The sequence below is a fragment of the Brevundimonas sp. SPF441 genome (assembly GCF_009661015.1).
GTDB lineage: Bacteria > Pseudomonadota > Alphaproteobacteria > Caulobacterales > Caulobacteraceae > Brevundimonas > Brevundimonas vesicularis.
Window position 1 is genome coordinate 1 of sequence record NZ_WJWX01000002.1, and the last position, 57,400, is coordinate 57,400.

The following is a 57,400-nucleotide window of genomic DNA, read 5'->3' on the forward strand; positions in this document are numbered from 1 at the left end:
CCCCTGAAACCCCGGCGCCACGCCCCAGCCCAGCTCCGGCGCATCGAACGGCGGCTCCATCTCGCGGCGATAGTCGAACACCCCGACGCTGCCCAGATAGGCGCCGCCGTCCCGCAGCCGGATCGTCCAGTTGCCATGGCCCATCGCCGCCCAATGGCCGAGATCGCGCAGCAGCCGGAACCAGACCTCTTCGCGCCCCAGCGCCCGGCCAATGATGTGGCGCGTGAAATCCTCATCGGCCCAAAGGGTCAGCAGATCGTCGAAATCGTCGGTCGAGACGGGGCTCATCACCAGTCGCTCGGTCGTCAGAATTCTGTCGGTCACATCAGGCCCAGTTGCTTGAAGCTGGCCACCCCGTCGCGGCCGACGACCAGATGGTCGTGAACCTCGACGTTAAGGGCGCGGCCGGCCTGCACAACCTGTTTTGTCATCTCGATGTCGGCGCGGCTGGGGGTCGGATCGCCCGAGGGATGGTTGTGCACCAGGATCAGGGCGCTGGCCGACAGCTCCAGCGCGCGCCGCACGACCTCGCGCGGATAGACCGGCGCATGATCGACCGTGCCGCGGTTCTGCACCTCGTCCAGGATCAGCGGGTTCTTCTTGTCGAGATACAGCACCCGGAACTGCTCGCGCGGCTCGTGCTGCAAGGCGACGCGGACATAGGCCAAGAGCGCCGTCCACGACGAGATCACCGGCCGCTTGGCCGTCGGCTCCTTCGCGATCCGCCGCGTCACGTCGAAGATCAGCTGAAGGTCCAGCGCCACTGCCCGCGTCGCCTTGCCGACGGCGTATCCCATCGACCGCGCCACCTGATCCTCGATCGCCTCATGGCTGGCCGCCCCGATCCCCTCCAGCCCGCCGAACCGCGCCAGCAGATCCTTGGCCAGCGGCTTGGTGTCCTTATAGGGCACGCTGCGAAACAACAGCAGCTCCAGCAACTCATAGTCGGGCAGGGCGCCCAGGCCCCCTTTCGCTGCCCGCTCACGCAGACGGTCGCGATGACCGCTGTGGCGAGGCTTGGGCTTGTCCCCGACTTCGGACGCCTTGTCGTCGAGCATGATCCCTCCCGCTTAACGCAACCTGTGCGGAATTAGAAGTATGATCAAGGGTGTGCTGCCATGTCCGAGCTAGAAAGCCGGGGGTGGAGATACGGCGCTTAGGCTGGTCCTCCGTGACAGACCATATCGGTATGTAACGTCCCAACCATCAGGGGCAGCCTGAGATGGAGCTAGCCTGAAGGACAGACATTTCGTTTCGCCCACGCAAGGCGTCGCCGAGACAATCCGGCTGGGCGAAAGAAAATCTGTCGATGTGTCCGATACGCGATCTCTCTCCCGCAGTGCTTGCAAAGCGTCTCGATAGGCGCGCAGCATGTCTGCAGCGACGTCGGATGATGGCGCGGCAAATCCAAGGGGTGCGCCTGTCTCTTGGCGACAGCCGCCGCCTGCATCAGCGTTGCGATAGAGGACTTGGCGATACCCGCTGAATACGTTGACCAACGGCTTGCCTTGAACCGATTGGTCCGTCCCGATGAAGCTGTTCGATGCTGTTTCGCATACGTTTTTCGCGCGCGCTTGCGGTATTTCGACAAGCTCGATCACGACGTTGCCTAACGGCGCGGACGACGACACAGACCCCGTCTCGATCTCATCCGCGCGTTCGGGCGTGAGCCAAAGCGCCAGATTCCTAGTGGAATAAGACCGAAGCTGAGCGGCGGGCCTCTCCTCCGACGGGATCGGAATCTGGCTGTAACCGATATTCAGTTGAACCAGGGTTCCCGCCTAGTCGAGCTTTGGCGCGCAACCGGCGAGGAGAAGAAACAGCGGGATGGCAGCCTGTTTCATGCAAACCCCATTTGCCGTCCGTCAGTTCGGTCGGAACAGCCCCGCCGGCGACGCCGTGAAGATTTCCAGTCCGTCTTCCGTCACCCCGATGGTGTGCTCGCACTGGGCCGACAGGGACTTGTCGCGGGTTACGGCGGTCCAGCCGTCGGACAGCACCTTCACGTGCGGCTTGCCCAGGTTCACCATCGGCTCGACGGTGAAGAACATGCCGGGTTTCAGCACCGCGCCCTCGCCGCGACGGCCGTAGTGCAGGACGTTGGGGCTGTCGTGGAAGACTCGGCCGATGCCGTGGCCGCAGAAGTCGCGCACCACGCTCATGCGCTGGGCCTCGACGAACTTCTGGATCGCATAGCCGATGTCGCCGAACGTGTTGCCCGGCTTGACCTGCTCCAGGCCCAGATCCAGCGACTGATAGGTCACGTCGATCAGCTTCTTGGCCCGCGCATTGATCTCGCCCACCGCATACATGCGGCTGGAATCGCCGTGCCAGCCGTCCACGATCACGGTGTGGTCGATGTTGACGATGTCGCCGTCCTTCAGCACCCGGTCGCCGGGAATGCCGTGGCAAACGACGTGGTTGATCGAGGTGCAGACGGTCTTCTCGTAACCCTTGTAGCCCAGGCAGGCGGGCAAGCCGCCGTTGTCCAGGGTGAACTCGCGAACCAGATCGTCGATCGTGCTGGTCAGGACGCCCGGCTTCACGTGCGCTGCGATCATGTCCAGCGCCTCGGCGACCAGACGGCCGGCCTTGCGCATGCCCTCGAAGTCTTCCGCATCATGGATGCGAATGGCGCTGGAGCGGACCAGGACGTCGGTTTCGAGTTCGGGCGTTTCGTACATGGGGCGATCGGTCTGCAAAAGGCGGGATACGGCGCAATCCGTTCGCCGCAGATGGGCGTTATAGCATGAAACCTCAAGCCTGCCCCCGGATTCCCGCATGACCGACGCTGACACCGACCGCTCTGGCCCGACCGCCGCCGTCCTGGTCATCGGCGACGAAATCCTGTCGGGCCGGACCCAGGACACCAACACCAACACCATCGCCCGGTTTCTGGCGGCGTTGGGGATCGACCTGATCGAGGCGCGGGTCGTCAGCGACGATCACGGCCGGATCGTCGAGGCGTTGGACGCCCTCCGCTCACGCTGGGACTATGTCTTCACCACCGGCGGCATCGGTCCGACCCATGACGACATCACCGCCGACGCCGTGGCGGCCGCCTTCGGCGTGGCCCTGCCTGAACATCCCGACGCGCTGGCCATCCTGTCGCGCCGCTATGGCGACGAGTTCAACGCCGCGCGCCGTCGCATGGCGCGCATCCCCGAAGGCGGCGTTCTGATCGCCAATCCGGTCACCGATGCGCCCGGCTTCCAGATCGGCAATGTCTTCGTCATGGCCGGCGTGCCCAAGATCATGCAGGCCATGCTGGAAGATGTGGCCCCACGCCTGCGCACCGGCGCCATCGTTCATGTGCAGACCTTGAAGGTCACCGGCGTGGGCGAGGGGGCGGTGGCCGATGTGCTGCGAGCGGCGGCCAATCAGCGCCGCGACCTGTCCTTCGGCAGCTACCCCTTCGGCCATGGCAGCGTCGGCGAGATCGGAACCCATCTGGTTATTCGTGGCCGCAACGCCGATCAGGTCCATGCGGCGGCGCATGATTTGATCGCAGAACTGCGTAATCTGAGCATCGACGTTGCCGCTGCGTAACCTCGCAAAGCCGTGATCGTGTGCGGCTCAGGCGCCACGGTTTCGCCTGTTTCCGGTCCGATGGGGGCCTTGCCCGCAACGCTTTCGCGCCGCGAACGCTGAGAGGGCTCCTCCCCTGATCGACCGCGCGTAATGCGGCCGGCGCTTACTTAGGTGTATGAAATGACCTCCAGGAACTTCGCCCGCGTGGGCGGGATCGCCCTGACGACCGCCCTGCTGGCCGGCGTCGCCGCCCCGGCCATGGCCGGCTCCTTCTATGTCCAGGAACAATCGACCCGCGGCCAGGGTCGCGCCAACGCCGGCGTCGGCGCCGACAAGGGCGTCCAGTCGCTGTGGTGGAACCCCGCCGCCATCGCCGGAATCCAGCGCGAAGTCTATGTCGGCATGCACGGCCTGATCCTGGACTCCGACGTCGACAATCGCGGCTCCACGCTCAGCTACAACCTGCCTGCCCCGACGCCGCCGTTCCCGGCCGGCACCATCCTCAGCGGCTCAACCGTTGTGGCTGGCGACCCGCATGTCCACGACGTCGTCGAAAGCGGCATCGTGCCGAACTTCGCCGTCTCCATGCCGATCGGCGACCGCTTCAACGTCGGTCTGGCCGTCCAGGCGCCCTACAACTTCACCACCAAGTACGAACAGCCTGATTTCGCCCGCTACGACGCCCTGACGTCGGAACTGCGCTCGGCCAACGTCAGCCTGGTCGCCGCCATGACGGTCACTGACTGGCTGGACATCGGCGCCGGCTTCGACGCCCAGTACGCCAAGGCGACTCTTTCGTCGGCGCTGCCGAACCTGCCGACCGTTGCTGGCGTTGCTCCGCTGGTGCTGATCCCCTCGGCCACCGACGGCCGCAACCAGCTCGAAGGCGACGGCTGGGATTACGGATGGAACGCCGGCGCCCAAATGCACTTCGGCAAGCTGGACCTCGGTCTGTCGTACCGCTCCAAGATCGAGCACGAACTGGAAGGCTCGGTGAACATCTCCGGCCTGACTGGCGCATTGGCTGCGGCGAACGTTTCGGCCGACGGCCAGGCCAGCTTCAACACGCCCTGGTACGCCACCGTCTCGGCCCGCTACGCCGTCAACGATCGCCTCACGCTGAACGCCCAGGTCAACCAGATCGGCTGGAGCGAGTTCGACGCTATCCGCGTGACCTATGGCGCGAACGGCCGTTCGACCATCGTTCAGGACTATGACGACGTCACCACCGGCGCGATCGGCTTCGACTACAAGATCGATCCCTCGATGACCTTCCGCGCCGGCCTGGGCTACGACCCGACCCCGACCTCGGACGATCACCGCACCGCCCGTATTCCGGACGGCGACCGCTGGCTCTACGCCGCCGGTCTGTCCAAGACGATCGGTTCGATGACCTTCGACGGCGCCGTGACCTACATCGACATCGACACCGCGACGATCAACGACACGCGCGATGTCTATGGCAACGGGCTTGTCGTCTCGAACCTGCGCGGCGAAGCGCAAGGCTCGGGCGTCGGCTTCTCGCTGGGCGCGACCTGGAACTTCTAAGTTCCGCTCAGCCCCGGCTGACATGAGAACGGCGGCTCCTTCGCAGGAGCCGCCGTTTTCTTCTCAACATGAAGGCGTCGGGGAGCAAACGCTCCCCGATCCTCAGGCTCAGCCCTTGGCGGCGCCGCCGTAGCCCTTGCCGCCGTTCGACGGGCGGCGACGGGGGCGGCGCTTCATTTGGCCCTCGGCCGGTTTGACGTTGTCGTTGATCGACGGCACGCGCTCGCCGGCAAGGGGGTTGTAGGCGCGCTCGGGACGCGGGGCCGCCGGGGTCTCGCCTGGGCGGTTGCGACGCTGGCGGTGCGGCTGGCCGCCGCCTTCCGGACGCACGCCCTCGCGGTGTGGCGCGCGACGGCCGCGCCCGCCCCGTCCCTGGCCGCCCTCGTTGCGCTCGCCGCCCTCGCGTTCCGGCATCGTCGCCTTCTTGCCGACGCCGGTCGCCATGATGGTGGCGTCCAGCTGACCCAGGGCCTTGTCGTTACGACGGTCGATGGCCGGGATCTTCTGGCGCGTGACCTTTTCGATGTCGCGCAGCAGCTTCATCTCGTCGCCGGCGACGAAGCTGACGGCGGTGCCGTCCTTGCCCGCCCGCGCGGTGCGGCCGATGCGGTGGACGTAGCTTTCCGGCACGTGCGGCAGTTCGAAGTTCACGACGTGCGAGACGCCGTCCACGTCGATGCCGCGCGCGGCGATGTCGGTGGCGACCAAGACGCGCAGCTTGCCGGCCTTGAAGGCGGCCAGGGTGCGTTCACGCTGGGGCTGGCTCTTGTTGCCGTGGATGGCCCCGGCCTCGACGCCGCCGGCTTCCAGATAGGCCGCGACCTTGTCGGCGCCGTGCTTGGTCTTGGTGAAGACCAGGCAGCGCGTGTACTCGGGATCCGAGAACATCTCGGTCAGCAGGGCGCGTTTGCGGCCCTGTTCGATATAGACGACCGACTGGCTGATGCGCTGCACGGTGGTCGACTGCGGCGTGACCTGGACCTTGACCGGGTCCTTCAGCAGTTCGCCCGCCAGCTTGCCGATCTCAGACGGCATGGTCGCCGAGAAGAACAGGTTCTGACGCTTGGCCGGAATCTTGGAGACGATCTGGCGGATCGGCTTGATGAAGCCCAGGTCCAGCATCTGGTCGGCCTCGTCCAGCACGAAGATCTCGGTCGAGGACAGGTCCAGGTTCTTCTGCTGGATGTGGTCCAGCAGGCGGCCGGGCGCCGCGACCAGGATGTCCAGACCCTGTTGCAGGGCCCGCTCCTGACCGCCGTATTTCACGCCGCCGAAGATCACGGCGACCCGGAAGCCCAGGTGCGCGCCATAGGCCTTGAAGCTGTCGCCGATCTGGGTGGCCAGCTCACGCGTGGGGCTCAGGACCAGAACGCGCGTCGTGCGGGGTTTGGGGGCGATGCGGTTTTCGGCCAGGCGATGCAGGATCGGCAGGGCGAAGGCGGCGGTCTTGCCGGTGCCGGTCTGGGCGATGCCCAGCAGGTCCTTGCCGGCCATGACGTCGGGGATGGCCTTTTCCTGGATCGGTGTCGGCTTGGTGTAGCCGGTCGAGGCCAGGGCCTGCAGCAGAGCCTTGTTCAGGCCCATGGATTCGAATGTGGTGCTCACAGCAGTCTGTCTTTCGCGTAGCGGCAGGGCGCTATCAGCCATGGCATGACGCCGTCGGGCCGCGCACCGCCAGTCCCGACGGGGCCTCGGGGAGGAGGCCTGCGGGGTGGATCGGGCGCCGCCCCGCGTGTCCGGGCAGCGAATGGATATGAGGGGCCGGCGGCTTCTACAGACAGGTCCGAATGGGACCCACACGCGCTGGAGACGCCGGAGATCGCGAGTGTGCGACGCCGCGCAAATGGGCGCTTATCGCCGATAAGTCAACTGCGGCGCCCATCAGGGCGCGTATCGCGTCGCGGCCTCGGGCAGTCCGTCGGGCAGGCCGATGGCCGCGCGCCAGTCCTCGGGATGCAGCCGCGCCATCTCCAGATCCAGCCACGCCAGCGGCTTCAGCGCCCCGTCCGCGTCCCAGAACCGCTCGGCCCACGGCTGGCCCGTCTCGATCGCCCGCGCCCGGTCCCGCGCCGTCGCCTCGGGCCCCAGATGCGTCGCGCGCCAGTGATACAGCCAAGGAATATGCCAGTGCGGCGCCCGGCTCAGCCGCTCGTCCGTCATCGCCGCCGCCAGACATTCCGCCAGCGCCCGCGCGTCCTCCAGCTGGGCGTTGAAGGCGTCGCGCCGCGCCTGGATATGCCGGTCCCAGCCCTCGGCCGGCTCGATCGGCGCCAGCGTCGGCTCGGGCCGTTTCCAGCCCTCCGCCTCGCGCCGCTTCCACAGGGCGTGAACCCCGACGTCATAGCGGGCGGCGACGGACCGCGCGGTCTCGCCGTCCTCCCACGCCTTCCTGACCTCGGCCCAGACGGCGTCCGGCCGGATCTTGCGATGTATGCCCTGGCTCATGGGGCAGGGGTGTCGCACGCCCCTGCGTCATCATCGGTCGCACCCGCGCCTCATGCACAGCTGGCGCGTGACCCCTGACATCTCGCGATGTGGAAAATCAAATCTCTAGCCTCGAAAATCGGCCTTCTTCCGGCCTGGGGTAGAGACCGCCCCATAATGTCCGCATGGAAAAACGCCGCTACAAGATCAAACCGCCCGAGGTCTGGACCCAGGTCCGAAAGGACTATCTGTCCGGCCTCGACGCCAAAACCGTCGCCGCCCGCCACGACGTGACCGAGGCCTCCATCCGCGCCCGCGCGACGAAGGAGGGCTGGTCCCGCCATCCTCGCAGCGAGGCCGCGACGCCCGCGCCCCAACCCCTGTCGCCTCAGGACGCCGCCGACCTGTCGCCCGAGAACCCCAATGATCCTGCGGCTCTCGCGCGCGCCGCCGCCCAGGCCTCGGGCCGCGCCCTGCACGCCCAGGACTTCGCCCAGGCCCGCGCCCTGGCGGCCCTGGCCGAGACCTATCGCAAACTGGCCGACCGCGACGGCCCCGGCCGCGCCGCCCGCCTGACGGTGAAGAACGCGCCCCTGCAACTGGTCTTCGACATCCTGACCAATGAGGCCGAAGCCGAGAACCGCTTCGCCATGAACACCAGCGACAAGAGCGACTGGGAACTGCGCGGCCAATACTGGCAGGCGAAGCAGAAGCTGACCCGCGCCAACGATGAATGGAGCGAGGCCCAACTGGCCCGCCGCGTTCAGCTGGACCGCCGCATCGCCGCGCTGGAGGACCAGCTCCGCGCCGCCGGCCTCGACCCCGTCATCGAACGCGAACAGGACCGCCGCATCTCCCAGGGCATCGACCTCTATCTGGGCACGTGGCGCGGGATCGTCACGATGGAGGAATGGGAAAAGACGCTGGACGAGCTCTGACCACCAATCCTTCTCCCCTTGCGGGAGAATGTGGCCGACCGGCAATGAAGGCCCAGGGCCTGAACTCCTGCCCTGAAGGGGGTGTGGAGCAGCAACGACTCGACTTGCTAACAGCGTTCGTTCACCGTCATAGATCCGATTCGGAGGTTCTGTGAGCGACACCATTCATCCAGACGCCGTTTTAACGGCACTTGCGCGTATCGAAGGCACGCCCTTCGAAGGGTTCGTGAACGAATTCGGGTCGAACCTATTAGGCATCGATTTTAAACCGATGGGGGGGATGCATGATGGTGGGGCGGATGGCTTCGTAGAAACGTCTCTTCTCGAGGGTGGCCACGAAACATTTATCCAATCAAGCGTGCGCGATGATGTATCTACGAAGATAAGAGCGACTATAAAACGCCTGAGAGAGTTTGGAAGGTCGCCTGCGAGGCTATACTATTTCTCTTCTCATTCTGTAGATAAAATAGATGCGCTGGAGGCGAGGCTAAGTGCAGATCTAGGTTGCTCTATAGACATAAGGGATGGAAACTGGATATCTAACAAGATAAACTCTTCTCCAGGAACAAGATCAGCCTACAAAAATCACCTACTTCCCGTTATAGCAAGAGCGGGAATAAGTAATTTATCCAATAGAAAGCCTCTCATAGATGCGCCTAACGTGGCGGCCTGCGTATTCCTTTCATATGAAATAGACGCACTTGTTGGAAACAAAGAATTCCATGATAGCGTTCTTGATTCTCTGATTACGTGGTCTTTAGAGGGCACCGATCCAGATAAGAGCCGTTTTTCAACCGAGGATGAGATCCGAAAGACGATCCTGGAGAATTTTCCCTTTGCGCAGCAATTTGCGTTGGGTTCACTTCGTCATCGACTTCAGGAAATGTCGTCAAAAGGCGCAGACGGCAAACGTTTCATCATTTGGCATAGTAAGGCTCAGGGATATTGTCTTCCTTATGAGACCCGGATTTCCATTCTGGAAGAGCATGCTCGCTATGAGGGGTTGCTGGAAAGGCTCCGATTTGAGCTTTCTGGAATGGTGTTAGAGTTGGTGCCAGAGCACCAAGAAGAGACACATCGATTTGTCGATGCTCAGATTAAAGTCTTGGAGGCAGTTTTTAAGTCAGAAGGTCTCAAGATAGCTCAGCTTGTTGATGACAGTATAGAGCTTGGTGAGACGACAGTTCAGGATGCAATTGAAAATGCTCTTCCCAACTACGCGCTGACCAATAGCGAAGCTGTAGCGCTGGTAAAGTTCTGTAGCGAAGCTACAAGACGTATGATTTATAAATCTACTGATACTCAAAGAGAGTATCTATCGCTCCTCTCAAGAACGTATACGCTATTATTTCTGCTCAGATATGAGCCAAAAATAGTGGAGTATTTTCAAAATCTCCATTCAAGCTATCGCCTTGTGGTTGGAGGAGAGCTTGTGGTTCGCGCGCTCTCTGAAGTCGGACTGCCGGAGGATGATCGATCAACGCAGTCTACATTTAAGATACTTTCTCAGATGGGATCTGAACTAATACTGACAGATCATGTTCTCGATGAAATAATATCTCATATTCGTTCTACGGATTTGGAATATAAGCATAATTATATGGAGATAGACGCTTTCATGATGCCACACATGGCTAGTGAGATAAATAAAATCCTTATTCGTAGTTATTACTATAATAAATTTGAAGAAAAAATATTTTCATGGGGTTCGTTTTTGAACCAATTTCTCAAGCACGCTTACCTTCATAAAGAGGAAGGCCGTCAATCTCTAAAGACTTACTTGATAAACTCCTTTGGATTTAAATTTGTAGATACAGAAGAGGTCGAAGAGTTAATTGAGACGGATCGTAGAGATACGTTGTCACAAAAACTACTGGACGAGGGTGTTAAAGATGACATCCGGCTGGCCAAAGTTGATGTGGAGAATATGCTCTACGTATTCGCGCTACGTCGAAAGCACCGGGAGACGTCTGGTGGTAATCCGTTGGGCTATAGAACGTGGTGGTTGACTGAAGAGACGAGAATCCAACGCGCTCTTAAAGACGAATTCCCGAAAACAGCGGGAAAAACTGCGATGAGGCCTGAATTTATTATTTTCTGTGTCTCGCTTTTGCCGTCTGCCAGGCAAGTGGACAAAGCGTTTTCAGGATTCCTCCCTTCAATACATGGAGCGCGAATCGGTAATCGGGTTGCCGCTGAACTGGTGAGGGACATGACAAGCCGAGCGAAAGCGGTGTTTGCAATGGATCCGGCCCGTGTAAAGGCGGAGATGGAGTTGCACTCGAATCGCTGGCAGTCAGAGCAAGAAAAGCGCTTTATCGCCACGCTCAGACCCAATGGAAGTGGCGGGTAAGCGGCGGTCCATTGATGATGGCGATTTCCTAGCTCTCCTAAAGCCGCCCCTTCCTGAACCGCTCCTGCGCTTCCGCCGCCGCTTCCGCGCGCCACCGCTTCGGCGCCGACTTGTCCACCGCTTCCCCCGCCCCCGTCAGGGCTTCGTTGGCGAACTCCAGGTCCATCAGCTTCATGCGCTTGATCTCGTCGCGCAGACGGCCGGCTTCCTCGAACTCCAGGTTGGAGGCGGCCTCGCGCATGCGGCCTTCCAGGTCGCGCAGGGCGGCCTGGAAGTTGGAGCCGACGAAGGGTTTGGAGGCTTCAGCCACGCCCGGTTTGGTCAGGCGATCCATCTCGCGCGACTCATAGGGGCTGTCCATGATCTCCTTGATGTCGCGCTTGACCGTTTCGGGCGTGATGCCGTGTTCGCTGTTGTAGGCGACCTGGCGTTCGCGGCGGCGGTCCGTCTCGGCGATGGCGCGCTCCATACTGCCGGTCATGCGGTCGCCGTACAGGATGACGCGGCCGTCCACATTGCGCGCGGCGCGGCCGATGGTCTGGATCAATGAGGTCTCCGAGCGCAGGAAGCCCTCCTTGTCCGCATCCAGGATGGCGACCAGGCCGCACTCGGGGATGTCCAGACCCTCGCGCAGCAGGTTGATGCCGATCAGGCAGTCGAACGTGCCCAGCCGCAGGTCGCGCAGGATCTCGATCCGCTCCAGCGTATCGACGTCGGAGTGCATGTAGCGGACGCGGATGCCCTGCTCGTGCATATATTCGGTCAGGTCCTCGGCCATCTTCTTGGTCAGGGTGGTGACCAGGCTGCGATAGCCCTTGGCCGTCGTCGCCTTGACCTCGTCGATGACGTCGTCGACCTGGTTGCGGGTCTTGCCCGAGACGGGGCGGATCTCGACCGGCGGGTCGATCAGGCCGGTGGGGCGGATGACCTGCTCGACGAAGACGCCGCCCGCCTGTTCCATCTCCCACGGGCCGGGGGTGGCGCTGACGTGCACCGTCTGGGGGCGCATGGCCTCCCATTCCTCGAACTTCAGTGGGCGGTTGTCGATGCAGGAGGGCAGGCGGAAGCCGTATTCCGCCAGCGTCGACTTGCGGCGGTAGTCGCCCCGGAACATGCCGTTGATCTGGCCGATGGTGACGTGGCTCTCGTCCACGAACAGCAGGGCGTTGTCGGGGATATATTCGAAGAAGGTCGGCGGCGGCTCGCCCGGCGCGCGGCCCGTCAGCCAGCGGCTGTAGTTCTCGATGCCGGCGCAGCTGCCGGTGGCCTCCATCATCTCCAGGTCGAACCGGGTGCGCTGTTCGAGGCGTTGGGCCTCCAGCAGCTTGCCGTTCTCGACCATCCAGTCCAGCGTCTCCTTCAGCTCCGCCTTGATGCCGGCGGCGGCCTGGTTCAGCGTCGGGCGCGGGGTCACATAGTGGCTGGCCGCATAGACGGTGATCTCGTTCAGATCGGCCGTCTTCTTGCCCGTCAGTGGATCGAACTCCTGGATCGCCTCCAGCTCGTCCCCGAACAGGCTGATGCGCCACGCCCGATCTTCCAGGTGGACGGGGAAGATTTCGATCACATCGCCCCGCTTCCTGAACATCCCCCGGTCGAAGTTCAGGTCGTTGCGCTTGTACTGCAGCGCGATCAGATCCGCCCGCAGCTTCGCCTCGTCGATCTGGTCCCCCACCTTCAGCGTGAACGTCATCGCCGTATAGGTCTCAACCGACCCGATGCCGTAGATGCAGGACACCGACGCCACAACAATGACGTCTTCTCGTTCTAGTATAGCCCGCGTCGCAGAGTGCCGCATACGGTCAATCTGCTCATTGATGCTTGAGTCCTTTTCAATGTACGTGTCCGTACGCGGAACATAAGCCTCTGGCTGATAGTAGTCGTAGTAGCTGACGAAGTATTCTACCGCGTTATCGGGGAAAAACGACTTGAACTCGGAATAGAGCTGGGCCGCCAGCGTCTTGTTCGGCGCCAGAATCAGGGCGGGGCGCTGGGTTTCCTCGATCACCTTGGCCATCGTGAAGGTCTTTCCCGAGCCGGTGACGCCCAGCAGGACCTGGTCGCGGTCCCCGGCCTGGGCCTGGGCCACCAATTCGGCGATGGCGGCGGGCTGGTCGCCCGCGGGCGTGTATTTGGTCTCCAGCCGGAAGCGGCCGCCCTTCTTCTTGCCCTCGTGCGAGGGGCGGTGCGGCACCCAGTCGGCGGGCGCGGCGACCGGCTCCTCCGGCGTCAGGCGCGGCCCGGCGACCGGGGCGAACATCGGCATCTTGCCGGTGTCGCGGATGAAGGCGGCCGAGGCCTCCTGCACCCCTGGATTTGGGACGTGAACGGGCTTGGCCGGCTTGGCGGCGGCGGGCTTCGGCGTCGAAGAACGGTTCATGAACGGAACTTAGGCGCCGCCCACAAGTCTTGCCATAGCACGGAGGCCTTAAGCGGCCATATCGCGCAACATGGAACAAATCGATCTAAAAACCAACGTAATGTAAGAATCTTTTTCGTAATTTCAGGCTGAACTGCGACGTTCTACGCCCAATTTCACCGCCTTCTGAACGATTGTGTGACTTTTTCAGTTGTGGACAGCCTTCGTTGCGACTACGGCTGTCACACAATCGATGCATTATGTATATCGATGATATATATCTGCGTTATGCAGATAAGCGATTAATATCGTGCCAATTGGGGTTGTGATAAGACGTATGCGAAACCGTAAGAACCACTTACTTGCATCGACTGTTGTCGGCGGCATTGTTACAGCATCGCTTGCGATGTTTGCTCCGTCTATGGCTGTGGCTCAAGATGCTGCGATTACTCAGAACGGTGAAGCTGCGAATGTTGACGAGATCGTTGTCATCGGTTCACGCATTCGCCGCGATAATTTTAATGCGCCCTCACCAACGCAGGTCGTGACACGTGAAGAGGCAACGCTGCAGGGCTTCGCTTCGACCACTGAGGCGCTGCAAAGCACAGCCGTCACTGGCGGCACGTCGCAGATCAATAACTCCTATGGCGGCTACGTCACCGACGGTGGCCCTGGCGCCAACACCATTGGTCTGCGCGGTATGTCGCCCAGCCGAACCCTCGTTCTCCTCAACGGTCGCCGCGTTTCGCCGGCCGGCTCGCGCGGATCGGTCGGCGCGGCTGACCTGAACGTCCTGCCCACCGCAATGATCGACCGCGTCGAAATCTTACGCGATGGCGCCTCGTCGGTTTACGGCTCTGACGCCGTCGCTGGCGTGGTCAACATCCAGACTCGCAAGAACATTCAGGGCGTGACGATCGAAGCCCAGCGCAACGAGGCGCTAGAGGCAAATGGCGCTGGCGGTTCGACTCGCCTATCGCTGACGGCCGGAACCAGCGGCGATCGCTGGCGCGCAGCGGGCTCAATCGAGCGTTACGAGCGTGACGAACTGACCTTGCGGGACCGTGAGTTCACGCGTTGCCAGACTGACGGGTTCCGCAATGGCCAGGACTTCATCGATCCGCTGACCGGCCTGTCGAAATGCTATCCGATCACCACGACCGGCTCGAACGGCGTGACGATCAACACGATCGGCACCGGTACAACTGCAGGCGTGGCCGCGGCCGGAGCTGTCGGCACGACCTTCAACCGTTGGCGCCCGAACTCAGCCGTCACCACCGGTCTGGTCGGCTTCGAGGGCGTCGGCGGCGGCCTGAACGACGTCAATGTGCGTGACACGTTCGAGGATCGCATGCTGAACGAGTCTCTGATTTCGCCAGTCGAGATTACGACACTCTACGGCGAAGCGGGCTACCAGCTTCAAGCGCTTGGCGATGCCGAGGTCTATGGTGAAGCTCTGTTCAACCGCCGGAAGTCGTCGCAGACCGGTTATCGTCAGCTGGCCTTGGACTATGCTGTTGGCAGCCCGCTGATCCCTGCCAATCTTCGAGGCAGTGTCGCCTTCGCCGACCAGGGTTTGAACAAAGGCCAGAATGTCGGCGTTCGCGCCTTCATCGGGTTCGGCAACGACTACTCCGAACAAGAGGTCGATTTTGGCCGCTACGTGGCGGGCATAAAGGGCAACTTCTTCATCCCCGAATGGCGCTACGACGCGTCCGTCAGCTACTCGCGCTCCAAATCGACCTATACCAGCGAGCAGTTCCTAACGGACCGCCTGATTGAGACGCTTGATGTCGTGCAGACCGCGCCGGGCCAGTTCCAGTGTGCTCAACTGGGAGCCAATCCTGGCTGTATCGCTGCCCCTGTTCTGAACACCCAAACCATTGGTGGCGTTCTGCCGCAAAACTGGGTCAACTATGTCTTCCGTCCGGTGACCGGCACCACCGAGTTTACCGAAAAGGTCGTCAGCTTCGGCATCGACGGTCCGCTGTTTAGCCTGCCTGCCGGCCAAGTTATGGGCTTCTTTGGCGCCGAATGGCGTGAGTCGGAAATCGACGACACGCCCGGTCTCGATAGCCAACGGGGCAACACTTACAACTTCTCAACCTCGGCCATCACGCGCGGCTCGGATTCGGTGAAAGAAGTTTTCGGTGAAATCGAAGCGCCGCTTCTGGCGGATATGCCGTTCGCCAAGGAACTGACGCTGAACGGATCGTTCCGCTACACCGACTATGATTCCTACGGCGACGACACGACTTACAAGATCGGTCTGGTTTATCGTCCGATTGACTGGGTCACGGTTCGCGGCACTTACGGAACATCGTATCGTGCACCTGCGCTGTTCGAGCAGTTCGTGGGGGCGACCACCGGCTTCCAGTCCAACACGCTCGATCGCTGCAACAACTACGGTGCGCCAAACGTCAATCCGAACCGGGTCGCCAACTGCACGGCCGAAGGTCTGCCGGGCGACTTCCAGTCGGTAACCAGCGTTCGTGTCGTCACCTCGGGTGGCGCAGACGCCGGTCTGTCGGCCGAAACCTCCACCAACATGACGGTGGGTCTGGTTCTCCAGCCGCCGCTGCCGTCCAACTGGGGTGATTTGTCCTTCGCCGTCGATTACTATGAAATCGAGGTCGAGAACGGCGTGTCTCGCACGGGTGCAGGTGAAATCCTTACCCGCTGTTACGACTCCAACCCTGCTGACTTCGCCGCTAACAACGGCTTCTGCCGTCTCGTCACGCGCAGCACGGTCGACAACAGCCTGACGGTGCAGGACAGCTACATCAACCTGGCTACAGACAATGTGAAGGGCCTGGATTACACCGTGCGCTACCGCAAGGATGTTGGTCCCGGCACGGCTTTGTTCAACTTGGCTGTGACGCAGTACACGGAAATCTCCAGCAAACTGTTCGCCGAAGACCCGCTGGAAGACTTCACTGGCATGGTCAACAATCCGGAGTTCACCGGCACGGCCGACGTATCGTACGCCTGGGACAAGTGGCGTGTTCGTTACGGCGTTGAGTGGATCCAGGGTACGGACAGCTACGATTACTATGGTGAGGATCCGGCGACTTCGGATTACGACCTGGAAGTCGGCGACTACTGGCTGCACAACGCTTCGGTGCAATATTCGGCCAACGGCTGGACTGCGACCGCCGGTGTGCGCAACCTGTTCAACGAAGACCCGCCCGTGATCTCGTCGGGCGTCTACAACCGGGTCGGCAACGCCCCGCTGTACTCGGGCTACGACTACCTGGGCCGCACGGCCTTCGTGAACCTGACCAAGTCGTTCTAAGAACGGTCTCGTTCCAGACGACAAAGGGCGGCGGACTTCGGTCCGCCGCCCTTTTCTTTTGCGCGGCGACAGCTTGACTCCCTCGCACAGTATGCTGCACACACTGTGTGTCACACACTATGTGACGCACGGAGATTGTGCGTGAGCCAGAACGAGGAAGCGCTGCTGTTCGAGAGTCTGCGGCTGGAGCTGCGGCGGGGGTCGTTGATCCTGGCCGTGCTGGCGAGCCTCAGGCGCGAGCAATACGGCTATTCGCTGCGGGTCGCCCTGGGCGAGGTCGGGGTCGAGATGGAGGAGAGCACCCTCTATCCGCTGCTGCGCCGGCTGGAGAGCCAGGGGTTACTGGGCAGCGAATGGCGCGAGGAGGAGCGGCGCAAGAAGCGGTTCTACCGCCTGTCTTCGCGCGGGGAGGTGATGCTGGAACGGCTCGCTGTAGAATGGCGGGGCCTGTCGGCCTCGCTGGAGAAGATGCTGTGAACACCGGGAAAGAGGGAGAGACCGGCATGGACCTGGTCGAACGTTATCTGAAGGCCGTGGCGGCCCAGCTGCCGAAGGACAACCGCGACGACATCGTCGCCGAGCTGCGCGACGAGATCATGGGGCGTCTCGAAGCGCTGGAAGCGCGTCTGGGGCGCGCGCCGACCGACGACGAGGTCGAGGCCCTGCTGCGCGAGGTCGGTCATCCGCTGAGCGTGGCGGCGCGCTATCGCCCAGGACCACATGCCCTGATCGGGCCTGAGCTTTATCCGTGGTGGATGTTCGGGCTGAAGGTCGGGCTGACGGTGATGGCCGCCGTCACCCTGATCGGCCTGGCGGTGCGGGTCCTGGTCGGCGACGTCTATGTGGGCCAGGCGATCGGGCAGGGGATCTCCAGCCTGATCAGCGGGGCGATCACGGTCGTCGGCCTGCTGACCGCCATCGGCTTCGTCCTGGAGCGTCAGTCGAAGAAGCCGGACTTCATTGCCAAATGGCGCGTCAAGGATTTGGGTGTGTTCGAGCTGGGGGGCGATTTCGATGCCGAACAGTGGACCGCCCAACGGATGGCCAAGGGCGAATGGTTCACCAGGGGCGCTGAAGGCGCCTCGAAGTCAGGCCGCGCCGTGCGCAAGAGCGCCGAGATGTCGCCCGTGGCCCGTGCGGTGGCCAGCGCCATTGGCTGGACCGTGGTGCTGCTGTGGTGGACGGGCCTGCTTCAGACGCGGCCAGTCTCGCCCGACGAGCTGTTCGGCGTGATCGACGGCGTCAACTACGGCCGCATTCTGGCCGACATGGTGCGGGTCGCCTATTGGCCGGTCGCCCTGTTCGCGGCCTGCCGCATCGGCTTCGACCTGATGCGGGCGGCGTCGGGCGGCAATGCGCGGCTGACGGCGCTGGGCGACCTGGCGTTCGGTGTCGCCGCCGCCTGGGGCCTGCTGTGGGTCTGGTTCTGGTCGGCGCTGTCGCCGCTGATCTGGGTCGGCAGCGTGACCGATTTCGTGGATCGGATTCGGGTTCTCATCGGCCGCTCCGGCGACGATGTCGGCGGGGTGGCGACGCTCCTGATGGTCGTTGTGGTCTGGGCCTTCGCCGCAGAGGTGGTGCGGGTCATCCGCGCGGCGGCGCGACTGGTCGTCGGTCGATAAGGCGACATCCCCTCTTGACGGCGTGTAACCTATAGGTGATATGTCACCTCAAGGTTACTTCAGGAGGAAGTCGTGAACAAGGACGAAAACGCCGCAGTTCTGCGGGTGCAATCGAGCCGGCGTCGATACTGGTGGGGCGGCGTCGCGATTTCGGTCGTCGGCGCCGCCGCCATAGTCAACGGCGCAGGCTTCGCCTTTTTTCTCGGGGCCGATGGTGATCAAGCGACGACGGCGGGTGTGGCCGCGGGCGTGGGTTTTGGCCTCTTGATCGTGGGTGGGCTTATGGCCTGGTGCGGACGGCCAGGTCGGCCGATCAATGTCGCTGGAGGTGGAGAAGGGTCGCGCCGCGACAAGCTGCAGCGAGAGCGCACACGACTACTGATCCTCTACCCGGTGATCATGTTGATGTTCATGGTCCAAGCCCACAGCGCCATGCTGCGGGTCTTGGGCGGCGACCACAATCTCGGCGCCTATGTCCAGATCCTCCTGCCGGTCCTGTACGGCTGGCTGATCCCTGTTCTGCTGATGGGCTGGGACTGGAACGCGCAGAAGAACCGCCGTCTGATGGAAGACGAACTGACGCAGGTGCTGCGGGCGCGATCGATGATCCTGGCCTTCGTCGTGCTGATGGGCGGGGTCACCGTGGCCCTGGGTCTGGGTCTATGGCGCGCGGACTATGGCGTGCTGGCTCTGCCTTATGTCCTGGCGCTGGGCGGGGCGTCGGCGGGCCTGCGGTTCGCCTGGCTGGATCGCGAGGCCGGTCGCGATGGGTGATCCCAGGCTCGGCTCGCGGCTGAAGGAGGCGCGCACCGCCGCAGGCCTGACGCAGCAGGGGCTGGCCGACAAGGCCAGCGTCTCGCGCAAGACCATCAATACGGTCGAGAACAGCGTCTTCGTGCCCTCGACCGTGCTGGCCCTGGAACTGGCGCGGGCCCTGGACACGACGGTGGAGGCCTTGTTCTTCCTCAGAGACTGATCCGATCCATGTCCGAAAACCGCGAGACATCGTCGTGCGGGCGGCGCATCCTGCGGGCATGGATCAGCTGTTGGATCAGAAGGCCTGCTGGCGCGCCGTCGTGGCGCGGGACGCCCGTTTCGACGGGCGTTTCTTCACCGGCGTGACATCGACGGGGATCTACTGCCGGCCCGTCTGCCCGGCGCGGACGCCGAAGCGCGAGAATGTGGCCTTTCACCCCAGCGCCGCAGCGGCCGAGGCGGCGGGCTTGCGGGCCTGTCTGCGGTGCAGGCCCGAGACGGCGCCGGAAATGGGCGCCTGGCGCGGCACGTCGAACACTGTCAGCCGCGCCTTGGCTCTGATCGAGGCGGGGGCGATGGATACCGGAAATGCGGAGGCCCTGGCGACACGTCTGGGCATGGGGGAGCGGCAGCTGCGCCGCCTGTTCCGCCAGCATCTGGGCGCCGCCCCGGTCAGCGTGGCCCAGACACGGCGCGTCCTCCTGGCCAAACAGCTGATCCACGAGACCGACCTGTCGATGGCCGAGGTGGCGATGGCTTCCGGCTTCGGCAGCGTGCGACGCTTCAACGAGACGTTTCAGGCCCTGTACGGCCGCGCGCCGTCCGAGCTGCGGCACCGCAAGGTCGAGGCCGAAGCGGGCGGGGTGATCAAGATCGGTCTGTCCTATCGCCCGCCCTATGACTGGGACGCCATGATGACGACCTTGGCGATGCGCAGCGTCGCGGGCGAAGCAGTGGTCAACGGCGCCTGGACCCGGCGACTGCGCCCCGACGTGGATGGCACGGACGGTGCGGTGACGGTGCGCCCCGCTCAGCCGGGCAAGGCGGCGGTCGAGGCGCGGATCGACAATCTGAAAGCCTTGCCGGGCGTGCTGGCGCGGGTGCGACGCGTGTTCGACCTCGCCGCCGACCCCGAGGCGATCACGCGCGACCTGTCGGCCGACCCCGTGCTGCGCGCGGCAATCAGGGCCAGGCCGGGGTTGAGACTTGCGGGCGACTGGATCGATGCCGGCGAGGATGCGCCCAGCAACCGGCTGGCGACCACGGACGTCGCGCTGCTGGCGCGCGCCGAGCGGTGGCGGCCGTGGCGGGCCTATGGCGCACTCTATTGGGCCCTGAGCGAAGAGCGGCGAGATGACCAAGCAGCCTGACATGCATCTGACCCTGGATCGCATCCCGTCGCCCGTCGGCGAGGTGCTGGTCGTCACCGACGGCGACGGCGCGGTGCGGGCATTGGACTTCCACGACTACGAAGCCCGTCTGCGCCTGCTGCTGCGTCGACACTACGGTGAGGTCGTGCTGACCGAAGGCCGCGCTCCGGAGCCGGTGCGCCGGGCGGTCGAGGCCTGGTTCGGCGGCGACCTGACCGCCTTCGACGCCATTGAGGTGAAGACCGGCGGGACCGTGTTCCAACGCGCGGTGTGGAAGGCTCTGCGCGACATCCCCTCCGGCGAGACCCGCACCTATGGTCAACTCGCTGCGGCGATCGGCGCGCCAAAGGCTGTCCGCGCCGTGGGCCTAGCCAACGGCGCCAATCCGGTCGGCGTCATCGTGCCTTGCCACCGCGTGATCGGAGCGAACGGAACGTTGACCGGCTATGCGGGCGGGCTGGAGCGCAAACGCTGGCTGTTGGCGCATGAGGCGGGCGGCCGGCTGCTTTAACCCCGCGTGAACCGTTCGGGCGGCAGGGCGGCGTCGGTGAAGCGGGCCTGACGCACCGCGCCCTTGAAGTAGTTCACGCGGTTGATGCGGCAACCGACCGAGGCGCGGCCCGGCCCTTGCGGCTTGAACGGCACCGGGTGCTCGCCCTGCAGAACGCCGTCGACATAGGCCCGGTACAGCACGCCGTCGAAGGTTTGCGCGACGTGGAACCACTGTCCGCACGGATGGAGCCGCTCGGGGAAGATCAGGGTGTGGTTGTAGCCCGGCCCGCGCGTGAAGGCGTCCAGGTACCAGCGGTCCTGAACCACGCGGATCTCGAACAGGAAGCGCGTCTGCGACGGCGGCTGACCGGCCGGAGCCTCTTCGGCGAGATGAAACCAGCGTTGCTCGAAGGCGCCGCCGTCGGGTCGGAACAGGGCCTCGAAAGTGAATTTTTCGGCCCCGGCCAGCGGATGCTGATCGATGAACAGGGCGTCGTCCACGCCGTCGAACTGAACCGCTCGGCCAAACGGACTGTCGATCAGGCTCGGCGCGCCCTCGACGCGGGTTTCGATCCCCCCGATGTCGGTCAGGCGATCGAAGGTCCATATCGACTGGCGCGTCGACGCAGCCGTCATGGTCGCGCACCCCGGCAGGATCGCAGCCGCGGCGCCCGATGCGCCCAGAGCCATCAGGCGGCGGCGGTCCAGCGGCAGGACGTCAGGCATGGTTCATCTCCCGGCGGTTTTGTCGCGCGACACTATGGGATCGGCGGCGCGAGGCAACGGCCTGCGTCCCGGTTCGTTGTCTCGATCCCTACAGACTGGAGTATCGACGATGAAACTTTCCAATGGCGCGCTGGTGGCGGTGGTCGATGGCGAGAAGCTGGCCCTGTTCAAGAATACGAACGCTTCGGACATCAAGCTGACGCCGCTGGAAACCCCGGCCATCGCGGATCGGGTTTCGGGTTCGGCCGGCCGCCGATCCAATGAGGCCAACCCCGACAATGACACCCAGGCCGAGGACGGTTTCGCCATGGGCGTCGCCGAGGTGCTGAACAAATGGTCGGTCACCAACAAGATCGACGAACTGCTGGTGATCGCAGCGCCCAAGACGCTCGGCGAACTGCGCAAGCATTGGCACAAGGACCTTCAAGCCAAGCTGGTCGGCGAGATCGCCAAGGACCTGACGGGCCATTCCAGCGATCAGATCGCCGCCGCCATCGATAAGGCGTGAAGACAGACGGGCGCTGTGGGCGGCGCCCGTTCCATGATCAGGCGGCGCGTCTCGACTGCGCCGTCTGACCCAGGTCGAAGCGGCTGATCAGCTCCTCCAGTTCGCCGGCCTCGTTCGTCAGGGCGTGGCTGGCGGCGGTGGATTCCTCGACCATGGCGGCGTTCTGCTGGGTGAATTGGTCCATTTGATTGATCGCCACATTGATCTCGCCGATGCCGACCGACTGTTCGCGCGTCGCAGCGGCGATGGTGCGAACCAAGGCGTTGGCCTCCGCGACCTGGACAGCGATGGCGCTGAGGCTATCGCGCGTCAGCGACACCTGATCGGATCCGCGCTGCACATTGCTTTGCGACAGGGCGATCAGCGCCTTGATCTTTTTTGCGGCGCTGGCCGACCGTTCGGCCAGGCCCCGCACCTCGGACGCGACGACGGCGAAACCGCGTCCGGCTTCCCCGGCCCGGGCGGCCTCGACGCCGGCGTTCAGGGCCAGAAGGCTGGTCTGGAAGGCGATCTCGTCGATGACGCCGACGATCTGATTGATCTGGGTCGAGGACTGCTCGATCTCCGACATGGCGCCGATTGCGTCCTGCACGACGGCCTCGCCCTTGTCCGCCGCCGCCTGAGCGGCCTGGGTGATGTCTCGGGCGCGCTCGGCGTTTTCGGCGCTGCTGCGCACCGTCTGCGTCAGCTCGTCCAGCGCGGCGGCTGTCTGTTCCAGACCGGCGGCCTGCTGCTCGGTGCGGCGCGACAGGCTGTCGGCCGCGGCTGCGATGTCCTGACATCCGCCGCGCATCGACTGGGCCGTGGTCCAGATGCCGGTCATCGTCGTGTGCAACTGATGCAAAGCGGCGTTGTAGTCTTCCGGGATGCGACGCGTGTCGGCGGTGAAGCCCGCCTCCGGCATCCGCCAGGCTAGGTCGCCGGCGGCGAGGCGCGACAGACCTTCGCCCAACGTCTCGACGGCGCGGGTTTGCGAGGCGGCGAAAACCTCGGTCTCCTCGGCGTGCCGGCGACGATCGGTCTCGGCGGCCGCACGTTCTCGCTGCTGCTGGTCGCGCCGCGCCAGACCGTCCGCAAGCTCGAGCCGGAACCCTTCGAGCGCCCGCGCAATCTGGCCCAGTTCGTCGGCCTTGTCCGCACCGGCGACGGGAATGTCATAACGTCCTTCGCTCATGGTCCGAACATCCGCCGTCAGACGCGCAAGCGGGCGTCGGATCAGACGGTCGCTGGTGATCAGTAGGGCGACGATGATGGCGGCGATGATCAAAACCCCGCCGACCAGAAGCATCAAGGCCAACTGCCGCGCCGGGGCCTCGATCGTCGCGACGGGAATGTCCAGTACGACGGCCCAGGTCGCCTTTTGACCGGGCAGGATCACGGGCTGAACCAGACGGCGAACCGGCTCGCCGTTCACGCTGACGCCCTCGACCGCCTGGGCCTGGCGTTTGGCGATGACATTGCGCACGATGTCCGCGCCAGCGTCCGCATAGGCTTGACCTCGCACGGCGGCGTCCGGATGGGCGACCCAGACGCCCTTGTTCGACACCAAGGTCACGCGGCCCGTGCCCAGCGGCCTCATCGCCGCCAAGCGCTGCGACAGGTTGGCCAAGGTGATATCCAGGCCCGCGACGCCGATGATGCGGCCGTTGGCGCGCACCGGATAGGCGACCGAGGTCATCGCGACCTTGCCGCCGCCAATATTCTCTTCGTACGGTTCGACCACGACGGGCGCGCCGCTGGCCATCGGCTCGGTGTAATAGGCCTGTTCGAAGTCGGAGCCGTCAGCCTCAGGCTCGAGGGAAATCTGACCGTCGCGCCGCACCCAATAGATGGAAAGTCGTCCGTTGACGTTCGAACTGCTCGCCGCATCACCAATGTGGGCGGCGTCGGCGCCGACGGCGTCAGGGGCGGCCATGAACCAGGCGCCCATGACCTGATCGGTGGCTGCGGCGTTCGGCTTGACCAAGGCTGTATAGGCGGCGCGGTCAGTCAGGCCCGTTTGTCGGGCGGCGCCCAGGGTCGCCGCCAGGGTTTTGGCGCCCGTGCCGGCCGAGACGATCTCGTTGCGGATTTCTTGCGAGGCCTCTTGTGCAGCGCTTTCGGCGTATCGGCCCGCCATGTCGCGGACGATCGCACCGGAATAGGCCGTCACGCCGACGGCGGCGACAATCATCAAGGCGCCGATGGCGAGTCCCGCCACAACGGCGAGCTTCAGGGCGATGGACAGGCGATTGAACGAGAACATGACGGGCTCCGTAGGCCTGTATCCATGCGCCGCCGCCCGCAAACGTCCGGTTAAGGTCGCACTACGTAGTTACGCACCGTCCAGAAACAGGCGGCACGCCGGGTTGGCGGTCTCGTCGACGTAGGGGTAGCCCAGATCGGCCAGGGCGGCGGTCAGTTGGTCCTGCTCCTGGGGAGGCACGCTGATGCCCGCGAGGACCCGGCCGACGTCGTCGCCGTGGTTGCGATAGTGGAATAGCGTCAGGGCCCAGGCTGGCTGGAGGCTATTGAGGAAGCGCAGGAAGGCGCCGGGGCGTTCGGGGAACTGGAAGCGCAGGATGCGTTCGTGGGGCAGGCCGACGGTGCGGCCGCCAACCATGTAGCGGACGTGCAGCTTGGCGGTCTCGTTGTCGCTCATGTCCTCGACGGCGTAACCGCCCGAACGCAGGGCCGCGATCAGGTCGTCGCGTTCATGCGGACCGTTTCGCAGGGCGACGCCGACGAAGATTTGCGCCTGCCCGTCGCCAGACCAGCGATAGTTGAACTCGGTGACCGAACGACCGTCCAGACTGTCCAGGAATCGACGGTAGTCGTCGCGGTCGTCCTTCATCGCCACGGCCAGCAGGGCCTCGGCGCCCTCGCCGATCTCGGCCCGTTCGGCGACATGACGCAGCCGGTCGAAATTCAGATTGGCGCCCGAGTTGACGGCGATCAGACTGCCGCTTCCGGGGTGGGCGGCGGCCCAGGCCTTCAGCCCCGCCAAGGCTACGGCGCCCGAGGGCTCGGCGATGGCGCGGCTGTCGTCGAAAATGTCCTTGATCGCGGCGCAGATGGCGTCGGTGTCCACCAGCACGATCTCGTCCAGCAGATCCTTGCACAAGTCGAAGGTGAGCTCGCCCGCGCGACGCACGGCCACCCCGTCGGCGAACAGGCCGACCTCGTTCAGGGTCACGACCTGGCCTGCATCGATGGCGGACTTCATGGTCGGGGCATCAACCGGCTCGACGCCGATGACGCGGGTCTCGGGCCGCAGGAATTTGACGATCGCCGCGACACCGGCGGCCAGGCCCCCACCGCCGATGGGCACAAAGATGGCTTCGATCGGATCGGCGTGCTGACGGGCGATCTCGAGGCCCACCGTGCCCTGGCCCGCGATGACGTCGGGGTCGTCGAAGGGATGGATGAACGCCGCGCCGGTTTGGCTTTCCAGATGGCGGGCGTGGGCATAGGCTTCGTCGAAGCTGTCGCCATGCAGAACCACTTCGCCGCCACGGGCGCGCACGGCCGCGACCTTTATGCCGGGGGTGGTGGTGGGCATTACGATGGTGGCGGGAATGTCGCGACGTGCGGCCGCCAGGGCCACTCCCTGCGCGTGATTGCCGGCCGAGGCGCATATGACGCCCCTGGACAGTTCGTCCTCCGACAGGCCGGCGATCTTGTTGTAGGCGCCGCGGATCTTGAACGAAAAGACCGGCTGCAAGTCCTCGCGCTTCAGCAGGACGAGCCGGTCGAGCCGGGCCGACAGGCGGCGCAGCGGGTCGAGGGGCGTTTCCTCCGCCACGTCATAGACACGGGCGGTGAGGATGCGGCGGATGGTGTCCTGCATGGAAATGCTGCGGATAGGCGCTTGGAAGCAAAGAAGTGGGCTGCCGTCTAGGCGATATTCGCCGAAATGGGAACGGTTTTTGCAAATCTTTGTCTTCGGTGGCGGATAGGAGGCGGCATGCATTTCCTCTTGCACAGCGCCCGCATAGGCCTACATTGCGCCTGCTTATGCTAAATGTGAGCATAAGGGTATGGAGATGATCATGGCTGACGGCGCCTTTGGTCTGACGAAAGAGCTGGCGCGGGAAACCGCCGGGGTGTGGGCCAAGGTCAAGGACCACGTCACGCCTTTGGAGTGGCCCGAACAGGCGCGCCTGATCAGCGAGATCAACCGGCTGAAGCGCGAGCGCGACGCCGTAATCCTGGCCCACAACTATATGACGCCCGAGATCTTCCACGGGGTCGGCGACTATGTCGGCGACAGCCTGGGCCTGGCCAAGGAGGCCGCGCGGTCGGACGCCAAGGTGATCGTCCAGGCGGGCGTCCACTTCATGGCCGAGACGTCCAAGATCCTGTCGCCCGAGAAGACCGTGCTTATCCCCGACCTGCGCGCCGGGTGCTCGCTGGCTTCATCGATCACCGGGGCGGATGTGCGGCTGATCAAGCAGCGCTACCCCGGTCTGCCGGTCGTGACCTATGTGAACACCACCGCCGATGTGAAGGCCGAGACCGACATCTGCTGCACCAGCGCCAATGCTGTTCAGGTGGTCGAATGGGCGGCCAAGGAATGGGGCGTGGATCGGGTCATCCTGATCCCGGACGAGTTCCTGGCGCGCAATGTCGCGGCCCAGACGACGGTCGGCATCATCGCCTGGAAAGGTCGCTGCGAGGTGCACGAGCGGTTCACGGTCGCCGATATCGCCGAGATGCGCGCCGCCTATCCGGGGGCCGAGATCCTGGCCCACCCCGAATGCCCTGAGGACGTGCTGGCGGCGGCGGACTTCGCCGGCTCGACGGCGGCGATGACCGACTATGTCGAGGCGCGCCGGCCCAAACAGGTGGTGATGATCACCGAATGTTCGATGGCCTCGAACGTCGCTGGCGACGTGCCGGGCGTGCAGTTCATCGGCCCGTGCAACCTGTGCCCGCACATGAAGCGGATCACGCTTCAGAACATCCATGACTGCCTGCTGCACATGCAGTTCGAGGTGATCGTGCCCTCTGACATGATCGAACGTGGACGCCTGGCGGTGCAGCGAATGATCGACCTGCCGCCGCCCGCCATTCCCGCGCGCTACGATCTGGTCAAGGCGCGCCACCACGTCGATGTGGAGCTGATCTGAGCGTGACGCGGCGATCGGTCCCGGCGACGGGACGGTCGTCCGCGCCCATCTGGACGCCATGAGCAACACAGACACCACAGATCAGACGCCTGGCCGTACGCCGGGACCTTGGGACGCCAAGCCCGAAGCGACATCGGCGCGTGAAACCGCGCCGACGCCGGCAGCCGAAGCGCCGGTCGAGAAGGACCAGAGCCTGGTGTGGGCGATGCTGTCCACGGCGTTGATGGGCGGCTTCCTGTGGTGGATCACGGGCAGCGCCATCGTGGCGGGCGCGGTGCTGATCGGCCTGTTCGTCCATGAGGCGGGTCACGCTCTGGTGATGAACAAGCTCGGCATGGGGCCGGCCCGCATCTACATCATCCCCTTCCTTGGCGGCCTGGCCAAGGCGCGGCGTGACCCGAAAAGCGAGTGGGACGGGGTTCTGGTGTCGTTGGCCGGACCGGCGTTCGGCCTGCTGGCGATGATCCCCTTCGTCGGGGTCTGGATCGTGCTCGGCCAGGGGGAGTGGCTGATTGGCGCCTTCTTCATCGCCATGCTCAACCTCGTGAACCTCGTGCCTGCGCCGCCTCTGGATGGATCCAAGGCTCTTGGCCCGGTGCTGACGCGTGTGCATCCGCGTCTGGAGCAGATCGTGCTGCTGGTGATCGGCGTGGCGGTGGTCTGGTGGGGGCTGACGACCGGGCGGTTCATCCTGGCCGCCTTCCTGGCTCTGTCGGTGTTCAGCCATCTGAAGCGCGGCGTCTGGCGTCCGGCCTGGGGAACGCTGAGCTGGCCCGAGGCGGCCAAGAGCTTGGCCCTCTATCTGCTGACCCTCGCGTTGTGCGCGGCGGCGGCCGTCGGCGCCCTGATGCCGATGACCGGGGGCGATCCGGCCGGCGCGGTGCAGTTGGGCCTCAACTATTTGGGCTTTGGACGATGAACCGAACGCGGCATGACGGACCTCTGATCGTCGGGGCGGGCCTGGCGGGGCTGTCGGCCGCGCTGGAGGGGGCCAAGACCGGCGCGAAGGTTCTCGTCGTGACGCCCGAGCCCTTGCTGAGCGCCTGTTCGTCCGCCTGGGCGCAGGGCGGGATGGCGGCGGCGCTGACAGGGCAGGACTCGGCCGCATTGCACGCGAAGGACACCGAGGCGGCGGGTGCGGGTCTCGTCGAGCCGGTCGCGGCGCGCGCCCTGACCGACGCCGGGCGCGAGACTGTGGAATGGCTGGCGGCCCTGGGCGCGCCGTTCGACCGCGATGCGGACGGCGGTTTCGTCGTCAGCCTGGAGGCGGCCCACTCGGTGCCGCGCGTGGCGCGGGTCGGCGGCGACGGGGCCGGGCGGGCCATCCTGTCCGCCGTGGTTGCGGCGGTGCGGGCTGAGAAGCTGATCGAGGTGTGGGACGACGCGCGGCTGAAGGCCCTGCTGCAGGACGCCGACGGCCGTGTGGTCGGGGCGGTGGTCGTGCGCGGCGGACGTCTGGTCCAGATCACGGCGACGGCGGTCGTCCTGGCCACCGGCGGGGCGGGCGGCCTGTTCGCGGCGACCACGACCCCGGCGGCGCTGAAGGGCGAGGGTATCGCGCTGGCGGCGCGTGCCGGCGCGGAAATCCTCGATCCCGAGTTCGTCCAATTTCACCCCACCGCCATCGACGTGGGACTGGACCCCGCGCCGCTGGCGACCGAGGCTTTGCGGGGTGAGGGGGCGCGACTGATCGATGGTCAGGGACGCTTTCTATTGGGCGAGGCGGACGACGCCGATCTGAAACCGCGCGACGTGGTGGCGCGCGCGGTCCATGCGGCGCGCGCGGACGAGCGAGGGGCCTATCTGGATGCACGCACGGCGATCGGGGACGAGTTTCCCCATGCGTTTCCCGCCGTCTTCGCCGCCTGCATGCGCGCCGGGCTGGACCCACGCATCAGTCCGATCCCGGTGATGGCGGCGTGCCACTATCATATGGGCGGGATCGCCGCCGACGCGGACGGCCGTACGACGGTTGCGGGCCTTTATGCGGTCGGGGAGTGCGCGGCGACCGGCGTTCACGGCGCCAACCGGCTGGCGTCCAACTCCCTGCTGGAAGCGGCGGCCTTCGGTCGGCGCGCGGGCCGGTCGGCGGCCCAGGAAGTCGGCGGCGGCCGCCCCTTGGCGGCTAATATCTCGCCTGACCTGCCGGATCCGGCGATGGCCGAACTGCGGACCGCCATGACGGCGCATGCGGGCGTGGTGCGTGATGCGGAGGGACTACAGACCCTCATCTCCCTGATTGACCGGCTGCAGAGCCAGCACGGGCCGGCGGCCGTCCTGTTGGCGGCGAGGCTCATCGCCCAGGCGGCTCTGGACCGGCGCGAGAGCCGGGGCGGGCATTACCGGTCGGACTATCCGCAGACGGATGGGGCGGCGGTGCATACGCGGGTGCGGATCCCACACCCGGCGGCGTTGGAGGCGGCGGAATGAGACGACTTCCCGAGGTGCTGATTGAGCCTGTCGTGCGGCTGGCGCTGGCTGAGGACTTGGGTCGTGCCGGCGACATGACCGCCATGGCCTGCATCCCAGAGGATGCGCGGATGAAGGCGGCCTTTGCGGCAAGGAAGCCTGGCGTGCTGGCGGGCATCGACTGCGTGCGCCTGGCCGTGCTGGCCATGGACCCCAAAGCCTCGATCGATTTGAGATTGCGAGACGGCGACGCCTTCGAGGCCGGCGCCGTGCTGGCGGTTGTCGACGCCGACGCGCGGGCCTTCCTCTCGGCCGAGCGGACGGCGCTCAATCTGGTCGGACGGCTCAGCGGCGTGGCGACCTTGACGCGCACCTATGTTCAAGCCGTCGCCGGGACCAAGGCGCGGATCGCGGATACGCGCAAGACCACGCCCGGGCTGCGCGCGTTGGAAAAGCACGCCGTGGCCTGCGGCGGCGGTATCAATCATCGCTTCGGTCTGGATGACGCCATCCTGATCAAGGACAACCACGTCGCTGTCTGTGGCGGCGTCGCCGAGGCGGTGCGACGGGCCAAAGCCTTCGCCCCGCATTTGATGAAGGTCGAGGTCGAGGTTGATGGGTTGGATCAGCTGGACGCCGTATTGGCCCTGATCGACGAGGGTGCGGCGCCCGACGTCATCATGCTGGACAACTTCAGCCTCGACGACCTGCGCGCCGCTGTGGCGCGCGTCGCCGGGCGGATCGTGCTGGAGGCCTCGGGCGGGATCGATCTGACGACGGTGCGCGGCATCGCCGAGACGGGCGTGGACGTCATCTCGGTCGGCGCCCTGACCCATTCGGCGCCCGTTTTGGATATCGGCCTGGACGCGCTCTGACGGCTTGCAGGCCTCCGCCGATCAAGCGGGGCTAGAGGCCGTTTCGGCGACGTCGGTCTTGGCCGAGGTTTCGTTCGACCGCGCGGGGCGAGAAGCCGGTTGTGGCGCGGCGGCGCGCGTGGCGGTGGGTGAAGGCGTCGTCGATTGCGCCGTCGGCGCGGGCAGGGCGCGACCTTCCTGCGCCAGCACCATCGAATAGGCGACCGCCTGTCCGGCCTGACGCGCAGTTTCGACCGGGTTGAGGCCGGCCTGGATCAGGCGCGGCTGGTCCGCCGGCGCCGCGCGACGGGCGGCGTAGGTGAAGGTCCCGCCGGTGCTCGAACGGCCGCCGAAGCGATAGAACAGATGGCTGCCGACCTGGCTGACCTGCACCAGCGACGAACGCCAGCCCGGCGTCACGGCTGTGGTGTGGAAGTGGGTCGCATTGCCGACGCGCGAGAAGACCGACCCCGACATGGCGTTCGAGGCCACGGTCTTGGCGCGGTTCCAGGCAGCCTGGTTGACGCGGCCGCGCATCGCGCCGGAGCAGGTGAAGGAGAACTGGCAACCGGTGCTGCGCGCCGCGCCCTGGAAGACGACGCCGCAGACCGTCTTGGGGAAGGCGGGGTGGCGCACGCGGTTCAGGACGACTTGAGCCACGGCCTTCATGCCGTCGGCGCCCTCGCCACGAGCTTCATAATAGACGGCCTGGGTCAGGCAATCGAGATCGCGGCTGGCGTCCAAGGCATTGGAGACGCGGAAGGCGGGCGCGGCGGTCGGTGCGGTCAGGCTGGCACGGCGAAGGTTGGGGTCGCCGGGCGCGCGAAGTTGTTCGAGACGGGCGGCCAGCAGTTCGGCCTGACGGTCGCGCTGGGCCGCGCCCGCGCTGGTGTAGGGATCATGACGACGCGCAATGGTCAGGGCGCTGGCGTCGAGGCCGCCGGCGGCGGCGGCGAGGGCTTCTTCCGTGAACCCAGCGGCGGTTGCGCCTTGAATCCGTTCGGCCTGGGCGCGCAGCGTCGTCGCGCGGGCCGTCGTACCGCCCAGATAGGCGCATCCGATCGCCAGTCCCATCAGACCGCCAAAGGCTGCGACAGCCGTCATGGGCTTGATCTTGGCCACACGATCGGCGCGCAAAATGGCGCGCGTCTGCGAGGAATGCGACAACGAGGTAGTCCTGTTCAGCAGGGCGAGAAACGCGGCCCCCGGGGTAGTCTTGCCGGCGAGGCGACCCATTGCGGTCGCGGTCCAGCCTGCAAATTCCGGCGCTCGGCTCAGTGGCCCGGGCGTCGAGGACGGGCCTTTAGCCAGCCTTTTGTGGCCTCAATGTGTTCGATTCGCAATCCGATGGTTAACGCAGCGGATTCGGTAGGTATTTTTCAGTCGCGGCGACCCATGTGGCTGCAAAACGGCAAGACTGGATAAATCTATAGGGCGAATACTGTATCCATCAACAGTTGAACTTGTTGTGTCTAGATATGCTGCATCGCAACAAACTAACTGGCGCGAACAAAGCTGTTTAGAATTGTGGCGGTGGTTGTCGGCGCAACTAGAGCTCAAGCCAGGAACCGCTATGCCGCGTTCGCGTTCAAGCGTGGCCTTTGGAGAGAAGCCCATGATAAAAATTGTCACCGTGACCGCAGCCGCTGCGGCGGCCATCGCCCTGTCCGCCTGCGGCGCGACCATCGAACAGAAGGCCGCCAGCGGTGCTATCGCCGGCGCGGTCGTCGGCGGCCCGGTCGGCGCCGCCGTGGGCGGTGCGGCCGGGACGGCTGTCGGTCAGGCGCAAAAGCCGAACTAAGACGAGTTCGGTCGACGCACGCTCTTATCGCAGCGCTTGCGATCAGGGCTGCGTCGCCTATCTGAACGAAGTGTTGCGGCCACGCCGCCGCGACGCTCCAAATGACGCATCAGGCCGATTTGCGGGCTGCGAACCTTGATTTTCGCGCGCTTATCGGCTTTGTGCGCCCCGCTTCGGGCCGTGCGTGGCGCAGCCTGACCCCCGACGACCGCCCTGGTCGCTCACAAGGAACCCTGACGCTTTCGCATGAAAGATCTGAAGACCGGATTCTCCGACCGCATTACCGCCCAGCAAGAGGCCAAGAAGGCCCTGCTCGCCAAATTCAAGCCAAAGGCCGCCGCGCCCGATCCCGAGTTCGAGCGTCTGGCTGAAAAGCGCGCCGCCGAAAAAGAGGCCTTGCGTCAGCAGCACGAGCTGGCCAAGGCCGAGCAGCGTCGTGAAAAGGCTGAAAAGGAAGCCGCGCGTCTGGCCGCCGAACTCGCCGCCCAGGAAGAGATCGACGCGGAAAAGCGCGCCGACCGCAAGGCGCGCAAGCAACTGACCAAGGAAGAGCAGAAGGCCAAGCGCGACGCGCGTTACGCCGCCCGCAAGGCCCGCCGCTAAATCCAACTGCGGCTCGAAACAGATCGACGCGTCGCATCGCTGCGGCGCGTTTTTCTTTGGCCGTCAGGTCCCCGCTTCGTTAGTTCGTCGTCGCGGCGCTGAGGCGTTCCAGCAGGGCGCGCAACTGGTCCGACGAATAGGGTTTGCGCAGCAGGGGCCAGATCGTGTCGGCCAGCACCGCATCCACGTCCTCGCCGACGTAGCCCGAGGTCAGGGCGATCCGCAAATCCGGCCAGCGCGCCGCCGCCTCGCGCGCCAAATCGATGCCGCTCATGCCGCCGGGCATCACCACGTCGGTCAGCATCAGATCGAAGTCGTCGGCTTGAAGGAACTTCAGCGCATCGTCGCCCGTCTCGGCCCAATCGACCTCCAGCCCGAAACCTTCCAGGATTTCGAGCGCAATGGCGGCGACGCCGGCGTCGTCCTCCACCAGCAACATCCGCCCGCCCTCGACTACGGGGACGCCATCGGCGGCGACCAGACTGGACGTCATTGCGGCGTCTTCCGCCGACAGAGGCGGCAGGAAAATGCAGATCTCGGCCCCGCGTCCCGGCTCGGAGATGATCTGGACGCCGCCGCCCGATTGGCGCGCGAACCCATAGACCTGGCTCAGCCCCAGGCCTGTCCCCTTGCCGACGCCCTTGGTGGTGAAGAAGGGTTCGAACACCCGGTCGCGGATGTCGGGCGACATGCCTTCGCCGTTGTCGGCGACGCTGACGCAGACATAGTCGCCCGCCGCCAGTTCGGCGATCTGTCCGGCCTCGACCGTGCAGGCCCGCGTCTGCACGGTGATGCGGGCCTGGCGGCCCCTGGCCCCGGTCACATCGCCCAGGGCGTCGCGCGCATTGACGATCAGGTTCAGCAGCGCGGCTTCGAACTGGGCCGGATCGACATTGGCGGGCGCGCCGCCACGCTTCAGCTTGACCTTGAAGTCCACGGCCTCGCCGACGGCCCGACGCAGCAGCGGTTCGCTCTCGCGGATCAGGGCGTTGAGATCGATCGGCTCGGGCCGCAGAGCCTGACGACGCGAGAAGGCCAGCAACTGATGCGTCAAGCTCTCGCCCCGTCGCGCCGCCGCCAGCGCCGCCTCGCCCAGCTTCTTGCGCTTGGCCGCGTCCTCGCTGCGCAGGATGATGTCCAACGCCCCGATCACGACGGTCAGCAGATTGTTGAAGTCATGCGCGACCCCGCCGGTCAGCCGCCCGACGGCCTCCATCCGCTGGGCATGGACCAGTTGCGCCTCGGCCTGGGCCTTTTCGATCAGGGCCTCGTCGACCCTTTCTTCCAGCAGTTCATTGATGCGTTTCAGGTCGTCTTCGGCCCGCTTGGCGTCGGTCACATCCAGACAGGCGCCGACATAACCCTGGAATAGGCCCGAGGCGTCGAAGCGCGGCACGCCTTCAGTTCGCAGCCAGCGCGGGCCGAGCGTCGAGTGGTTGATCCGCGTCAGCGCCTCGAACCGATCCCGGGCCTCGAAGGCGCGCATGAACGCGGCGGCGAAGACCCCCTCGTCGTCCGGATGGATCAGGCGTCGCCAGCTATCGGGCAGATGCGCGTCCGCCTCGACGCCGAAGAAGGTGCGGTAGCGCCTGTTGGCGAACACCATCTGGGCGGCGTCGTCACTCATCCAGATCAGGGCGGGCGCGCTGTCGGCGACCGTGCGGAAGCGGTTCTCGGATTCCTCTAGTCGCGCCTGGGCCGTGCGCATGTCCGTCACGTCGAACGCCACGCCCACGAAGCCGACGACCTCCTGGCCCGCCAGACGGGGACGGGAGAAGGACTTCAGCCAGCGCCATTCGCCATCGTGACGGCGATAGCGCGCCTCCATCGAAAAGGGCTCGCGCGTCGCTTCCCCGTTAATCGATTCCGCCAGGATGCGCGCCTGATCCTCGGGATGCAGCGCGCTTCGCCAATCCAGGTTGAGGACGGTCTGATAGTCCGAGCCGTGGAAATCGACATAGGCGCGGTTCACGAAGGCGCGTGTGCGATCCTGTTTGGTGACCCAGATCAGCACCGGCGCGGTGTCGGCGATGGCGCGGAACCGCTGTTCGCTCTCACGGGTCTCGTTTTCCGCTCGGGCGCGCTCGACCTCGGCCCAGGTGCGCGCCGCGACTTCTTCGACAAGGCTGACCTCAGCCTCGGTCCAGTCGCGCGGCGTCGCCGAATGGACATAGAGAAACGCGCGCAAACGTCCGGTCCGGATCAGCGGCGCGCGCACCAGAGCGCGGGTCTCAATGGCGTCGAAGGCGTCGGCGACCGCCGCCGTGCGAGGGTCTTCGCACACATCTGAAATCTGGATGGTGCGGCCTTCGTTCAGGTCCGAGATCAGACCTTCGCCAAAGGCGTTCAGGCTGAACTGACCCTGAGCGCTTGCGACGCCGGCGGTCCAGTCGCGGCTCATGGAGACGACTCCCGCCGACTGATCGACCTCGCCATAGCCCACCCGCTCGACATCCAGCAGTGCCCCGAGCGTACTCTCCACGTCGGCCATGATGTCTTCGGGATTTGTCAGGTCGCGCAGCCGGTCGCTGAGGTCCAGCAGAAAGGCCTGACGTCGCGCGGCGCGCGCCGCCGCATCCAGCGCCTCGCGGGTTTCGGTCACGTCGAAGGAAATGCCGGCATAGCCCACGAAGACGCCTTGGCCGTCGAAGCGCGGCCGCACGACGGCCCGCATCCAGCGCCAAACACCATCCTGCCCCAGAACGCGCGCCTCCATCTGAAACGGCTTGCGATCAGCGGCGCCGGCCTTCTCTGCCGCCTTTACGGTCTCCAGATCGTCGGGGTGAACGGCGGTCTTCCAGCCGCCTTCGCGCAACGCCTCGATGTCCAGTCCATGCAGGGTGAAGACGGCGGCGTTGACGAACTCGAACTCGCCCTTGGCATCCAGCAGCCAGATCGGCGAGGGGGCGGTATCGGCGAGTTCGCGGAACCGGGTCTCGCTTTCACTCAACCGCGACAGGGCCTTGCGGAGCGACGCCCCCACCGCCGCGATGAACAGGCCGACGAGAACGAAATTCCAGGTCGCCGCACCGCCGATGGCGTCAAGCACGCCATCCCGTCCGGTGGCCGTCAGCGCGACGATCGCCCAGCCGCCGCCGGTACACACCGCCAGCGCCGTCAAGGCTCCGGTCCAGCCGGCCGCCAGAGCGGCCAGGGTCACCGCCGGCAACAGGATGGTGAAGCCGGTCACCTCGCCATACAGCGGCGACGCCGCCGCCCGGATCGCCAGACCCGCGAGAGCGATGCCGATCCCGATCAAAAGGCGATGCGTCGGCGAGGCCGTCGACAAGCGCGCCAGGCCGATCAGCCAGCGATCCATGACCGCGATCCGCCGTTTCGATCCGCCTGCGCTCATATCGTCGGTTCGCCCCACCAGCGACGCGTTTGCCTCGCTGGAACATAGTTTTACACCTTGCGTTTGGGGCGACCACCCCTGACGCGCAGGGGGTTTGATAACGGCGGTCGTCGTGACGCCGGAAAATGGCCTAGAAGTCGGACTAGACGCGCGATCTCAGCGAAAGGCCGGTGCGCCGATCGCGGCTATTGGACCCTGAATGACCCGGTTGCCCTGGAAGACGATGTGGAAGGCGCTGCGGCGTTCGGCGGCGGCCTTGCCCGCGGCCGGCGCGGTGCTGGGCGTCGCCATGGCGGCGGGGTCCAGCGTGCGACCCGATATGGATCGGACGGCCGAGGCGGTTTCGCGCATCACCGGCGGCGACCTCGGCGCGGGCGGGCTGGCTGCGATCAAGGGGCGACTGACGCCGTCACAGCTGGCCGTCGCCATGCGGCATGATCCCAACCTTCTGCAGCCGGCTCTCTACGGGCTGACGCCGGGCTGGGAGAGCTTGACGCTGGCCGGAAAGCCGGGTCTGGAACCGGGCAAGAGCGGCCTTGAGGCCCAACGTCTGAACGCGGCCATGGCGCCCGCGTCCGGCGCGCTGCGTCCCGCCTTGCCGTTCGTGTTCAAGGGCAGCGCCGATGATCGCAGGCGGGCTTTGCGCTGCCTGACCCAGGCGGTCTATTACGAGGCGGCGCTGGAGCCGGACAACGGCCAGGCGGGCGTGGCGCAGGTTGTCCTGAACCGCGTGCGCGATCCAAACTACGCCAACACCGTCTGCGGCGTGGTGTTCGAGGGCGCCGAACGCGTCACGGGCTGTCAGTTCAGCTTCACCTGCGACGGCTCGCTGGGCCAGGCGCCGGTCGGCTGGGCTTGGGAGCGGGCGCGCAAGGTGGCGGAGCGCGCGCTGAACGGCGCCGTGGCTCAGGAGGTCGGGACTGCCACACACTATCACGCCGACTATGTGCATCCCTGGTGGGCGCCGACGGTGGCCAAGGTGACGCAGATCGGCGCCCACATCTTCTATCGTTGGAAGGGCGTCTATGGCGAGACAGCCGCCTTCCGCAAAACCTACAATGGGCGCGAGCCGGCGATCGACGAGGCGCGTTTCTCGCGTCCCCGTATGACGATCGCCGCCGGCTCTGCAACCGGCGGCGCCGATCCCGACGCTCCGCTGAAAGACGCGCCGTTGAAGACGGTCGAGATCGATGGTCAGCAGCGGGTCGTCGGCGTGGTCAGCCTGGGCGGTCGCCGCCTGCCGACGCGTGATGAAGTCGCCGCCATCAACGCGCGCCTGAACGCCATGGAGCGGCCAGCATCGTCGACCAAACCCGCCGCCCCGGCACCCACAGGCGTCACGACAATGGATGTGGAGGAAGTCGGTCGCCCCGCGAACTGACATCCTGCATTGCAACGCTTCGTCACTCCAAGCATTGATGTCGATGGTCGGACCTGACCGGCCCAGCGAGGACGCCTGCTTGACCCACCCCGAAGTCGATTGTCCGAGGTGGGACGAAGCCGACCGTCTGAAGGCCCTGACGAGCTACGGCGTGCTGGACACGACGCCCGAAGGGTCGTTCGACGATCTGGCGTCGCTCGCCGCGCGCATCTGTGAGGCGCCGATGGCCGCCGTCAGTCTGGTTGATTCCCAGCGTCAGTGGTTCAAGTCCGAGGTCGGTCTGGGCGTGCGCGAGACGCCGCGGCCGCTGTCGTTCTGCGCCCAAGCCATGCTGGGCGACGACGTCATGGTCATCCCCGACGCGATGCAGGATGAGCGCTTCATCGACAATGATTTGGTGACGGGCGCGCCGCACATCCGCTTCTATGCCGGCTATCCGCTGAGGACGCCCGACGGCGTGCCGCTGGGCGCCCTGTGCGTGCTGGACGACACGCCGCGCCCGCAAGGTCTGACCGAGCTTCAGCTGATGGCGCTCAAGACCCTGGCGCAACAGGTGATGACGCAACTGGAGTTGCGCCGCGCCCTGTTGGACCGGGACCTCAGCGACCGCACCGCGCGGTTGGCGATGGAGGCCTCAGCCTATGTCGGGGCCTGGGACTGGGACATTCCCGAGAACCGGGTGATCGCCGACGAACGCTTTGCGCGGATGTATGGCGTGGATCCCGAAGCGGCGCGCGAGGGCGCGGCCATCGAGGTTTTCACCTCCAGCGTCCATCCCGACGACGCCCAGCGCGTCGCCGACGAGATCGACCGGGCCATGACGGGCGACGGCGCCTTCGTCAGCGAATATCGTTTGGGCCAGGGTGATGACGTGCGTTGGATTCTGGCGCGCGGTCAGGTCTATTTCGACGCGGAGGGCAAGCCGATCCGCTTCCCCGGCGTCGCGGTGGACATCACCGAACGCAAGACCATCGAGACGGACCTCGCCGAAACCGCCGTGGCCCTGAGCGAAAGCGAGAGTCGGTTTCGGGTGTTGGCTGACGCCATGCCGCAGATGGTGTGGTCCACCCTGCCGGACGGTTTTCACGACTACTACAATGCGCGCTGGTACGAATTCACGGGCGTGCCTCTGGGCTCGACGGATGGCGAGGGCTGGAACGACATGTTCCATGCCGACGACCGCGAACGGGCGTGGACCGTGTGGCGCAACTCGCTGGAAACCGGCGAGCCCTATGAGATCGAATACCGGCTGAAGCATCACAGCGGCGTCTATCGCTGGACCCTGGGCCGCGCGGTGGCGATCCGCGACGAAGCGGGCGAGATCACCCGCTGGTTCGGCACCCTGACCGATATCGATGAGTTGAAGCGGCTGGAGCAAGGCCGCGAGCTGGTCAGCCAGGAGCTGAGCCACCGGATCAAGAACATCTTCGCGGTCGTCACCGCCCTGGTTGCCCTGTCGGCGCGCCAGTATCCGGAGGCCAAGGCGTTTTCGGCCTCGTTGCGCACACGCATCGCCGCCCTGGCCCGGGCGCATGAGTTCGTGCGGCCGCACACCGAAACGTCCAAGACCACGATCGGGGCGACAACCCTGCATTCCTTCCTGTCCGACCTGTTCAAGGCCTATGCGGATGAGACAGGCGGGGCGCGCGTCGTCATCCAGGGCGAGGACGCCGTCTTCGATGATCAGGCGGCGACCTCAGTGGCCTTGCTGTTCCACGAACTGGCGACCAACGCCGCCAAATACGGCGCGCTTTCCGAGCGTGGGGGCGTCGTGACGCTCGACACAGAACGACAGGAGGATCGCTTCGTTCTGACCTGGTCGGAAACGGGCGGTCCGGTCATCCAGGGCATGCCGCAACGCACCGGCTTCGGCTCATCCCTTGCCAGCCTCTCGGTCGAGGGACAACTCGGCGGGCGGTTGTCGCGCGAGTGGCGGCCAGAGGGGCTCCAGGTCATCGTGGACCTGCCGGCTACGGCTCTGTCCCGACGCCGAGCGGCGGGCGGACATACAAATTAGTCCTCTATTGAAACTAATGCCTCACACTGACGTTACGTACGCTCCCGAGCACTGATTGAACCCATGACTGCGCGTATCCTCATCATCGAAGACGAAGCTCTCGTTGCGATGGAGCTTAGGTTCGTCCTGGAGGACCTCGGTCACGAGGTTCTGGGCGTCGCCGCGACCGCACAGGCCGCGCGCGATCTGGTGCGCGAGAACGACGTTGATCTGGCGCTGGTCGATATCCACCTGTCCGACGGTCCCACAGGAATCAATCTGGGCCGCGAACTGGGTCAGGACATGGGCGTCTCCGTCCTGTTCATGACGGCCAACCCCGGCATGGTGCGCGACGGCGTCGCCGGTACCATCGGCGTCTTGTCCAAACCGACAGACGAACATGCGGTCCAGACGGCTGTGGATTACGCCCTGCGCCGTCGCCAGGGACAGCCGGTCGACTACGCGCCTCCGGGTCTTCAACTGTTCGGCTGACCGCAGCCGAGGCGGTTGCGGTCGCAATGATGCGGCATATGTCGAGGTCTCCCCAAGAGGAGATCTCCGCATGACCACCCTTTCCAAACGCAAGCTCGGCTCCAGCGGCCTGGACATCGCCCCCCTGGTGTTCGGCGGCAACGTCTTCGGCTGGACGGCGGACGAGGCGACCTCATTCGCCCTGCTGGACGCCTTCGTCGAGGCCGGTTTCGACGCCGTCGACACAGCCGACGCCTATTCGCGCTGGGTTCCGGGCCATTCCGGCGGCGAAAGCGAGACGATCATCGGCAAGTGGCTGAAGGCGCGCGGCCGGCGCGACCACGTCAAGATCCTGACCAAGGTCGGATCGGATATGGGGCAGGGCCACAACGACCTGTCACCGGCCTGGATAGAGACGGCGGTCGAGGCGTCGCTGCGCCGGCTCCAGACCGACTATATCGACCTGTATCAGACCCACTGGCCCGATCCGAAGACACCGCAGGACGAGACGCTGCGCGCGCTGGACAAGCTGGTGCAGGCCGGCAAGGTGCGCGCCATCGGCACGTCCAACCATTCGGCCGAGCAGGTGTCCGAAGCTCTGGACATCTCGCAGCGCGAGGGTCTGGCCGCCTATGCGACGATCCAGCCGCACTACAACCTCTACAGCCGCGACACCTTCGAGGGCGGGTTGCAGGACCTGGCCGTCAAGAAGGGGCTGGGCGTCATCACCTATTTCAGCCTGGAGAGCGGCTTCCTGACCGGCAAATACAAGACCGTCGATCAGATCGCCGGGACCAAGCGTGAGGGAATGCTGACGGACAAGTTCGACGAGCGCGGCGTGCGTATCCTGGCGGTTCTGGACGCCGTGGCCCAGAAGAATGAGGCCACCTCCGCCCAAGTCGCCCTGGCCTGGCTGCTGGCCCAGCCGGGCGTGACGGCCCCGATTGTCAGCGCCACCTCGACCGACCAACTGGCCGACACGCTGAAGGCGGCGACACTGACGCTATCGGACGAGGATCTGGCAGAACTGACGGAGGCCTCGGCCTACTGATCGCGCAGGATCGGGGTCACCAGACCCCGATCTTCTCCGCCTCGGCGTGGCTGATGGGGTTGTGGGCCTTGGCGTGGTCCTCTTCGGCAAGGAAGCGGCTGACTTCCAGGGCGGCCATGCAGCCCATGCCGGCGGCGGTGACGGCCTGGCGGTAGACGTCGTCGGTCACGTCGCCGGCGGCCCAGACGCCTTCGATCTCGGTCGAGGCCGTGCCGGGCTTAACCCGCAGATAGCCGCCGGCGTTGGTCTCCAGCTGGCCCTTGAACAGTTCCGACGACGGGGCGTGGCCGATGGCGATGAAGACGCCGTCGGCATGGATTTCCCGGGTCGAGCCGTCCTGGACGTTCTTGAGCCGAACGTCGGTCACGTTCTTGGCCATTCCGTCCACGACGCCGACGATCTCCTCGATCGCCGAGTTCCAGATCACCTCCACCTTGGGGTGGGCGAACAGTCGGTCTTGCAGGATCTTCTCGGCGCGGAACTCGTCGCGGCGGTGAACGACCGTGACCTTGGAGGCGAAGTTGGTCAGGAACAGCGCCTCTTCGACGGCGGTGTTGCCGCCGCCGACGACCACGACTTCCTTGCCGCGATAGAAGAAGCCGTCGCAGGTGGCGCAGGCCGAGACGCCGAAGCCCTGATAGGCAGCCTCGCTCTCAAGCCCCAGCCATTTGGCCTGGGCGCCGGTGGAGATGATGACGGTCTCGGCCAGCATCTCTTCGCCGCTGTCCAGCTTCAGGCGGAACGGGCGTTGCGACAGGTCGGCGGAGACCACGATGTCGTGGATGACCTCGGTCCCGACATGCAGGGCCTGGGCCTGCATCTGCTCCATCAGCCAGGGGCCCTGGATGGTGTCGGCGAAGCCGGGATAGTTCTCGACGTCGGTGGTGATTGTCAGCTGGCCGCCAGGCTGGATGCCGGCGATGACGACGGGGTTCAGCGAGGCGCGGGCGGCGTAGATGGCGGCGGTCCAGCCGGCGGGACCGGAACCGATGATGGCGACGCGAACGGTACGAGCTTGGGTCATGGCCCCTATTTAGGCGGTGATTCCCGTTTGCGCGATGCTAGTCTCGCCTGACACGCAGGGGAGTATGGGGATGACGAGCAAGAACGCGGCCTTCCTGCCGATCGGGATCGGCATGGGCCTGTCGATCGGCGTAGCGCTGGGCGTGGCGCTGGACAACGTCGGCCTGGGCCTCGCCCTGGGCACGGCCATCGGATCGGGCTTTGGCGTGGCCTTGATGGGGGCCGCGAACGCCAAGGCCCGGAAGGGCGGCGGGTCGGATGGCGGCGCGGTCATGCCGTCATCGGATACGTCGCAGCACAGCGGCCCAGACTGCAGCGGGGACAGCGGTTGTGACGGCGGGGGCGGTGGCGGCGACTAGAAAAGGCCACTCCAGATTTTTTGAGTGCACTTTAGTGCAGATTTTTGCGAACCGTTCTTGGGAATCCTCCTGATGACGGTCGTCACCATGAGGCATGACGGCGTCAGAAACGGACGTGGGTCTCGCTATCGCGTCCGCATCGCTTCCAGGACGGCGCGCGCGGCGCGGGCGGTTTCGGCCAGCGGGTCGTAGGTCCAGCCTTCCAGAGTGCCGTCGAACGGGCGGGTTGCGCCGCGCGATTGCAGGTCGTCGTGCAGGCGAGCAAACTTGTCGCCGGCTTTCAGCGAGATCATCGGCAGGACGTGGACCGGCTTGCCTGTGGAGGCGGCCTCGGCGGCCATATTGGCGCTGTCCTCGGTGACCAGGATGTGGTCGGCGAAATGCAGGAAGCCGAACAGGGGATTGTCGCCTGTCCCGTCCCAGATCCAGCCCGGCAGGTCCGACAGGCGAGCGGTCATGGCGGCTTTCGCCGCGTCGGGCGTTCGGCGTGAGAAGGTCAGCATCAGCGCCCCGCCCGATGCTCGCACGGCGTCCGCGATCTGGTCGGCCAGATCAGCCGCATGGGCCTCGGTCAGGTCGAAAGCCTTGGACTTGCCGCCGATCAGCACGGCGATGCGCGGATGGGGCAGGGGGGCGATCCGGTCGGCGAAGGGGGGCGCGGCCTCGGCGATCCGCTGCGGCGTGATGCGATGGGGCGAGCCGGTGATTTCGAAGACATTGTCGCCCGACAGACCGTCATGGGCGGGCGCGACGATCAGGTCGTAGCGATCGTCGGCCCAGCGTGGATCCTGGGTCTGGACGACGAAGGTCTTGCCGCCGCTCCAGGCCTTGACGCGGGTCGACAGCGGCAGGGTCGCACGACCCGTGGCGATCCACAGATCGGGCCAGGGGGCGGTCAACGGCGCGGACGCCAGCATGGCAGGAATCTTTAACGCCGACGGCAGGCGGTCGAAGATCGGCCGCCAGCGAGTATGTTTGATCGTAACCTCGGCCGGGGTCAGGCGCTGGACGGCCTCGGCGAGACCCAGCGCCTGATTCTCGATGCCGGCGCGGCCGTCGGAGACGACCCAGATGGAAAGGGGCTGCGCGGACGCTGCCCCAGCCACCGCTATTACTTCCACTCGACCTTGAGGATCTCGTAGGCCTTCACGCCGCCGGGGGTGTTGACCTCCACGACGTCGCCGACCTCCTTGGAAATCATGGCGCGCGCGATCGGCGAGGCGATCGAGATCTTGCCCTTCTTCACATCGGCTTCGTGTTCGCCGACGATCTGATAGGTGGCCTCTTCCTCGGTGTCCTCGTCCACCACGGTGACCGTGGCGCCGAACTTGACCTGACTGCCGGACAGTTTGGACACGTCGATGACCTGGGCGCGGCTGATCTTGTCCTCGATCTCGGCGATCTGGCCTTCGATCCAGCCCTGACGCTCCTTGGCGGCGTGGTATTCGGCGTTTTCGGACAGGTCGCCGTGCTCACGCGCCTCGGAAATGGCGGCGATCACGCTCGGCCTTTCGACCGACTTCAATTGCTTCAGTTGATCGTCGAGGGCACGGTAGCCCTCGCCCGTCATCGGCACTTTTTCCATTTGTGTCGTGATTTTTCTGGTTCGCCCGGAGACTGGAAAGACGCGAGATAAGCACACAAAAGGCCGCGGGGCGGGCGCGGCCGGGCATCAAGACTAGGGTTTCTCGCTCAGGAATTCAAGAGCGCGATGCCCGCGCCGGTTGACCGCTCAAGCGCGGGCCGGCGGTTCGGGCTTGTGGTCGCGGCGCAGGACGCCCTTTATGAGGCTGTAGGCTAGCCAACCGACGGCGGCGAGGCCAGCGAGCATGAAGACGCCGGAAATCAGGGCGGCTCCTGCCGCCATGAAGGCGAGGACGAAGGCGACGGCCGCAGCCAGTCCGGCGACGATCTGAATGGTTTGAAGGCGCATGAGACCTTAACGCCCTCGACCACGGCGGGTTGCGCCGCCGCGATCACGATCCGATCACGCGTAGCTGTAGGGACCGCCGCGCTCGAGCGCGCGTTGATAGGCAGGCCGCGCATGGATGCGGTTCAAGAAGGCCTTTAGACGAGGTTTGGTCTCGGCATTGAACGCGCGGTCGGCGCCGGCCTCGACTGGAAAGCTCATCATGATGTCGGCGGCGGTGAACTGATCGCCCGCGAACCATTCAGAGCGGCCCAGTTCGTCCTCCCAGAACCCGACATGGGTGCGCAGCTGTGGATCGACGAAACTGGTGATCGCCTTGTTGGCGACGCCATTGACGATCGGCTTCAGCAGGGCCGGCGCACGGCGTGGGAGCATGCTGAAGACCAGCTTCAGCAGCAAAGGGGGCATGGCCGACCCCTCGGCATAGTGCAGCCAATAGGTGAATCGACGGCCGTTCTCGGTTCCCGCCGCCGGACGCAGGCGACCTTGGCCGTAGGTATCGAGCAGATATTCGACGATGGCCCCGGTCTCTGCGACCTTGACCGCGCCGTCCTCGATGACCGGCGACTTGCCCAGCGGGTGGATCGCCAGCAGTTCGGGGGGCGCCAGCCGGTTTCCGGGGTTTCGTTCGTAGCGGACCACCTCATAGTCTAGGCCCAACTCTTCGAGCAGCCACAGGACGCGTTGCGAGCGGCTGTCGTTCAGATGGTGGACTTTGATCATGGGTCGGCTCCGGGCGGCGAGGCGTGACTATTCGCAACGCCGCCCCAGAAGTCGAGCGGCGATTGCGGCCTCAACGCGGGCGGCGACCGCTCCAGCGTCCGCGAGGTTGCGGCGCGACCTTGGGCTTGGCGCCTTCGCGGCGGTTGCGCCAGACCTCATAGGCCAGGGTCGCCAGGGCCAGTTTGCCGGCGTGACGACCGGCGACGCGACGGCCGCCCTTGGAGAGCAGCAGGCTGCCGATCAGCGGGACGAGTTTGTTCAGACGGGACATGATTGAGTTCCTTTCGTCGTCCCAACGCGCCGTGCGCGATCAGGGTTCGCCCTGCGACGACATGAACTGTCAGCGACCGGCAGAAGGTTTGGCGCGCGCGACGCGCCGAGCGGTGCTAGCGCTAGAGCATGAGCCAATCCCGCATCGCCGCCTTCTTCACCTCCTTGAGCTTTTTCGTCATCGCGGCCCTGGTCGCCGGTGTCGTCGTCGGCGCCCTGGCGCAAGGGTCGCAGGCCGCCTGGCTGACCGGCGCCTTGGGCGTGGTCGAGAGCCTGGGCCAGGTGTGGCTGAACGCATTGCGCATGACCGTCATACCCCTGGTGTTCAGCCTGCTGGTGACCGGCATCGTCTCCATCGCCGATGCGGCGGCGACGGGCCGGATCGCGGTGCGGTCGCTGGTGGTGTTCGCGGTGCTGCTGGTCGGGGCGACGATCTATGCGATCCTTGCGGGCCTGGGCCTGCTGGCGGTCTGGCCGATCGATCCGGAGGCGGCGCGTGGCCTGCTGGCGGGCGTCAGCGCCGAATCGCTGGCGACCGTGGGCGAGGCGGCGCGCACCGACGGCCTGCGCGCCTTCCTGGCCAGTCTGGCGCCGGCCAATGTCATCAAGGCGGCGTCCGACGACGGGGTGCTGGCGGTGGTGGTCTTCGCCGTCGCCTTCGGCTTCGCCGCGACACGGATCAAGGCCGAGCTGCGGCGACCTCTGGCCGGCTTCTTCGAGGCGGTGGCCGAGACCATGGTGGTCATCGTCCACTGGGTGCTGCTGGCCGCGCCGTTCGGGGTGTTCGCCCTGGCGCTGGGCGTGGGTTTGCGCGCGGGCCTGGGGGTGGCGGGGACGCTGGCCCACTATGTCGCCATCGTCTGCCTCAGCCAGATCGGCCTGATCCTGATCATCTATGTCGTGGCGATCGTGTGGGGTCGGATTTCGTTGGCCCGTTTCGCGCGCGCCGTGGCCCCGGCCCAGGTCGTCGCCGTCTCGACCCAGTCGTCGCTGGCCAGCCTGCCGGTGATGATCGAGCGCGCGCGCGACTGGCTGGGCGTGCCCCAGACCTCCGCCGGCCTCGTTCTGCCGCTGGCGGTGGCGGTGTTCCGCATCACCAGCCCGGTCGCGAACCTGGCGGTCTGCCTCTACGTGGCGCAGTTGCACGGGGTGGAGTTGGGGCTCGGCGTGCTGATCGCCGGCGGTCTGACGGCCATCGCCGTGTCCATCGCCTCGGTCGGTTTGCCGGGCCAGGTCAGCTTCTTCGCCGCCATCGGCCCCATCTGCCTGGCCATGGGCCTGCCGCTGGGGGTGCTGCCGCTGCTGCTGGCGGTCGAGGTCATCCCCGACATCTTCCGCACCGTCGGCAACGTCACCGCCGACCTGGCCGCGACCCGGATCGTGGCGGGCGAAGATGGGGCGGGCGAGGACGGTCGCGCTACAGAATGACCCAAGCGGCGCCGCCCGCCAGCAGGATCAGGTGAAGCAGGACGACCAGGCCGAACTGCGTCCTGAACGGCTCCTTGCGCGTCTTGTGGCGCAGGATGTGCTGACCCATCCAGGCGCCCAGCCCGCCGATCAGGCCGAACAGCAAGAGCGTGGATTCTGGAGTCCGCCACAGGCCGGCCTTGGCGCGCTGCTTGTCCCTAACGAAAGCGATAAACCCCAAGACTTCGCCGCACAGGATGGCGATCAGGGCGAGGTCGAGACTGGACATCGGCGTGGCTCCGGCGTTCGGCCGCTACAGCCTTGCGGCGTGCGGCCGAAAACCGGAGATTTCGTCAACGTCAGGCGTAGTCCTGGATCGCCCGCACATCCAGGTCGCCAGCCTTGATCGCGCCGATGGCCTGGGCCGCCGCCAGGGCGCCGGCTGTGGTAGTGTAGTAGGGCATCTTCATCATCAGGGCGGTGCGGCGCAGTGAGAAGCTGTCCTGCAGCGACTGCTTGCCCGATGTGGTGTTGAAGACCAGTTGGACCTCGCCGTTTTTCATCGCGTCCACAATGTGCGGGCGGCCTTCCAGCACCTTCTTGACCAGCTTCACCTCCAGCCCCTGTCCGACCAGATAGGCGTGGGTGCCGCCGGTGGCCATCAGGCTGAAGCCTTCGGCCAGCAGCGTCCGGGCGGCGTCGACGATGAAGGGCTTGTCCTCATCCTTGACCGAGATGAAGGCGCAGCCCGAGGTCGGAAGGGTGGTGCCGCCGCCGATCTGGGACTTGGCGAAGGCGCGGGCGAAGGCGGGGGCCATGTCGGCCTCTCCCGGCCGCTTGAAGTCCAGCCCCATGACCTCGCCGGTCGAGCGCATTTCCGGGCCCAGGACGGTGTCCACCCCGGCGAAACGGGCGAACGGGAAGACCGCTTCCTTGACGGCGATATGGTCGTAGGGCTTGTCCGTCAGCCCGAACGACTTCAGCGGCACGCCGGCCATGACCTTGGCGGCGATGGAGGCGATAGGCTGGCCGATGGTCTTGGCCACGAAGGGTGCCGTGCGGCTGGCGCGCGGATTGACCTCCAGCACGAAGATGCGCGGGTTTTCGCTGTGCGGCTCCTCGATGGCGAACTGCACGTTCATCAGGCCGCGCACCTTCAAGGCCTTGGCCATTTCGGTGGTCTGACGCTTCAGCTCGTCGACGATCTCGGGCCGCAGCGAGAAGGGCGGCATGGAGCAGGCGCTGTCGCCCGAGTGGACGCCGGCTTCCTCGATATGTTCCAGGACGCCAGCGACGAAGACCGTCTCGTCGTCGCAAAGGGCGTCCACGTCCACCTCGGTGGCGCGGTTCAGATAGTGGTCGATCAGGACCGGATCGTCGCCCGAGACGCGCATGGCCTCGTGGACGTAGCGGTCCAGTTGCTCGCGGTCGTGGACGATCATCATGCCGCGACCGCCCAGGACGTAGGAGGGGCGCAGGACGACGGGATAGCCGACCTCTTCGGCCTTCTGGGCGGCTTCCTCGGCCGAACGGGCCAGGCCGTTGGGCGGCTGGCGCAGGCCGATGCCCTCCAGCATCTGCTGGAAGCGTTCGCGGTCCTCGGCCAGGTCGATGGAATCGACCGACGTGCCCAGAACGGGGATATTGTCCTCCTGCAGGGCGTGGGCCAGCTTCAGCGGGGTCTGGCCGCCGAACTGGACGACGCAGCCGATCAGCTCGCCGTTCGAGCGCTCGACCTCGATCAGCTCCAGCACGTCCTCGGCCGTCAGCGGCTCGAAATACAGGCGGTCGGAGGTGTCGTAGTCGGTCGAGACGGTCTCGGGGTTACAGTTGACCATGATGCTCTCGACGCCGATCTGGTCGAAGGCGAAGGCCGCGTGGCAGCAGCAGTAGTCGAACTCGATGCCCTGGCCGATCCGGTTCGGACCGCCGCCCAGGATGATGGCCTTCTTCTTGTCCGTCGGTTCGCTTTCGCACTCGGGGATCTGGCCCAGAGCGCCGGTCTCATAGGTCGAGTACATATAGGCGGTGGCGCTGGCGAACTCGGCGGCGCAGGTGTCGATGCGCTTGAACACCGGGCGCACGTTCAGGCCGCGACGGGCGGTCCGGACGGATTTCTCGCTCTGGCCGGTCAGTTGCGCCAGACGGGCGTCGGAGAAGCCCTTGGACTTCAGGCGGCGGAACTCGGTCGGGTCGGTCGGCAGGCCCTTGACCCGCACATGGCCTTCCTCGCGCACGATGTCGGCGATCTGGCGCAGGAACCAGGGTTCGTAGGAACAGGCGGCGTTGACCTCCTCGACCGTCAGGCCGTGGCGGAAGGCCTGGGCGATGACGCGGATGCGGTCGGGGGTCGGAACGCCCAAGGCGCGGACGACGGCGCCGCGGGCCGTGGCGTCGTCTTCGGCGCCGGCCACCCCTTCGATCTCGATCTCGTCGAAGCCCGACAGGCCGGTTTCAAGCCCGCGAAGGGCCTTCTGCATCGATTCCTGGAAGGTGCGGCCGATGGCCATGACTTCCCCGACCGACTTCATCGAGGTGCCCAGCAGGGGCTCCGAACCCGGATATTTCTCGAAGGCGAAGCGCGGGATCTTGGTGACGACATAGTCGATCGACGGCTCGAAGCTGGCCGGCGTGACCTGGGTGATGTCGTTGGTTAGTTCGTCCAGGGTGTAGCCGACCGCCAGACGCGCCGCGACCTTGGCGATGGGGAAGCCGGTGGCCTTGGACGCCAGTGCGGACGAGCGCGACACGCGCGGGTTCATCTCGATCACGACCATGCGGCCGTCGGCAGGGTTGATCGCCCACTGCACGTTCGAGCCTCCCGTCTCGACGCCGATCTCGCGCAGCACATTGATCGAGCCCGTCCGCATCCGCTGATATTCCTTGTCGGTCAGCGTCAGGGCAGGGGCGACGGTAATGGAGTCGCCGGTGTGGACCCCCATCGGATCCACGTTCTCGATCGAGCAGATGATGATGCAGTTGTCCGCCGTGTCGCGGACGACCTCCATCTCATATTCCTTCCAGCCCAGAACGGACTCTTCGATCAGGACCTCGGTCGTCGGCGACAGGTCCAGGCCGCGCAGGACGATCTCCTCGAACTCCTCGCGGTTGAAGGCGATGCCGCCGCCTGTGCCGGCCAGGGTGAAGGAGGGGCGGATCACGGCGGGCAGGCCGACGAACTCCAGCCCCTCCAGCGCTTCTTCCATCGAATGGGCGGCCTTGGAGCGGGGCGATTCCAGACCCAGCTTGTCCATGGCGTCGCGGAACTTCTGGCGGTCCTCGGCCTTGTCGATCACCTCGGCCTTGGCGCCGATCATCTCGACGCCGTGCTTGGCCAGCGCGCCGGATTCATGCAGGGCCAGGGCGGTGTTCAGCGCGGTCTGGCCGCCCATGGTCGGCAGCAGGGCGTCGGGCTTTTCCTTGACGATGATCTTCTCGACCATCTCGGGCGTGATCGGCTCGATATAGGTGGCGTCGGCCACCTCCGGGTCGGTCATGATGGTGGCGGGGTTCGAGTTGACCAGGATGACCCGATACCCTTCCGCCTTCAGCGCCTTGCAGGCCTGAACCCCGGAATAGTCGAACTCGCACGCTTGGCCGATGACGATCGGGCCGGCGCCGATGATGAGGATGGACTTGATGTCTGTGCGCTTGGGCATCGCCAGCTCTTCTTCTTATTGAACGCTAGTGGGTCACGACCGCGCATTCCCAGCCGTCATACTCCAGCTGGAAGGCCGCGGCCCAGGTCTGCATCATGGCCGAGGTCGCCGCGAAAGACGCCTCGTCCACCGCCATGGTCGTTTCGAGCACCGTCATGTCGTCGGCGCCGCGTGTCAGAAAGCCGGCGCGCCGGGCGACCTCGTTCAGGTCGCCGTGGTCGCCCTCGCCATAGAAGTAGAACAACGTATGGCGCGGCGTCACGCCGCTGTCGCCCTGTTCGGCCAGCGCCGCGCGCACCATGGCGTCGCGTTCGTCATGACGGATGTCCGAGGCGTCCAAGGGAGTGCGTCGTCCTTCGTTCTCTACGCGCGCGAGAGGCCCCCGCAGAGCTTGGCCCTGCGACGCTCACGTCTGCTTGTCGGTTAAGCGGCCCGTTTAGAGAGGGAGGGGCGAGGGGGCAAGACCTTAAGCGTCTGCGATCGCCGCGATCCAGTCGGGGAGTTCGTCGATGCGGGCGAGGGAGACGTAGCGGGGCTCGTCCACCGGGGCGTCGGCCAATTCGTGGGCCCAGGTAACGTGGTGGGGGATGTGGACGCCGAAGGCGCCGGCGGCGATGGCGGGCAGGACGTCGGACTTCATGGAGTTGCCGGCCATGACGGCCTCGGCGGGGCCGGTGCCGTGGCGGTTGAAGACCCGCTCGTAGGTGGCGCGATCCTTTTCTGAGACGATCTCGACGGCGCTGAACAGGTCGCCCAGGCCTGAGGCGGCCAGTTTGCGCTCCTGATCCAGCAGGTCGCCCTTGGTGATCAGGACAAGTCGGTATTTTTCGGATAGTTCGGCGACGACCGCGTCCACGCCGGGCAGGGTCTCGACCGGGTGGGCCAGCATCTCGCGACCGGCGGCCAGGATCTCGCGCACGACATGGGGCGGAGCCTCGCCGTTCGTCAGCTCCATCGCCGTCTCGATCATCGACAGGGTGAAGCCCTTGATGCCGTAGCCATAGAGCCGCAGATTGCGTTGCTCGGTTTCGGCCAGACGCGCCTCGATGGTCGCCTCGTCGCCGTGGTCGGCCAGAAGATCGACGAACCGCGCATGGGTCAGGCGGAAGATCGTCTCGTTGTGCCAGAGGGTATCGTCGGCATCGAGGCCGACCGTGGTGATGCTCATGCCGCGCCCCTATCATGGGACGAACGCGGAAGGGAGACGGGATGAACGGATCGGCGGTGGTGATCGGGGCGACGGGCGGCATCGGCCGGGCGATGGTCGAGCGGATCGTGGCGGACGGCGCGTTCGAGACGGTGTGGGCCGTGTCGCGGTCCGGCGCGGATGTGGCGGGCGCGCAGTGTCTGGCCGCCGATCTGGAGGATGAAGTCAGTCTGGCGTCCGCCGCCGAACGGATCGGCCAGGGGCCGGCCCCAACCCTGATCGTCATGGCGACCGGGGTGCTGCACGACGGGCTTCAGCCGGAACGGTCGTTTCGTCAGTTGGATGCGGAACACCTGTTGCGGGACTACCGCGTCAACGCAGTGGGGCCTGCGCTGGCGGCGAAACATCTGCTGCCGCTGATGCCGCGCGATCGACGCGCGGTGTTCGCGGCCCTGTCGGCGCGGGTGGGGTCGATTGCCGATAACCGACTGGGCGGTTGGCACGCCTATCGCGCATCCAAGGCGGCGCTGAACATGATCCTGCGCAATCTGTCGGTCGAGATGGCGCGCAGCCATCCGCAGGCGGTGATCGCCGGTCTGCATCCGGGCACGGTGGCGACGGACCTGAGCGCCCCGTTCCAGAAGGGGGTGGCGGAGGGCAAGTTATTCACAGCCGACTATTCCGCAGAGCGGCTGCTGTCCGTGCTGTCGAACCTGACCCCGGCCGACAGCGGCGGCGTCTTCGCCTGGGACGGGGCGCGGGTGCCGGAATAGCGCGCAGTCGTGACTTGAGCGAAGCGGGCGACTGACGTCAGATGGCGCTCATGCGTCTGAGCGTTTCCGCCCGGCTTTTCAGCCTTCTGTTGCTCGGCCTGCCGCTGAGCGTTCCGGCCGTGGCCCAACCGGTCGATTCGCCGGTTGTTGATCCGGTCGTTGCCACAGCGCCCTCGCGTGACCGCTCGCGGTTGAACCAGCGGGTGTTCGATCGGGTGTGGAGCGAAGTGCGGCGGGGCTATTACGATCCGACCCTGCACGGCGTGGATTGGAACGCCGCGCGGGCGACGTTCCGGCCCCAGGCCCTGGCGGCGCGCGATGAGCGCGGGCTGTACCGCGTCATCAATGCGATGCTGGATCTGCTGGACGACGGTCATGCGGCGGCCAGTCCGCCGGCGGCGGTGCGGCGTCAGGAGGCGCAGTTCGCCCGGCGCGCCGTGATGGGCCTGACCCTGATGCGGGGCGAGACGCCGGACGACTGGACCGTCGAGCGTGTCCGGCCCGGCTCACCGGCCGAGGCGGCGGGGGTGCAGATGGGCTGGGCCCTGAATTCGGTCGACGGGAAGCCCTGGGGACCGGATGTCGAGACCTATGACGGGGTTCCGGTGCAACTGGTCCTGACCGACGATGCGGGGCAGAGGCGCGAGATTGCCCTGACGCCGCGGGTGATGGAGGCCATCGAACCATTCACCGCCGACAAGTCGCGGCCGGGGGTGCTGGTGCTGCGGGTCGAGCAATTCGACAAAGGCCTGGGCGCCTGGATGGGCAGCGAGTTGGAAGGCCTGCCGCCGGATGTGGACGTGGTGTTGGACCTGCGTGGCAATCCCGGTGGGCGGCTGATGGAGGCGGAATCGGTCCTGACCTGTTTCCTGCCGCGCGATCAGGTCTGGGCGACGCGGACGGGACGCAGCGGTCGGCCGGTGGTGCTGAGGGCGGCTGGCGACTGCGGCGATCGGCGCGATCCCCTGGCCAATGATGTGGCGGTTCTGGTGGATCAAGGCAGCCGCAGCGCCGCCGAACTGACGCCGGCCGCCTTGCAGGAGGCGCGGCGTGGCATCGTGGTGGGCGAGAAGACCGGCGGATCGGTGCTGATCGCTCAGGAGACCAATCTGCCGGACGGCGGGCGGCTGACGCTCAGCCGAGCGGACTTCGTGACTTCGGGGGGGATTCGGCTGGAGAAGCGGGGGGTCACGCCCGACATCGCCGCGCCTCGCACCGTGGCCCAACGCCGCGCGGGCGACGATCCGACACTGGAGACGGCGATCGCCGCCCTTCAGGCCGAGGATCGCGCCAGGGCCGACACCCCCGCCAGCGGCCTCTAGATCAGCAGCATTTGAACCCGCCGGCGCCGCCAAAGCGGCGCTGCTCGTGCAGGCGGAAGAAGGCGGTTTTGTCCAGCGGCGGCTGGTCGGGATGGGTCGCCGCCGCGTGATCGACATAGGCCTGATAATCCGGCTGACCGATCATGGCGCCGGCCGTGCGCCGAACGCCGCGACCCCACCGCAGGGCGGTGTCGCGGCACAGGCACAGCAGGTCATCCTGAACGTCAGGCACGGGCCGCATCCGCCGCCTCGTCAGCCGCTGTCAGTTGGTGGCTTTCCGGATACTCGCGCACCGTCGGGCGGTTGTTCGCGTAGGCCTTGCGGCACGCCAGGACGCCATAGACGACCATGGTGACGACCACGAACAGGAAGCCCGCCGTCAGGGTCGAGTTGACGTAGTCGTTGACGACGATGCGGTGCATGTCGCCGATGCTCTTGGCCGGGGCAATCAGTTCGCCGGTGCCCAGCGCCTCCTGATATTTGCGGGCGTGGGACAGGAAGCCGATGCGGACGTCCGGGTGGAACAGCTTCTGGAAGCCCGCCGTCAGGGTGCAGATCAGAAGCCAGGTCGCGGGAACGACCATGACCCAGGCGAACTTCTCGCGCTTCATCTTGAACAGCACGACGGTGCCCAGGATCAGGGCGACGGCGGCCAGCATCTGGTTGGCGATGCCGAACAGGGGCCACAGGCTGTTGATGCCACCCAGCGGATCGACCACGCCGGTGTAGAGGAAATAGCCCCACAGCCCGACCGTCAGGGCCGTGGCGACGACGTTGGCGCCCCACGACTTCGTTTCGCGCATCTTGGGCACGGCGACGCCCAGCAGGTCCTGGATCATGAAGCGGCAGACGCGGGTGCCGGCGTCCACGGTCGTCAGGATGAACAGGGCTTCGAACAGGATGGCGAAGTGATACCAGAAGGCCATCATGGCCTTGCCGCCGATCACGCCGGACAGGATGTGCGCCATGCCGACCGCCAGGGTCGGGGCGCCGCCTGCGCGCGACAGGATCGAATGTTCGCCCACGTCGCGCGCCAGCTGTTCAAGCTCTCCGGGCGTGATGTGGAAGCCCCATTGGGCCACGGCGGCGGCGGCCGAGACCGCATCGTTGCCGATGACGGCGACCGGGCTGTTCATGGCGAAATAGACGGCCGGATCCAGCACCGTGGCGGCGATCAGGGCCATGACGGCGACGAAGCTTTCGCACAGCATGGCGCCGTAGCCGATCATGGGGATCTGGGCTTCGTTCTCCAGCAGCTTGGGCGTGGTGCCCGACGAGATCAGGGCGTGGAAGCCCGACACCGCGCCGCAGGCGATGGTGATGAACAGGAAGGGGAACAGGGCGCCGGCGAAGACCGGGCCGGTGCCGTCGATGAAGGGGGTGATGGCCGGCATCTGAAGGTGCGGACGCACGATCAGTATGCCGACGGCCAGGGCCACGATCGCGCCGATCTTCAGGAAGGTCGACAGATAGTCGCGCGGCGCCAGGAGCAGCCACACCGGAATGACCGAGGCGATGAAGCCATAGACCATCATCAGGATCGCCAGAGTCGGGCCGGTCAGGGTGAAGGCCGGACCCCAGAACGGATCGGCCGCGATGTGACCGCCGCCGATGATGGCCAGGATCAACAGGACGACGCCGATCACCGACACCTCGCCCACGCGGCCCGGCCGCAGGAAGCGGGTGTACAGGCCCATGAAGATGGCGATGGGGATGGTGGCGGCGACGGTGAACGTGCCCCACGGGCTTTCGGCCAGGGCCTTGACCACGACCAGGGCCAGAACCGCCAGGATGATGACCATGATCATCAGGACGCCGACCTGGGCGATGATGCCGGGGATGTTGCCCATTTCGGTGCGGATCATGTCGCCCAGCGACTTGCCGTCGCGACGCGTGGACATGAACAGGACCATCATGTCCTGCACCGCGCCGGCCAGCACGGCGCCGACCAGAATCCACAGGACGCCCGGCAGATAGCCCATCTGGGCGGCCAGCACCGGCCCCACCAGCGGGCCTGCGCCGGCGATGGCGGCGAAGTGGTGGCCGAACAGGACGTTCTTGGGCGTCGGCACATAGTCGAGCCCGTCGTTGCGCCGCATGGCCGGGGTCAGGCGCGCGGGGTTCAGCTGCATGACCTTGTTGGCCAGGTAGCGGCTGTAGAACCGATAGGCGATCGCATAGGTGCAGACGGCGGCGACCACCATCCAGACCGCGCTGATGCTTTCGCCCTGATGCAGGGCGATGATGCCGAGGGACACCGCCCCCAGGATGGCGATGGCGCCGAAGATTATGGGTGTGCTGAGTTTGCCCACGACAGATCCCTCCCGGCCGGCTGACTGCGACCCTCGCCCTTGGTTTGCACCACAATGCGGGACAAGGCCAATCGACTAAAGTCGTAGAAATACGTCTCCTCCCCATTCATGGGGAGGTGGCTCGAAGCGCAGCGGAGAGACGGAGGGGTTCTTCACCGCATCACGGGCGCCGGTGGCGCTTCAAGAACCCCTCCACCGCTTCGCGGTCCCCCTCCCCACAGGTGGGGAGGAGACGGCGGTGTCAGTTCCGAACGACTTTCACACAGCCTGCGGCTTCACGCGCGCGGTCGCGGGCCTGTTCGACGTCGGCGCCGCGGGCCACAGCGACGCCCATGCGGCGGCGCTCGAAGGCCTCGGGCTTTCCGAACAGACGCAGGTCGGCGGTCGGGACCGACAGGGCCTCCGCAACGCCCTCGAAGGCGATCCCTTGCGCGTCCATGCCGCCATAGATGACGGCACTGGCGGCGGGTTCACTTTGGCTCACGTCGACGGGCAGGCCCAGGATGGCGCGGGCGTGCAGCGCAAACTCACTCATGGTCTGGCTGGCCAGGGTGACCAGGCCGGTGTCGTGCGGACGGGGCGAAACCTCGGAGAACCAGACCTGATCGCCCTTGACGAACAGTTCGACGCCGAAGACGCCGTAACCGCCAAGGGCCTCTGTGACCTTGGCGGCGATGTCTTGGGAGGCGGCCAGCGCAGCGGGCGTCATGGCCTGCGGCTGCCAGCTTTCGACGTAGTCGCCCTTGACCTGGCGGTGGCCGATGGGCGCGCAGAAATCGGTGCGGGTCGAGCCGTCGGCATCGCGCGAGCGGACGGTTAGCAGCGTGATCTCGAAGTCGAAGTCGATGCGTCCCTCGACGATGACGCGGGCGCTGGCGACGCGGCCGCTGTCTTGGGCGTAAGTCCAGGCGTCGGCGATTTCATCGGCGCCTTCGACGAAGGACTGGCCTTTGCCCGACGAGGACATGACCGGCTTGACGAAGTTGGGATAGCCGACGGCCTCGGCGCCGGCGGCTAGTTCCTCGGCCGAGCCGGCGAAGGCGTAGGGGCTGGTGGGCAGGCCCAGCTCTTCGGCGGCCAGTTTGCGGATGCCCTCGCGGTTCATCGTCAGCTGCACCGCGCGAGCCGTCGGGACGACCGTCGCCATGCCGGCGGCCTCGATATCGGCCAGAACCTCGGTGGCGATGGCCTCGATCTCGGGCACGATGAAGTGCGGGGCCTCGGCCAGGATGACGCCGTTCAGCACCTGGGCGTCGGTCATGGGGATGACGTGGCTGCGGTGCGCGACCTGCATGGCCGGGGCGTTGGGATAGCGATCGACGGCGATGACCTCGACGCCAAGCCGCTGCAGCTCGATGGCGACCTCCTTGCCCAGTTCGCCCGAGCCCAGCAGCATGACGCGCACGGCGGTGTCGGAAAGCGGGGTGCCGAGTTTCATGGGCGTCAGGCTCCGGTAGCGGGTTCGATCAGGTCCCAGGCGTTGCCGTAGAGGTCTTCGAAGACCACCACCTTGCCATAGGT

At 65.8% G+C, this 57,400-nt stretch carries 51 protein-coding genes (1 of these 51 cut by a window edge); 26 read left to right on the forward strand and 25 right to left on the reverse strand.

The features are described 5' to 3' along the window. From GGC30_RS01645 to map, 3 genes are all read right to left on the reverse strand, one after another. The coding region (locus GGC30_RS01645; protein ID WP_370451827.1) for a GNAT family N-acetyltransferase at positions 1–324 on the reverse strand (324 nt) is incomplete at its 3' end. Beyond that, positions 321–1,058 (reverse strand): DNA repair protein RadC, encoded by a 738-nt coding sequence (radC, locus tag GGC30_RS01650; protein ID WP_153922335.1) that lies wholly within the window; start codon positions 1,056–1,058, stop codon positions 321–323. The genes radC and GGC30_RS01645, both read right to left, overlap by 4 nt. Before the next feature lie 807 nt (positions 1,059–1,865). After that, positions 1,866–2,684, reverse strand: a complete 819-nt coding sequence (gene map, locus GGC30_RS01655; protein WP_153922338.1) for a type I methionyl aminopeptidase — start codon at positions 2,682–2,684, stop codon at positions 1,866–1,868. Positions 2,685–2,781: 97 nt separating this feature from the next. Between map and GGC30_RS01660 the strand changes: the two genes are divergently transcribed. Both GGC30_RS01660 and GGC30_RS01665 read left to right on the forward strand, forming a co-directional pair. Beyond that, the gene (locus GGC30_RS01660) at positions 2,782–3,549 is read left to right on the forward strand and encodes a competence/damage-inducible protein A (protein WP_153922341.1); all 768 of its coding nucleotides are present in this window, start codon (positions 2,782–2,784) and stop codon (positions 3,547–3,549) included. Positions 3,550–3,711: 162 nt separating this feature from the next. Continuing rightward, positions 3,712–5,079 (forward strand): OmpP1/FadL family transporter, encoded by a 1,368-nt coding sequence (locus GGC30_RS01665; RefSeq protein WP_153922344.1) that lies wholly within the window; start codon positions 3,712–3,714, stop codon positions 5,077–5,079. Between the two features lie 108 nt (positions 5,080–5,187). Here the strand turns inward: GGC30_RS01665 and GGC30_RS01670 are convergent, their stop codons facing one another. Then, positions 5,188–6,726, reverse strand: coding sequence for a DEAD/DEAH box helicase (locus tag GGC30_RS01670; protein ID WP_370451828.1), 1,539 nt, complete (start codon positions 6,724–6,726; stop codon positions 5,188–5,190). 234 nt (positions 6,727–6,960) lie between these two features. Then, entirely contained in the window at positions 6,961–7,524 is a 564-nt protein-coding gene (locus tag GGC30_RS01675; RefSeq protein WP_153922347.1) for a hypothetical protein, read from the reverse strand. Between the two features lie 164 nt (positions 7,525–7,688). Here GGC30_RS01675 and GGC30_RS01680 point away from each other — a divergent pair, with 164 nt between their 5' ends. Further along, positions 7,689–8,441: a hypothetical protein gene (locus GGC30_RS01680; protein ID WP_153922350.1), complete on the forward strand. Its 753-nt coding sequence runs from the start codon at positions 7,689–7,691 to the stop codon at positions 8,439–8,441. 151 nt (positions 8,442–8,592) lie between these two features. Next, entirely contained in the window at positions 8,593–10,794 is a 2,202-nt protein-coding gene (locus GGC30_RS01685) for a hypothetical protein (protein ID WP_153922352.1), read from the forward strand. A 37-nt stretch (positions 10,795–10,831) separates the two neighbouring features. Here the strand turns inward: GGC30_RS01685 and uvrB are convergent, their stop codons facing one another. After that, positions 10,832–13,060: an excinuclease ABC subunit UvrB gene (gene uvrB, locus GGC30_RS01690; RefSeq protein WP_228763553.1), complete on the reverse strand. Its 2,229-nt coding sequence runs from the start codon at positions 13,058–13,060 to the stop codon at positions 10,832–10,834. A gap of 430 nt (positions 13,061–13,490) precedes the next feature. On the opposite strand from uvrB, the gene GGC30_RS01695 reads away from it, so the two are divergent. The 7 genes from GGC30_RS01695 to GGC30_RS01725 all read left to right on the forward strand — a co-directional run bounded on the left by GGC30_RS01695 (position 13,491) and on the right by GGC30_RS01725 (position 20,707). Beyond that, positions 13,491–16,448: a TonB-dependent receptor domain-containing protein gene (locus GGC30_RS01695; RefSeq protein ID WP_153922358.1), complete on the forward strand. Its 2,958-nt coding sequence runs from the start codon at positions 13,491–13,493 to the stop codon at positions 16,446–16,448. A gap of 141 nt (positions 16,449–16,589) precedes the next feature. Next, on the forward strand, positions 16,590–16,925 hold the full coding sequence (locus tag GGC30_RS01700) for a PadR family transcriptional regulator (RefSeq protein WP_370451829.1): 336 nt from the start codon (positions 16,590–16,592) through the stop codon (positions 16,923–16,925). Then, the gene (locus GGC30_RS01705) at positions 16,922–18,070 is read left to right on the forward strand and encodes a hypothetical protein (protein ID WP_370451830.1); all 1,149 of its coding nucleotides are present in this window, start codon (positions 16,922–16,924) and stop codon (positions 18,068–18,070) included. The genes GGC30_RS01700 and GGC30_RS01705 overlap by 4 nt, the downstream gene beginning before the upstream one ends. A gap of 72 nt (positions 18,071–18,142) precedes the next feature. After that, positions 18,143–18,844: a hypothetical protein gene (locus GGC30_RS01710; RefSeq protein WP_153922363.1), complete on the forward strand. Its 702-nt coding sequence runs from the start codon at positions 18,143–18,145 to the stop codon at positions 18,842–18,844. Beyond that, the gene (locus tag GGC30_RS01715) at positions 18,837–19,046 is read left to right on the forward strand and encodes a helix-turn-helix transcriptional regulator (protein WP_153922366.1); all 210 of its coding nucleotides are present in this window, start codon (positions 18,837–18,839) and stop codon (positions 19,044–19,046) included. Before GGC30_RS01710 ends, GGC30_RS01715 begins: the two co-directional genes overlap by 8 nt. Positions 19,047–19,116: 70 nt before the next feature. Continuing rightward, a complete protein-coding gene (locus tag GGC30_RS01720) occupies positions 19,117–20,196 on the forward strand; it encodes a bifunctional transcriptional activator/DNA repair enzyme AdaA (protein ID WP_228763540.1) in 1,080 nt (359 codons plus the stop codon). Beyond that, positions 20,180–20,707 (forward strand): methylated-DNA--[protein]-cysteine S-methyltransferase, encoded by a 528-nt coding sequence (locus GGC30_RS01725; RefSeq protein WP_153922370.1) that lies wholly within the window; start codon positions 20,180–20,182, stop codon positions 20,705–20,707. The genes GGC30_RS01720 and GGC30_RS01725 overlap by 17 nt, the downstream gene beginning before the upstream one ends. Here the strand turns inward: GGC30_RS01725 and GGC30_RS01730 are convergent. Further along, positions 20,704–21,414 (reverse strand): LamG-like jellyroll fold domain-containing protein, encoded by a 711-nt coding sequence (locus GGC30_RS01730; RefSeq protein ID WP_153922373.1) that lies wholly within the window; start codon positions 21,412–21,414, stop codon positions 20,704–20,706. The two genes, GGC30_RS01725 and GGC30_RS01730, sit on opposite strands and share 4 nt — an antisense overlap. Before the next feature lie 109 nt (positions 21,415–21,523). On the opposite strand from GGC30_RS01730, the gene GGC30_RS01735 reads away from it, so the two are divergent. Further along, positions 21,524–21,922, forward strand: coding sequence for a host attachment protein (locus tag GGC30_RS01735; protein ID WP_017504716.1), 399 nt, complete (start codon positions 21,524–21,526; stop codon positions 21,920–21,922). Positions 21,923–21,959: 37 nt separating this feature from the next. On the opposite strand, the gene GGC30_RS01740 is transcribed toward GGC30_RS01735, so the two are convergent. Both GGC30_RS01740 and ilvA read right to left on the reverse strand, forming a co-directional pair. Continuing rightward, a complete protein-coding gene (locus GGC30_RS01740) occupies positions 21,960–24,167 on the reverse strand; it encodes a methyl-accepting chemotaxis protein (protein WP_153922375.1) in 2,208 nt (735 codons plus the stop codon). Between the two features lie 69 nt (positions 24,168–24,236). Continuing rightward, complete coding sequence (gene ilvA / locus GGC30_RS01745; protein WP_153922378.1) at positions 24,237–25,751, reverse strand: threonine ammonia-lyase, biosynthetic; 1,515 nt, start codon at positions 25,749–25,751, stop codon at positions 24,237–24,239. A 202-nt stretch (positions 25,752–25,953) separates the two neighbouring features. On the opposite strand from ilvA, the gene nadA reads away from it, so the two are divergent. Genes nadA through nadC form a run of 4 tightly spaced genes read left to right on the forward strand, consistent with a single transcriptional unit; the run spans position 25,954 to position 30,317 of the window. Then, the gene (gene nadA, locus GGC30_RS01750; protein WP_153922380.1) at positions 25,954–27,033 is read left to right on the forward strand and encodes a quinolinate synthase NadA; all 1,080 of its coding nucleotides are present in this window, start codon (positions 25,954–25,956) and stop codon (positions 27,031–27,033) included. Between the two features lie 58 nt (positions 27,034–27,091). Next, positions 27,092–27,952 (forward strand): metalloprotease, encoded by an 861-nt coding sequence (locus GGC30_RS01755; protein WP_153922384.1) that lies wholly within the window; start codon positions 27,092–27,094, stop codon positions 27,950–27,952. Beyond that, positions 27,949–29,463: an L-aspartate oxidase gene (locus GGC30_RS01760; RefSeq protein WP_153922387.1), complete on the forward strand. Its 1,515-nt coding sequence runs from the start codon at positions 27,949–27,951 to the stop codon at positions 29,461–29,463. Before GGC30_RS01755 ends, GGC30_RS01760 begins: the two co-directional genes overlap by 4 nt. Further along, positions 29,460–30,317: a carboxylating nicotinate-nucleotide diphosphorylase gene (gene nadC / locus GGC30_RS01765; RefSeq protein WP_153922389.1), complete on the forward strand. Its 858-nt coding sequence runs from the start codon at positions 29,460–29,462 to the stop codon at positions 30,315–30,317. Before GGC30_RS01760 ends, nadC begins: the two co-directional genes overlap by 4 nt. Positions 30,318–30,338: 21 nt before the next feature. On the opposite strand, the gene GGC30_RS01770 is transcribed toward nadC, so the two are convergent. Next, the gene (locus tag GGC30_RS01770) at positions 30,339–31,400 is read right to left on the reverse strand and encodes a cell wall hydrolase (protein ID WP_228763541.1); all 1,062 of its coding nucleotides are present in this window, start codon (positions 31,398–31,400) and stop codon (positions 30,339–30,341) included. A 511-nt stretch (positions 31,401–31,911) separates the two neighbouring features. On the opposite strand from GGC30_RS01770, the gene GGC30_RS01775 reads away from it, so the two are divergent. Both GGC30_RS01775 and GGC30_RS01780 read left to right on the forward strand, forming a co-directional pair. Then, positions 31,912–32,097: a hypothetical protein gene (locus tag GGC30_RS01775; protein ID WP_153922393.1), complete on the forward strand. Its 186-nt coding sequence runs from the start codon at positions 31,912–31,914 to the stop codon at positions 32,095–32,097. Positions 32,098–32,343: 246 nt separating this feature from the next. Then, positions 32,344–32,700, forward strand: coding sequence for a DUF6481 family protein (locus tag GGC30_RS01780; protein ID WP_055752926.1), 357 nt, complete (start codon positions 32,344–32,346; stop codon positions 32,698–32,700). 79 nt (positions 32,701–32,779) lie between these two features. Here GGC30_RS01780 and GGC30_RS01785 read toward each other — a convergent pair whose 3' ends face one another. Beyond that, positions 32,780–36,019: a PAS domain S-box protein gene (locus tag GGC30_RS01785; protein ID WP_228763542.1), complete on the reverse strand. Its 3,240-nt coding sequence runs from the start codon at positions 36,017–36,019 to the stop codon at positions 32,780–32,782. A gap of 235 nt (positions 36,020–36,254) precedes the next feature. On the opposite strand from GGC30_RS01785, the gene GGC30_RS01790 reads away from it, so the two are divergent. The 4 genes from GGC30_RS01790 to GGC30_RS01805 all read left to right on the forward strand — a co-directional run bounded on the left by GGC30_RS01790 (position 36,255) and on the right by GGC30_RS01805 (position 40,954). Then, the gene (locus GGC30_RS01790; RefSeq protein WP_153922397.1) at positions 36,255–37,436 is read left to right on the forward strand and encodes a cell wall hydrolase; all 1,182 of its coding nucleotides are present in this window, start codon (positions 36,255–36,257) and stop codon (positions 37,434–37,436) included. A gap of 79 nt (positions 37,437–37,515) precedes the next feature. Next, positions 37,516–39,453, forward strand: coding sequence for a PAS domain-containing protein (locus GGC30_RS01795; protein ID WP_228763543.1), 1,938 nt, complete (start codon positions 37,516–37,518; stop codon positions 39,451–39,453). Between the two features lie 63 nt (positions 39,454–39,516). Further along, positions 39,517–39,924 (forward strand): response regulator, encoded by a 408-nt coding sequence (locus tag GGC30_RS01800; protein WP_055752929.1) that lies wholly within the window; start codon positions 39,517–39,519, stop codon positions 39,922–39,924. A gap of 70 nt (positions 39,925–39,994) precedes the next feature. Then, positions 39,995–40,954, forward strand: a complete 960-nt coding sequence (locus tag GGC30_RS01805; RefSeq protein ID WP_153922401.1) for an aldo/keto reductase — start codon at positions 39,995–39,997, stop codon at positions 40,952–40,954. A 16-nt stretch (positions 40,955–40,970) separates the two neighbouring features. Here GGC30_RS01805 and trxB read toward each other — a convergent pair whose 3' ends face one another. Next, positions 40,971–41,978: a thioredoxin-disulfide reductase gene (gene trxB, locus GGC30_RS01810; protein WP_153922403.1), complete on the reverse strand. Its 1,008-nt coding sequence runs from the start codon at positions 41,976–41,978 to the stop codon at positions 40,971–40,973. Between the two features lie 70 nt (positions 41,979–42,048). On the opposite strand from trxB, the gene GGC30_RS01815 reads away from it, so the two are divergent. Continuing rightward, positions 42,049–42,336, forward strand: a complete 288-nt coding sequence (locus tag GGC30_RS01815) for a hypothetical protein (RefSeq protein WP_228763544.1) — start codon at positions 42,049–42,051, stop codon at positions 42,334–42,336. Between the two features lie 125 nt (positions 42,337–42,461). On the opposite strand, the gene GGC30_RS01820 is transcribed toward GGC30_RS01815, so the two are convergent. From GGC30_RS01820 to GGC30_RS01840, 5 genes are all read right to left on the reverse strand, one after another. Next, positions 42,462–43,442 (reverse strand): mitochondrial fission ELM1 family protein, encoded by a 981-nt coding sequence (locus tag GGC30_RS01820; protein WP_370451831.1) that lies wholly within the window; start codon positions 43,440–43,442, stop codon positions 42,462–42,464. Positions 43,443–43,447: 5 nt separating this feature from the next. Further along, the gene (gene greA, locus GGC30_RS01825) at positions 43,448–43,921 is read right to left on the reverse strand and encodes a transcription elongation factor GreA (protein WP_055752933.1); all 474 of its coding nucleotides are present in this window, start codon (positions 43,919–43,921) and stop codon (positions 43,448–43,450) included. Positions 43,922–44,068: 147 nt separating this feature from the next. Further along, complete coding sequence (locus GGC30_RS01830) at positions 44,069–44,269, reverse strand: hypothetical protein (protein WP_055752934.1); 201 nt, start codon at positions 44,267–44,269, stop codon at positions 44,069–44,071. 54 nt (positions 44,270–44,323) lie between these two features. Next, positions 44,324–44,989, reverse strand: a complete 666-nt coding sequence (locus GGC30_RS01835; protein ID WP_153922407.1) for a glutathione S-transferase family protein — start codon at positions 44,987–44,989, stop codon at positions 44,324–44,326. Positions 44,990–45,059: 70 nt separating this feature from the next. Then, the gene (locus tag GGC30_RS01840) at positions 45,060–45,260 is read right to left on the reverse strand and encodes a hypothetical protein (RefSeq protein ID WP_055752936.1); all 201 of its coding nucleotides are present in this window, start codon (positions 45,258–45,260) and stop codon (positions 45,060–45,062) included. A gap of 128 nt (positions 45,261–45,388) precedes the next feature. On the opposite strand from GGC30_RS01840, the gene GGC30_RS01845 reads away from it, so the two are divergent. Next, on the forward strand, positions 45,389–46,687 hold the full coding sequence (locus tag GGC30_RS01845; protein ID WP_153922409.1) for a dicarboxylate/amino acid:cation symporter: 1,299 nt from the start codon (positions 45,389–45,391) through the stop codon (positions 46,685–46,687). Here the strand turns inward: GGC30_RS01845 and GGC30_RS01850 are convergent. The 4 genes from GGC30_RS01850 to GGC30_RS01865 all read right to left on the reverse strand — a co-directional run bounded on the left by GGC30_RS01850 (position 46,677) and on the right by GGC30_RS01865 (position 51,493). Beyond that, positions 46,677–46,955 carry a DUF1294 domain-containing protein gene (locus GGC30_RS01850; protein WP_153922411.1) on the reverse strand — a complete coding sequence of 93 codons (279 nt, stop codon included), beginning with the start codon at positions 46,953–46,955 and terminating at the stop codon, positions 46,677–46,679. The two genes, GGC30_RS01845 and GGC30_RS01850, sit on opposite strands and share 11 nt — an antisense overlap. A gap of 70 nt (positions 46,956–47,025) precedes the next feature. Then, positions 47,026–50,325 (reverse strand): carbamoyl-phosphate synthase large subunit, encoded by a 3,300-nt coding sequence (gene carB / locus GGC30_RS01855; RefSeq protein WP_153922413.1) that lies wholly within the window; start codon positions 50,323–50,325, stop codon positions 47,026–47,028. Between the two features lie 25 nt (positions 50,326–50,350). Beyond that, complete coding sequence (locus tag GGC30_RS01860) at positions 50,351–50,665, reverse strand: ribonuclease E inhibitor RraB (RefSeq protein WP_038293704.1); 315 nt, start codon at positions 50,663–50,665, stop codon at positions 50,351–50,353. Between the two features lie 126 nt (positions 50,666–50,791). After that, the gene (locus GGC30_RS01865; RefSeq protein ID WP_153922415.1) at positions 50,792–51,493 is read right to left on the reverse strand and encodes an HAD family hydrolase; all 702 of its coding nucleotides are present in this window, start codon (positions 51,491–51,493) and stop codon (positions 50,792–50,794) included. A 41-nt stretch (positions 51,494–51,534) separates the two neighbouring features. Between GGC30_RS01865 and GGC30_RS01870 the strand changes: the two genes are divergently transcribed. Together GGC30_RS01870 and GGC30_RS01875 are read left to right on the forward strand one after the other, a co-directional pair. Beyond that, positions 51,535–52,245: an SDR family NAD(P)-dependent oxidoreductase gene (locus GGC30_RS01870; protein WP_153922417.1), complete on the forward strand. Its 711-nt coding sequence runs from the start codon at positions 51,535–51,537 to the stop codon at positions 52,243–52,245. 50 nt (positions 52,246–52,295) lie between these two features. Beyond that, positions 52,296–53,567, forward strand: coding sequence for a S41 family peptidase (locus GGC30_RS01875; RefSeq protein ID WP_228763545.1), 1,272 nt, complete (start codon positions 52,296–52,298; stop codon positions 53,565–53,567). Position 53,568: 1 nt separating this feature from the next. Here the strand turns inward: GGC30_RS01875 and GGC30_RS01880 are convergent, their stop codons facing one another. The 4 genes from GGC30_RS01880 to GGC30_RS01895 form a co-directional block, all read right to left on the reverse strand. Beyond that, positions 53,569–53,799: a YbdD/YjiX family protein gene (locus GGC30_RS01880; protein WP_231576559.1), complete on the reverse strand. Its 231-nt coding sequence runs from the start codon at positions 53,797–53,799 to the stop codon at positions 53,569–53,571. Then, entirely contained in the window at positions 53,792–55,879 is a 2,088-nt protein-coding gene (locus GGC30_RS01885) for a carbon starvation CstA family protein (protein WP_370451832.1), read from the reverse strand. The genes GGC30_RS01880 and GGC30_RS01885 overlap by 8 nt, the downstream gene beginning before the upstream one ends. 241 nt (positions 55,880–56,120) lie before the next feature. Then, complete coding sequence (gene purT, locus GGC30_RS01890) at positions 56,121–57,317, reverse strand: formate-dependent phosphoribosylglycinamide formyltransferase (RefSeq protein WP_153922421.1); 1,197 nt, start codon at positions 57,315–57,317, stop codon at positions 56,121–56,123. 5 nt (positions 57,318–57,322) lie between these two features. After that, a protein-coding gene (locus tag GGC30_RS01895) for a VOC family protein (protein WP_153922423.1) crosses the window boundary here: on the reverse strand, positions 57,323–57,400 show its 3' portion. 327 nt of this gene lie beyond the right edge of the window; the window shows 78 of its 405 coding nt (coding positions 328–405); the start codon falls outside the window, past its right edge — the gene reads right to left on this strand; the stop codon is at positions 57,323–57,325.

Bases quoted from the DNA above. Each gene is read 5' to 3' on its own strand.
- carB (WP_153922413.1), bottom strand. From the start codon at position 50,325: ATGCCCAAGCGCACAGACATCAAGTCCATCCTCATCATCGGCGCCGGC.
- GGC30_RS01870 (WP_153922417.1), top strand. From the start codon at position 51,535: ATGAACGGATCGGCGGTGGTGATCGGGGCGACGGGCGGCATCGGCCGG.
- radC (WP_153922335.1), bottom strand. From the start codon at position 1,058: ATGCTCGACGACAAGGCGTCCGAAGTCGGGGACAAGCCCAAGCCTCGC.
- uvrB (WP_228763553.1), bottom strand. From the start codon at position 13,060: ATGCCGATGTTCGCCCCGGTCGCCGGGCCGCGCCTGACGCCGGAGGAG.
- GGC30_RS01670 (WP_370451828.1), bottom strand. From the start codon at position 6,726: ATGGCTGATAGCGCCCTGCCGCTACGCGAAAGACAGACTGCTGTGAGC.
- nadC (WP_153922389.1), top strand. From the start codon at position 29,460: ATGAGACGACTTCCCGAGGTGCTGATTGAGCCTGTCGTGCGGCTGGCG.
- GGC30_RS01840 (WP_055752936.1), bottom strand. From the start codon at position 45,260: ATGTCCCGTCTGAACAAACTCGTCCCGCTGATCGGCAGCCTGCTGCTC.
- GGC30_RS01755 (WP_153922384.1), top strand. From the start codon at position 27,092: ATGAGCAACACAGACACCACAGATCAGACGCCTGGCCGTACGCCGGGA.
- GGC30_RS01780 (WP_055752926.1), top strand. From the start codon at position 32,344: ATGAAAGATCTGAAGACCGGATTCTCCGACCGCATTACCGCCCAGCAA.
- GGC30_RS01715 (WP_153922366.1), top strand. From the start codon at position 18,837: ATGGGTGATCCCAGGCTCGGCTCGCGGCTGAAGGAGGCGCGCACCGCC.
- GGC30_RS01660 (WP_153922341.1), top strand. From the start codon at position 2,782: ATGACCGACGCTGACACCGACCGCTCTGGCCCGACCGCCGCCGTCCTG.
- ilvA (WP_153922378.1), bottom strand. From the start codon at position 25,751: ATGCAGGACACCATCCGCCGCATCCTCACCGCCCGTGTCTATGACGTG.
- greA (WP_055752933.1), bottom strand. From the start codon at position 43,921: ATGGAAAAAGTGCCGATGACGGGCGAGGGCTACCGTGCCCTCGACGAT.
- GGC30_RS01695 (WP_153922358.1), top strand. From the start codon at position 13,491: ATGCGAAACCGTAAGAACCACTTACTTGCATCGACTGTTGTCGGCGGC.
- GGC30_RS01875 (WP_228763545.1), top strand. From the start codon at position 52,296: ATGCGTCTGAGCGTTTCCGCCCGGCTTTTCAGCCTTCTGTTGCTCGGC.
- trxB (WP_153922403.1), bottom strand. From the start codon at position 41,978: ATGACCCAAGCTCGTACCGTTCGCGTCGCCATCATCGGTTCCGGTCCC.
- GGC30_RS01845 (WP_153922409.1), top strand. From the start codon at position 45,389: ATGAGCCAATCCCGCATCGCCGCCTTCTTCACCTCCTTGAGCTTTTTC.
- map (WP_153922338.1), bottom strand. From the start codon at position 2,684: ATGTACGAAACGCCCGAACTCGAAACCGACGTCCTGGTCCGCTCCAGC.
- GGC30_RS01735 (WP_017504716.1), top strand. From the start codon at position 21,524: ATGAAACTTTCCAATGGCGCGCTGGTGGCGGTGGTCGATGGCGAGAAG.
- nadA (WP_153922380.1), top strand. From the start codon at position 25,954: ATGGCTGACGGCGCCTTTGGTCTGACGAAAGAGCTGGCGCGGGAAACC.
- purT (WP_153922421.1), bottom strand. From the start codon at position 57,317: ATGAAACTCGGCACCCCGCTTTCCGACACCGCCGTGCGCGTCATGCTG.
- GGC30_RS01665 (WP_153922344.1), top strand. From the start codon at position 3,712: ATGACCTCCAGGAACTTCGCCCGCGTGGGCGGGATCGCCCTGACGACC.
- GGC30_RS01785 (WP_228763542.1), bottom strand. From the start codon at position 36,019: ATGGATCGCTGGCTGATCGGCCTGGCGCGCTTGTCGACGGCCTCGCCG.
- GGC30_RS01790 (WP_153922397.1), top strand. From the start codon at position 36,255: ATGACCCGGTTGCCCTGGAAGACGATGTGGAAGGCGCTGCGGCGTTCG.
- GGC30_RS01725 (WP_153922370.1), top strand. From the start codon at position 20,180: ATGACCAAGCAGCCTGACATGCATCTGACCCTGGATCGCATCCCGTCG.
- GGC30_RS01835 (WP_153922407.1), bottom strand. From the start codon at position 44,989: ATGATCAAAGTCCACCATCTGAACGACAGCCGCTCGCAACGCGTCCTG.
- GGC30_RS01805 (WP_153922401.1), top strand. From the start codon at position 39,995: ATGACCACCCTTTCCAAACGCAAGCTCGGCTCCAGCGGCCTGGACATC.
- GGC30_RS01680 (WP_153922350.1), top strand. From the start codon at position 7,689: ATGGAAAAACGCCGCTACAAGATCAAACCGCCCGAGGTCTGGACCCAG.
- GGC30_RS01865 (WP_153922415.1), bottom strand. From the start codon at position 51,493: ATGAGCATCACCACGGTCGGCCTCGATGCCGACGATACCCTCTGGCAC.
- GGC30_RS01800 (WP_055752929.1), top strand. From the start codon at position 39,517: ATGACTGCGCGTATCCTCATCATCGAAGACGAAGCTCTCGTTGCGATG.
- GGC30_RS01775 (WP_153922393.1), top strand. From the start codon at position 31,912: ATGATAAAAATTGTCACCGTGACCGCAGCCGCTGCGGCGGCCATCGCC.
- GGC30_RS01675 (WP_153922347.1), bottom strand. From the start codon at position 7,524: ATGAGCCAGGGCATACATCGCAAGATCCGGCCGGACGCCGTCTGGGCC.
- GGC30_RS01770 (WP_228763541.1), bottom strand. From the start codon at position 31,400: ATGACGGCTGTCGCAGCCTTTGGCGGTCTGATGGGACTGGCGATCGGA.
- GGC30_RS01830 (WP_055752934.1), bottom strand. From the start codon at position 44,269: ATGCGCCTTCAAACCATTCAGATCGTCGCCGGACTGGCTGCGGCCGTC.
- GGC30_RS01740 (WP_153922375.1), bottom strand. From the start codon at position 24,167: ATGTTCTCGTTCAATCGCCTGTCCATCGCCCTGAAGCTCGCCGTTGTG.
- GGC30_RS01760 (WP_153922387.1), top strand. From the start codon at position 27,949: ATGAACCGAACGCGGCATGACGGACCTCTGATCGTCGGGGCGGGCCTG.
- GGC30_RS01730 (WP_153922373.1), bottom strand. From the start codon at position 21,414: ATGCCTGACGTCCTGCCGCTGGACCGCCGCCGCCTGATGGCTCTGGGC.
- GGC30_RS01850 (WP_153922411.1), bottom strand. From the start codon at position 46,955: ATGTCCAGTCTCGACCTCGCCCTGATCGCCATCCTGTGCGGCGAAGTC.
- GGC30_RS01815 (WP_228763544.1), top strand. From the start codon at position 42,049: ATGACGAGCAAGAACGCGGCCTTCCTGCCGATCGGGATCGGCATGGGC.